Raw genomic sequence first — 57,671 nt, forward strand, 5'->3', positions numbered from 1 at the left:
AGCACCATAGCTGACATAGCAGTGGCCACAAATGCAGGACAGATTAAAACAGGAGCCCCCTCAAGGACAGACAGGGTTGCCAAGTACAACCAGCTCCTTAGAATTGAAGGTGAGCTGGATTATCTGGCACAGTATAAAGGTATGAAGGTTTTTTATAATCTTAAAAAATAACACCCAACTCCAGTAAAATAACACATCAAGACTCGTCCAGGCAGCATTGTAAAAGGAGGGATTAAGAAAATGATTCATACAAAAATTGTCTGCACCTTAGGCCCTGCCAGTGAAAAGGTGGAGATATTAACACAAATGATAGAAGCAGGCATGACAGTAGCCAGACTAAACTTCTCCCATGGATCCCATGAGGAGCATGCTAATAGAATAAGGCTTGTAAGACAAGCTGCCAAAGAGGCTGGAAAAGACGTGGCAATCATGTTAGATACCAAGGGACCTGAGATTAGGACAGGCCTAATGGAGGCAGATAAAATACTCTTAAAAACAAATGAACATATTATGTTAACCACAGAAGACATCCTGGGAACACCTGAAAGAATATCCATTACCTATAAAGAACTCTACAGAGACGTTAAACCCACAAACAAAATACTTTTAGATGACGGGCTAATTGAGCTGGAAGTAGAAAAGGTTGAAGGAACTGAGATATACTGCAAAGTGCTAAATGGCGGTGAGCTTTCAAATCGTAAAGGTGTAAATGTTCCAGGAGTCCAGGTTAACCTGCCGGCTATCACAGAAAAGGATAAAGCAGACATACATTTTGGAATAGAGCAGGAAGTAGACTTTATAGCAGCCTCCTTTATCAGAACAGCCTCTGATGTATTAGAAATAAGGAAGATACTAGAAGACAATGGTGCAGATATACACATCATCTCAAAAATAGAAAACCAAGAAGGCGTAGACAACATAGAAGAGATTCTTGCAGTAACAGATGGAATAATGGTAGCTAGAGGGGATCTTGGAGTGGAAATACCCTCTGAAGAAGTACCCCTTGTCCAGAAAATGCTTATAGAAAAATGCAACCGGCTTGGAAAACCAGTTATAACAGCTACCCAAATGCTAGATTCCATGATTAGAAACCCAAGGCCAACCAGAGCCGAAGCAAACGATGTGGCAAATGCCATATTTGATGGAACAGACGCAATCATGCTGTCAGGAGAAACAGCTGCAGGTAAATATCCACTGCAGTCAGTACAAACAATGGCCAAGATAGCTAAAAGAACAGAAACAGCCCTAAAGTATGAAGAACTTCTTGGTAAAAAACAGCTGCTGCCTCAAAAGACTGTAGCAGACGCAATCAGCTTTTCCTCATGCAATATAGCTCTAGAACTAGATGCTTCAGCTATCATAACACCAACTACCTCTGGTTCAACTGCAAGGATGATATCTAAGTACAGGCCAAAATCCAAAATTATCGCAGCAACACCAGATCAAAGAGTTGCAAGGAAAATGTCCTTAGTTTGGGGTGTACAGCCCGTTATCACAAATGAAACTAAAGGTACAGATGAAATGATAGCACAAGCAGTGCAAAGATCCTTGGAGGAAGAAAAAATATATCTAGGAGATTTGGTTATCATAACCACCGGTGTGCCTGTTGGAGTGCCTGGAACAACTAACCTGTTAAAAGTACACATAGTTGGAGAGGCTGCAGCCAGGGGAATGGGTATTGGCAGTCAAGTAGTTACAGGAAAACTGAAAATAGCAAAAGATGCGGATGAAGCATTGGATAAGGTTACTAAAGGAGCCATACTGGTGGCCTATGGTACTGATAAGGATTATATAAAAGCCATGGAAAAGGCTGCAGCAATCATTACTGAAGAAGGCGGCCTTACCTCACATGCAGCAGTGGTTGGAATAAGCTTAGGCATTCCAGTAATAGTGGGAGTATCTGATGCCATGAAGATACTAGAGGATGATTTAACTGTAACAATAGATACTCCAAGAGGAGTTATTTACAAAGGGGTAACTAAGGCCCTTTAACTTACCATTCAATAATAAAATACAGTAACCAAAATGCCCGGGTTAAATCCCGGGTATTTTAGTGTCTAATTAAATTTTCAAAAAAATTTAATTAGAAAGAAGGAAAATCAAAATTTCTACAGAATATACATAGTTAATTAAATTAATTAATTAAGTTGCGAGAAAACAGACTGGATACTAGGCAATACAAGGAGAGGTGGTGACGAAAAGTGAATAAAAACGCCGATATAATTAAACATGTTAAACAAGTCAAAAATGTTAAGCAGGTTAAAAAATTAAATAGAATGAATGTGCTGGGATTAATAAAAGAATATGGAGTTGTTTCGCGTAAAGACCTGGCTGATATTACAGGTTTAACACCTCCTGCAATAACCAACATTATAAAAGAGTTTTTAGAGTTGGGCCTGGTTACTGAAGAAGGAGTGGAAGAATCAAAGGGCGGCAGAAGACCTATAAGGTTAAAATTCAATCACGAGGCAGGCTATGTAATAGGCATGGAAATAATGATGAGTGAGGTCAAGGTAGCAGTTACTGATCTGAAAAATGACCCAACATATTTTGAAACCTTCTCAGTAGACATGGTTGATCCTAGGGTTGGTGTTCAGGAACTTGTTCTAAAATTGAAAGAATTTTTAAAATCTGAGGGGTTGTCAGAAAAAAAGGTTCTTGCTGTTGGCATAGCCTTTCCTGCCCTCATTGCGGGTAAGGAAGGTATTATAAAAAGGGCGGTTAATCTAGGCCCGCTTTGGAATGACTTTCCCCTAAAGAACATAATGGAACAGGAGTTAAAGCTGCCAGTTTTCATAGAAAACAACTCCAATGCCTCAGCCCTGGCCGAAAGATGGTTTGGAGGAGGAACAGAAAGCCGTAATTTAGTTTATATCAATCTAGGTGAAGGCATTAGTGCGGGAATTATCTTAGATGATCGTATAGTGTATGGATTTCAAGGTCATGCAGGAGAAATTGGCCATATTCTTATAAGACAAAATGGACCATTGTGTAATTGTGGTAACAGGGGTTGTTTGGAAAGCATTTGCGGTATACCGGCACTTATCAGAAAAGCAAATTCAGAGCTGACTCTGCTGCACAATAGCGATCCTTTAAAAGACTTATGGGAAGAAAATAAAAAAGTAACTATAGATGATGTTTTAAAATGTTCTCACATTAAGGGAACCTATGCATGGGAAATAATTAGACAGGCAGGAGAACATATTGGAATAGCTCTTTCAAATCTAATAAACCTTTACAATCCTGAAGTTATATTCATTGGAGGAAAATTATCAGCAGCAAACGATATTCTGCTCGAACCAATTTTAGATAAAATTAAGAGTCATGCCTTCCCTGAAATAGCTTCTTCTACAAAAGTAGAAATTTCATTATTAGGAAAGAACTCTGGTGCTATCGGTGCATGTGCCCTGGCTATAAGAGAACTGTTTACACCAAGTAGTGGTGTTATTCTAGATGAAGCTTATGATTGGGCATTGTAGGAGTGTTCTAACTGTACCTTAGGGGGTGGTTGTAAAAAACTTAACTTGTAATCTTGAGGTTCATAAAAGAGTTTTAAGTTGCAAAAAAATACAGTGGAGGTTATTACATGAAAAAAGTGAGATTAATAATAGTAATTGGATTAGTACTTACTATGGGTTTGGTGGCGGCATGCTCTTCCAACGATCAAGGAGGATCAGGAGTAGATGAAACTACTTATGTATTGAAGGTTGGTTATGTACAAAATGAGCAGGACTTCTTAACTCAAGGTTTATACCAAATGGCTGAAAGGGTAAAGGAACGTACAGATGGCAGATTGATTATTGAAGTATATCATAGTTCTCAATTGGGAGACACAGGTGATGTTATGGAACAAGCAAAGGCCGGAGCAGACGTTGGTGCTTTAACAGATGCAGGACGTTTAGCACAATATGTTCCACAAATGGGTATTCTAGATGCTCCATATTTATTTGATACTTATGAAGAAGGACTAAAAATAGTGACATCTGATTTATGGAAAGGATGGGAAGAGGAATTAGCAGCAAAAAGTGGATTTAGAGTTTTATCATTTAACTGGTATCAAGGTGCTCGTCATTTTCTAACTAATAAACCTGTAAGAACTCCGGATGATCTGAGGGGACTAAGAATAAGAACCACTGGATCACCTGTGTGGCAGGCAACAGTAGAAGCCATGGGGGCAAGTCCTACTGCCCTTGCATGGGGAGAAGTTTATTCAGGTTTGCAGCAAGGAGTCATAGATGGTGCAGAGGCTCAGCATCCTGGCACATATGGTATGAGACTATACGAAAATATCGACTATATAACAAAGACAGGCCACTTTCAGTTAGTAACCGGTCTTGTAGTTGGTGAAAATTGGTTCCAAACCCTTCCAGAGGAGTTTCAGCAAATACTTTATGAAGAAAGCTATGAGGCTGGAAAATGGGCATCTTATAAAGTTATTGAAAACTTAGATAAGCTTGAAGAGTTAATGGAGGCAGAAGGTGTAACTATTGATGAAATAGACTTAACTCCCTTTAAAGAGGCCGCAGATGTAGTTTATGATCAGTTTCCTGGATTTAGAGAACTGCAAGCAGAATTCAATGCGGTTTTAGGAAGATAATTTTTATAAGACTAGAGAAGGTGTATTTCAAATGCAGTTTTTCAAAAAACTTGTCATAACTGAGGAGCTAATTGCAAAGGTTTTACTGGTGGGAATTGTTATCCTTGTATTTTTTGCGGCAGTTATGAGATCTGCTGGTTATCCTATTCCATGGTCTGTAGATATGGCACAATTGCTTTTTGCATGGTTTGCATTTATGGCTGCCAGCCAGGCTTTAAGAAGAGATTCTCACATAGGAGTGGATTTTTTTACTAGAAATCTACCTATTAAATATCAAAAATATATTAGTCTTTTTCATTATATTTTAATAGGTCTGTTTCTTATTGTAATTGTTGTATTTGGAGTTAAATTGAGTCTTGACAATAAGGAACGAGTATTAAATTCCTTACCCCTAAGCTATTCCTTGGTTACTATAAGTGTCTCAATAGGATCTCTATTAATGTTAAAAACAGTGATTAGTAAAATTAAAGGTTTAATTAGCAAAAAATAATATATCCCTGGGGATAACCATTGTTCCCAGGGATTCCAAAAATAGAAAGATTTTAGGGTATTTCTATGTAATTACTGGAGTGTGAAAAAATGTTACTAATAGCAATTACGTTTTTTATATTGCTTCTATTTAATATGCCTCTTGGCTTTGCAATTGCGATATCGAGTATTACTTATTTTGTAGTGGAAACTAGCTTGCCTTATAGCATAGCAGTTCAACGAATGGTTACTGCTACCCAGTCATTTCCTTTGCTGGCTATACCATTTTTTGTTTTAGCAGGAAATCTCATGAATGCTACGGGGATTACTAGGAGACTGGTTGGGTTCGCAAACATCTTAACAGGACACCTTGTGGGTGGTCTAGCGCACGTAAGTATAGTTTTAAGTGCTTTAATGGGAGGGATCTCTGGTTCGGCAGTAGCAGATGCTGCTATGCAGGCAAGATTTCTGGGGCCTTCGATGATTCAAAGGGGTTATACCAAGGGTTACTCAGCAGGTGTAATTGCTCTTAGTGCTCTTATTACTGCTACAATACCACCTAGTCTTGGGCTAATAATTTATGGCTTTGTTGGTGAGGTATCTATTGGCAGGCTGTTTTTAGCTGGAATTATCCCTGGTGTATTAATGACATTATTCCTTATGGTACCAGCTTATATAATAGCTAAAAAAAGGGGCTACCGTGGAGAAAGGATAAAAAGAGCCTCCTTTAGTGAGTTTAAATCTAGTCTTAGAGAAAGCATTTGGGCACTCATATTTCCAATCATTTTGATTGTAGGAATAAGGTTTGGAATCTTCACGCCATCAGAGGCTGGGGCATTTGCTGTAGTATATGCCTTCATTGTAGGAAGGTTTATATATAAGGAATTAACTTGGGAAAACTTTAAAGATGTTGTGGATAAGAGTGTAACTGACAATGGTATGATATTACTTATCATTACTGCTGCATCCATATTTGGATATCTATCAGCCTATGATGGTTTGCCCCAAACTATGGCTCATTTAATTAAGGGTATAACTACAGATCCCATTATTCTATTGTTTATTGTATTAGGATTTTTATTTATCACAGGACTGATTATGGAGAGTACAGTTACTACTTTGCTGTTTACACCCATCTTTTTACCTATTGTGAAATCTGTAGGAGTTGATCCAGTACACTTTGGAATTCTTATGATGACCATTGTTACCATGGGGGCAATGACTCCTCCAGTTGGGGTTGCAATGTATACAGTCTGTTCAATACTGGGATGTCCCACTGAGCATTATGTGAAAGAGGCTTTGCCCTTTATTGCAGCCATTTTAATTTTGGTGACATTTTTAATTTTTTTTCCACAGGTTGTTTTATTCTTACCCAATCTTTTATTCTAGGTAAAAGTGTGATTGTACAGCTTAAATTATAAATATATAAATCATGGAGTGATAATCTTGTATAAGCTAGAGGTGTTTCTAAAGGATCTAGAAGATCGAATAGATGAAGAAATAGAAAATGATCTTATTCAACAGTGGAAGGATTTTGTAGATGGGAATTTTTCTGGAAAAGTATTTGCTCCGACTCGCAAAAAAACTTTTATTTCAGCTATAGAGTGGCCTCATATCATGGTAAACGACACCCTGGATGATATTGATAATATGGTCTTACAACAGTATGCTCTTTGCTCAAAATCACTTTCGGAAGGTAATGGAGAATTATTGAGCGTAAGATGCAACTTTGGCACTGGAATAATTCCATCTTTATTTGGCGCAGAAACCTTTTTAATGCCTTATGAATATGACACCTTGCCGGCTTCTAAGAAACTGCCTAATGGAAAAGCAGATATTAATAAAATCATAAAAAAAGGTGTTCCATCAATTAATAATTATTTAGGTAAAAAAGTATTTGAGGTAGCCGAGAGGTTTATAGAGATAGGACAGCAATATCCTAGAATAGGAGCATATATTAACATATATGCTCCTGATACACAAGGCCCAATGGCTGTTTGTCAAAGTTTATGGGGAAGTGAATTGTATCTTGATTTATGTTATGATGCTGACCTTGCCCATGAAATGCTAAGCCTAGCCACTGAGACTTTTATTGAATTTACTAACCAATGGTTCAAAGCAGTTCCCCCTGCAATAGAGGGTTACTGCGTTAACTGGTCTATGCTGCATAAAGGTAAAGTTGTGATACGTAATGACGATGCCATGAATATATCACCTGAGATGTTTAATGAATTTATACGACCTTATGATCAAAAAATTCTAGATGAGTTTGATGGCGGTGTAATACATTTTTGCGGTAGAGGTGATCATTATATCCATCTGCTCCATCAAATGCGTGGAGTTCATGCAATCAATATGTCTCAACCAGAATGCAATAACATGGATATTATATACCAAAATACCATTGACAAAGGAATTATGATAATTGGCCTAAAACACGATGAGGTGGAAAGAGCACTTTCCATGAATGTGGATTTTAAAGGTAGAGTACATGTGGGATCTTCCATAGCAGCATGGCAAGATGATTTCATCAAGTCTTAGAATAGGTGGAGGTTATAATGACAGGACGTGAAAGACTTTTATGTGTTTTACAAGGTTCTATTCCTGATAGAGTTCCTATAGGGCTTTTTGTACAGGAAGAGTTTTTATCATATTTCTTTCCTACAAAAAGTAAAGTTGATCGTGTTATAGACGGTAGTGAATGTGCAAGAATACTAGGATTTGATATTATCACACGGGGTTTAGAATTTACTGTACCTTACTTCCTTAAAAAAACTTATGCAAACTGGGAAGTGGAAAAGAAAAATCAAATTAGCAATGGAATTATGTATAGTACAGTACTTATAAGAACCCCTAAAGGAACTCTGAAACAGGTTGAGGGAACGCCCTATGATGAAAAAATAGCTGCAGGAACACATCCATCTACATTGGAGTATTTGATTGATGATGAAAGAGACTTAGAGATATTCCACAAATATGTTCCAGATATAGATGATGAAAGCATTAAGGAAATGAAGGAACATGGAATTCATGTAAAAAAAGTGATAGGTGATACCGGGATATCTGCACCATGGGGCTTTGGTGGGGTATATAACATGGCTTCAACTTATAGAAGTTTAGAAAAGCTAATGATTGATCCTTACGTAAATAAAGACTTCTATGAAGCTTATATGGGGAAAATGACTCAATTAATTGTTAAAAACTATGAGTGTTTATCTGAAACAGAATTTGACTGTTTAGGAGTTCAAGGTAATATTGCAAACTCGGCATTGATAGGAGAAGAATATTTTAAAAGTTTTATTCTTCCTTATGAAAAACAAGTTGTAGATGTGATTAAGAATGCTGGTAAATATGCCCTCTACCATAACTGTGGAAAAGCAAAAATTCTTCAGAAATCTTACGCAGAAATGGGCATAGATATTTGGGAAACTGTTGCTGGACCACCTCAGGGTGATAATAGTCTAGCTGAAGCTAAGCGTTTAATTGGAGATAGGGTTATCTTATCAGGAAATCTTGATCAGGTTAACTTTTTAAAAAAAGCCTCACTGGAAGAAATAGATAGAGAAGTAACTAGGATTATTAATATAGGAAAACCTGGAGGAAAGTATATTTTTGCTTGTTCAGATTATCTGGAAAAAGATACTCCTATAGAAAACATTAAAACGGTAATTGAAGTGGCAAAAAGGGAAGGTAAATACTGATAAATAATAGACAAAATATAACAATGATAAAACTAGGGAGAGACTTCAAATTGAATAAGATTACTGACATGAAAGTAGATAAGTTAGAGATAAAAGTATTCAATGATAGAATGAACTTGGGTATAGAAGCAGCTAAAGATTGTGGAAAAATCATAAGAGAATTACTTAAAGAAAATGAGAATATAAATGTTATTTTCGGTGCAGCACCTTCACAAAATGAATTTATTGCTTCACTTGTATCTAATAAGTTAATTCATTGGGATCGCATAAATGCATTTCATATGGATGAGTATGTTGGGTTAACACCTGACTCACCACAGCGTTTAGCTCACTATCTTGAGGAAAGGTTGGTAAGTAAAGTACAGTTTAAATCAGTTAATTATATAAATGGTTCAGCAGATGATATTCAAGCTGAATGTGACAAGTATTCAAAGCTTTTAATGGATTTTCCGGTGGATATAGTTTGTATGGGTATTGGTGAAAATGGCCATATAGCTTTTAATGATCCTCATGTTGCTTTGTTTGATGATGGTAAGCTGGTCAAAGTAATTGAACCCGATGAAAAATGTAGAAAACAGCAAGTAAATGATGGTAGCTTTAAAAATATTAATGAGGTGCCTAATAAGGCTATTACCTTGACTATCCCAGCGCTAATGGCTGCAAAATACATTTTCTGTATGGTTCCTGATAAAAGAAAAGCGGAAGCTGTATTCAATGCAATAAACGGTGATATTACAGAAGAATGCCCGGCTAGTATTTTAAGAACTCATGATAATGCTAAGCTTTATACTGATATCAATAGTGCGAGTTTGCTTATTAATAAATAGGGAGGAACCCTCAATGAACCATTCCCAATGGGAAATACTTAAAAAATGTGCAAATATGGAGGAAATGCAGGAAGTACCAGTAGGTTTAATAGTTGACAGCCCTTGGATACCAGGGCATGTTAATATGCCTACAATAGACTATTTTACCATGACAGATAAATGGCTTAATGCAAATATCAAGGTTATTAACGATTTTCCAGAAGTAATTTTCTTGCCTGGATTCTGGGTTGAGTACGGTATGGCCTTGGAACCCTCCGCCTTTGGCTGTAAAATAGAGTTCTTTGAAAGCACCACACCAAACATTAATCACATTATTGCTTCTACAGAAGAAGTGAGCAAGCTTAAAATTCCAAATCCTAAAACAGATGGGTTAATGCCCTTTGTGCTTTCAATTTATAAAAATATTGAGCCAAAGGTTAAGGATAAAGGCTATTGTATTAAAACTGTAGCTGCCAGGGGACCTTTAACACTTGCATCGCATCTTATGGGATTGACCAACTTTTTAATTGGGTTAAAAACAGATCCTGAAAATACACATAAGTTTATTAAAATAACTACAAAGACAGTAAAGGAATGGTTACAAGCACAAGCTGAGATCTTAAGTGAAGTAGAAGGCATTATGGTTTTAGATGACATTGTTGGTTTTCTCTCAAAGGAAGATTATTTGGAATTTGCTCACCCATATATGAAGGAGATTTTTGAGGCATTTCCAAATTGCATCAAGATGTACCATAACGATACTGATAATATAGTATTCATGCCATATCTAGAAGACTTAAAGGTTAATATTTTTAATTTCACCCATTTAAGGGATGTGTGCAAGGTTAGGGAATTAGTTGGTGATAAAGTTTGTTTACTGGGGAATGTAGCGCCTTTAGACGTCCTAACTAAAGGGGACTATAATACAGTAAAGGATGCGGCACAAGAAATAATTAAGTCTCATGGGGAAAAGGGTCTTATTCTGTCTGCTGGGGGAGGTACTTCACCAGGTACTCCCGGAGGTAATATTTCTGCTTTAATCGATGCTGCTAAAAGTTAATTTTTATCAATAGCACGTGACTTCACTGAGATAATTGAGCAGCTTTATTCTTAGCTTCTGATTACGCTAATCATATTACAGGTGAAGTAATAGAGATAAATGGTGGACTACTAATGGACTAAGGGGGATCCTTAAGTGAGAATTACAGATTTAAGTCAATTAAGAAACATTTTAAATAAAGAAATATCCGAAATAAAAGTTACAGATATCCATACCCACATTTATTCAGCAGACTTTAAAGGGCTTTTTTTATGGGGTATAGATGAATTACTGACATATCATTATGTGCTTGCAGAGTACTTCAGAGTGTCTGACATGGACTATGGAAGGTTTTTTAAGCTTTCTAAAGAGGAACAGGCGAACTTAATATGGCAGGAGCTCTTTGTAAATCGCTCGCCAATTAGCGAAGCCCAAAGGGGTGTTATAACAGTACTTGATAAACTGGGGTTAGATGTATCATCTAAGGATATAGATTATCTAAGAGCATACTTTAAGTCCATGAATATAAATGAATACTTAACCAGGGTGTTTGACCTTGCTGGAGTAAGGTGTGTGGTGATGACAAACGACCCCTTTGATAAAGAAGAAGCCAGCATCTGGAATAAAACAGGCAATAGCGATTCAAGGTTTAAAGCAGCTTTAAGAATTGATCCTTTGCTTAATAACTATCAAGAAACATATAAAGACCTGAAAGGGATGGGTTATAATGTTGAGCTGGATTTAAGCACAGAAAGCCTGGAAGAAATTAAAAGATTTTTATTTGAATGGGCCACAAAAATTCAGGCACTATATATGGCCGTATCTCTGCCTCCAGATTTTATTATGGAGGATAAGTCTACTAGGACCCATATAATTAAAAAATGTGTAATGCCAGTTTGCGCAGAGCTTAATATCCCAATGGCATTGATGATAGGAGTCAAAAGGGGGGTTAACAGCAAACTTGAATTAGCCGCAGATTCTCTAGGCAAAGCATCTATCAAACCCGTAGAGTATTTATGCAAAAACTATCCTAAAAATAAATTTATGGTAACAATGCTCTCAAGAGAAAACCAGCATGAATTAGCTGTAACAGCTAGAAAATTTAGAAACCTAATGGTGTTTGGCTGCTGGTGGTTTACCAATATCCCCAGCATTGTTGAGGAAATTACAAAAATGCGTATAGAACTTCTTGGAGCATCCTTTATCCCCCAGCATTCAGATGTAAGGGTTCTTGAGCAGCTAATTTATAAATGGGAGCATTCCAGACAAATCATAGCCAATGTTCTCCTGGAAAAGTATTCGTATCTGGTAAAAAGTAATTGGGAAGTAACAGAGGAAGATATTAAAAGAGACATTGATGCTCTTTTCAATAAAAATTTTTGGGATTTCATAGACGCAAAATTTACTGCTTAGCAAGTTTAAAGATTAATATATTTAACTATTAATATTGATTGAGCAAACGTTTTTTTGGCTGGGAGGAATTTGGCTTGACATTGAAATTGAGCATAGAGAGTTTAAAAGAAAGGGAACCATGGACTGAAGCAGAAATAGAACTGCCAAAATTTGATTATGAAAAGATGGTAGTTGAAACAATGGAAAACCCAAAATGGGTGCACTTTGGAGCAGGTAATATTTTTAGAGGATTTATTGCCATGCTGCAGCAAAAAGTTCTAAACATGGGCATGGACAATACAGGAATTATTGCAGTAGAGGCATACGATTATGAAATTATTGATAAAATCTATAAACCTCATGACAACCTTGGCCTGCTGGTTATTATGAATGGTAATGGTATATTAGAGAAGACGGTAGTTGGGAGTATAGCCGATACACTGGCAGCAGATGTTAACAGAAAAAGTGACTGGTCTAAGCTAAAAGAGATTTTTAAAAAACCATCACTGCAGATGGCCAGCTTAACTATAACTGAAAAGGGTTATAGCTTAAAAGATGCATCAGATGAATTTTTTGAAGATGTTCAAAGAGATATTGTTAACGGCCCCGAAAATCCAACACATATAATGTCCAAGATTGTTTCTCTTGCATACATTAGATACAAAAATGGAGAGCTCCCCATTGCCTTTGTCAGCATGGATAATTGTTCCCATAACGGTGATATTCTTCATAAATCACTCAAAACCATTGCAGATGAGTGGGTAAAAAATGGCTTAATTGAAAGGGGATTTCTTGCATACATTGATGACCCAAGTAAAGTTGCTTTCCCATGGTCCATGATTGATAAGATTACACCTAGACCATCTGAGAGTGTAAAAGCATATCTGGATTCTATTGGTTTTACGGACACAGAAATTGTTTGTACAGATAAGAATACCTTTATAGCTCCCTTTGTTAATGCTGAAGGTCCGGAATACCTGGTTATAGAAGACAATTTTCCAAATGGGCGAATGCCCCTGGAGCTAGTTGGGGTTTTTTTTACAGATAGAGACACAGTAGACAAAGTAGAAAAGATGAAGGTCTGTACATGCCTTAATCCACTTCATACAACACTAGCAGTATTTGGCTGCTTACTAGGGTATAAGCTTATAGCAGATGAAATGAAAGATAGCTGTTTGAAAAGGTTGGTTGAAGGAGTTGGGTATGATGAAGGCCTGCCGGTTGTAATAGTTCCAGGTATATTTAGTCCCAAGGAATTTATTAAAGAAGTAATAGAAGAGAGATTTCCCAATCCATATATTCCAGATACACCGCAGAGGATAATTACTGACACCTCACAGAAGATGGCTATAAGATTTGGGGAAACAATAAAGGCTTACCGTGATAGAGATGATTTAGAACCTGCAGAACTCAAATATATCCCCCTTGTGATTGCTGGATGGTGTAGATATCTATTAGGCCTTGATGATGAGGGCAAGGAAATGGAGCTTAGTCCTGATCCAATGGCAGAAGAGTTAAGGGCATATACTGCAGAAATCAAATTAGGCCATGTGGAAACTGTTGGAGAGAAGCTGCGACATGTTCTTTCAAATGAAGCTTTATTTGGATTAAATCTATACGAAGTTGGTTTGGGAGAAAAGATTGAGGAATACTTCAAGGAAATGATAGCAGGTAAAAATTCCGTCAGAGAAACACTTCGGAAACATTTGGATAAATGTTAGAAAAAATTAGTTGATTAGAGAGGTGAGAAGGACAATGAAAATGACCTTTAGGTGGTATGGAGATGACGATCAGGTGCCATTGGAGTACATCAGGCAGATTCCTGGAATGTATGGTATTGTATCAGCTGTGTATGATGTGCCTGTTGGAGAGGTATGGCCCCTTGATAAAATAAAAGCACTTAAAGATAAGGTAGAAAAACATGGTCTGGCATTAGAAGTAATTGAAAGCGTTCCGGTGCATGAAGACATTAAAATGGGCTTGCCATCACGGAATCGACTTATTGAAAATTACGGCCAGACATTAAGAAATCTCTCAAGGGCAGGAATTAAAGTTGTGTGCTATAACTTCATGCCGGTTTTTGACTGGACTAGATCCCAGCTTGATTATGAGCTTGCAGATGGTTCATCAGTTCTAATATATGATGAAGAAGATGTAAAGAGGATGAATCCTGCCACAGGAGACTTAAATCTACCTGGTTGGGATACCAGCTATACAAGGGAGAGCATTCAAGCCGTTCTTGAGAAGTACCAATCCATATCAGAAGAAGACCTTTGGGCTAATTTAAAGTATTTTTTAGAACGTATTATTAAAACAGCTGAAGAGGTCAACATTAAAATGGCTATTCATCCAGACGATCCCCCATGGTCAATTTTTGGTCTACCAAGGATAATAACCAGCAAGGAAAACCTGGAAAGATTCATCAATCTAGTAGACAGCCCTTGCAATGGACTTACATTGTGCTCGGGATCCCTAGGTGTATCTTTTGATAATGATATTCCTGCTATAATACGTCATTTTGGAGCAAAGGGTAAAATTCATTTTGCCCATGTGAGAAATGTGAAAATAACTGGTGATAAGTGTTTTGAAGAAGCCTCCCACAAAAGCTCAGATGGTTCCCTTGACATGGTTGAAATAATGAAAGCATATCATGACGTTGGCTTTGATGGTTATGTTCGTCCGGATCATGGTAGAATGATCTGGGGTGAAAAAGGACGCCCAGGCTATGGGCTCTATGACAGAGCACTAGGTGCAGTCTACCTCAATGGTATATGGGAAACTCTTGAAAAGACATGTAGATAGGATAAATTATTAGAAAAAACCTCCTCCCTCAAAATATAATAGTATAACGGCTAAACACCCAGGGCTTTTCTGGGTGTTTTCCATTATAGTGATTAGGTAGCAAGTTATGGTTTTAGAGTCTCTTTCAATACTAGAAGGATTTTATACTGCATATACAGAATTATTTTGTAAATATATGTGTAAATAATGAGGGCTAGTGGATGAAAATCAGCTTTTTTGTAAATAAATCAATTAAATTTAGACTGGTAATAATCTTATTAATCATTGTCTTAACAATAATATTTGGCTTGGGTGTGTCTATGTATAACCAACAAGTCATAGCCAAGGAATTTAATCGCTTCATAAGTAATAACACAAGCATGAACCTTTTATCAATGGAGATTAAAAGAGCGGAGGAGAGCTTAGAAAAATATCTAAGAAGCAGGAATATGAACGACTGGTTTGATTACAACACCAGCAATATTAGAATTACACATACCTTAGGGGGAATCCGCAGCGAAATAGGAGACGATAACAAAAATCTATTCTACTTCCGTACTTTAAGTAACATGCATGAGCTGCAGCAGGAATTAGCTGAGGAATTGATAGGCTATGAAGAACTTAAGCCAGAAGTGTACTCAAAAATATCTTATCTAAGGACATTATATTCATTCATGGACAAGCAGGCACAGGAATTAGCTATATCTTACCTGGAATTGAGCAGTTCTCAGTATAGTGAGATATTAGAGAGGTCTCAGGAAAACACCAATAGAATTTTTGCTGTAATCCTTACTTTTAGTACCATGGCCATAATGCTGTCTGTGATTCTCACTTTGGATATCACATCAACATTAAGCAGGTTATCTTCTAGTGCAAGGCAGCTGTCCCATGGGAACTTTGATGTGCCCGACATTAAATCAAGCAATTATGAAGAATTAAACACCTTAGCAACTGCCTTTAACAACATGAAAAAGGATATTAAATCATATATCCATGAACTACATGAAAAAGTAGAGATAGAATTACAATTAAATGAAGAAAAGCTCAATAATATTGAAAAAAGCAAGTTGCTGAAGGAAGCGCAGCTATTGACACTGCAGATGCAGATGAACCCCCATTTTCTTTTCAATACGCTAAACATGATAAGCAGAATGGCCATGTTTGAGGACAATGCTACCACTATCAAGTTAATTGAAGCTATTTCAGAGATAGTTCGCTATAATCTAGAGAATAAAGGAAAGGTGGTACCCCTAGAAAAAGAGCTGGATGTGGTTAGGGCCTATACTTATATTCAGGAAATGAGATACCAGGACAGGATGTCCTTATCTTTGAATATAAACGGTGACGTAAGCCATGTTACCATCCCTCCCATGATATTGCAGCCAATTGTTGAAAATGCCGTCAAACATGGTTTAAGGGATACCAATAAGGATGGAATGATTAGTATTGATGTAAATAATATACAAGGATATGTTACAATTTCCGTAACTGACAATGGAGTAGGAATAGCCCCTGGTGACCTAGAGAATATTTTAGCCGGCAATCCATCTGAAGACAAGTCCGATAGCAGGACGAGCATTGGTATTGTAAACGTAAAAAATAGACTAGAACTGCATTTTGAACAACAAAACCTTTTTGATATCAAGAGCAGCCCAGGACAAGGCACAACAGTTACGATTAAGGTACCATTAGAAGGGGAGGTGTTGACTGATGCTTAGACTGCTCATTGCAGAAGACGAGCTTATTGAGAGAAAATCTCTAAGGTTTCTTATATCCAAGTATTATCAAGGGGAGATAGAGATTGTTGGTGAGGCAGCAGATGGAAAACATGCCCATGAGCTTGCTGTAGAATTAAAACCGGACATTATTCTAATGGACATCCAGATGCCATTAATGGACGGACTGCAGGCTTCAGAAATGATTAAGGCCAACCATCCAGATGTTGAGATACTTATTCTAACGGCATACAGCTATTTTGACTATGCTAAAAAAGCCATAGGAATCGGAATAAGCGATTATTTGGTCAAACCATACTCGGATGAAAAGCTCTGTGAAGCAATGGATAAAATTATTCAAGAGATTAGAACGAAAAAGAGTCAACGGCTTAAAAATAAGGAACTCCAAAAACAGGTAAAAAGTCTCAGGTTCTTCATAGAAAAGGAAATAATCTTAGACATCATTCATGGAGCTAACTTGACACAAGGTAAAATCGAAATGTATAAAAGCATGTTAAACATTCAGGATGAAACGGCAGCTTGCATGATCATTAGAACTGAAACTGACCACAGCCTACAGAATGATAAACTACTAAGGGCAGCTAAAGACCATCTGAAGTCTTATGCAAAGGGACTAATAGGCTTTAGCTTTTACAAGGACATGGTTTTAGTGCTATATGGTGACCAAATAAATACTGCCATCAACAGTGGCCCATTTAAAGATGCAGTTAGTAGCCTTGAATTATATCTAAAGCAAAACTATGAACTTACGATTAGTATTGGCCTAGGTTCTGTTTCCTCCAGCTTTTCTGAGATGCATTTATCCTATGCCCAAGCGAGAGAATATCTTGATATCAAGCTCACTAAAGGTAGTGCTGATAAAAACAGGTCCTTTATCTACGAAAAGGAATTACATTTATGCGAGAGCATAATTAACCAGGATCTAGATGGAGCCATTAAGGTCTTTAAAGAGTTATTTTATTATTGTAAGGGCCTACCAAATTTAAATATAAATAACTATGTTAAGCAGTTGACAGTATTAATTGATAGAAACATTAACCAGTTTTTCGGACATGGTTTCAAATTAAAAGATGTTGAAATTATTCATGGTGAAATTGATAATCTAACAGATTCTAAAGAGATGATAATTTATTTCGAAAAACTCCTTAGCGATATGGTTTTAACGATTACTGAACATAAAAAGGATCGGACACAGCAGGTAATTCATGTGGTCAAGGAATATATTGATGACAATTATGCAGACAGCAGCCTGTCGCTAAATCAAGTAGCAGATTATATTGGCATAAGCTCTTTTTATCTAAGTAAATGTTTTAAAAAGGTAGAAGGTATAAACTTTAAGGAGTATTTAATCAAGGTTAGAATTAATAGAGCTAAACACCTGATGAGGGTGGAGAAGAAAACAGTTCAAGAGGCTGCTTTTGCAGTGGGATATACAGATCCTAACTATTTTAGCAGAGCCTTTAAAAACTATGTTGGGGTTTCTCCGAAGGAGTATACAAACAAATAATGGATATGTAAAAAGTTGGTGTCCTTACTAAAAGGCATCAACTTTTCACCTTTTTTAATCAGGGACAACTAAGTCTAGGAAATAACAACTAATTCCATGGTTTACATCTGAGGTGCTCTGGTATACTTGCCATGTAATTAACAAAATATTCTGAGGAGGTCATAAAATGTTGTTTAAAAGAAATGGAATAGTCTTGTTAACGTTTATTCTCTTAATTGGGTTAGCCTTTTTAGTTGGTGGATGTGGAGGAAACACAGCAAACAATCCAGAGCCAAGCCCAGCTCAACCAGTTAAGGAGGAGAAGATTGTATTAAAACTAGGTGAGTTAAATCCAGATACACATGTTATGACTATAGCTTTTAGAGAGTTCGCAAGAATCGTAGAGGATAAAACAGATGGAAGAATTGTTGTTGAGGTGTTTCCTGCAGGTCAGTTAGGCGATCAGCAGACCATGATCCAAGCATTGCAAATGGGAGCGCTAGATATTTACAGGACAAATCCATCCTTTTTAGCAGACCTTGGAATGGAAAAAATGAACGTTTTTCACCTGCCATTTCTATTTAGAGATGTAGATCACTGCTGGGATGTATTAAATGGACCCATTGGTGAGGAGTTTTTAAGGGTAGTTGATGACTCAGACAGAAAAATGATTGGCTTTGGTTACTTTGCTGAAAGTCCACGTAACTTTTTCTTTAGGAACAAGGTGGTAACCAGTATAGCTGACATGAAGGGTTTAAAGATTAGGGTCCCACAAAGTCAGATGTATTTGGATATTGTTGAAGCATTTGGAGCAAGTCCAACTCCCTTAGCCTATGCTGAGCTTTATAGTGCATTACAAACAGGTGTTGTAGATGGAGCAGAAAACCCACTTACAGGTTATTTCGTAAACAAATTCTATGAAGTAGCACCCTACTATACTTTAAATGGACATGAACTAGCTCCAAGTGTGATTATGTTCTCTGAATTGAGCTGGAGAAAACTTAGTGAAAGTGACCAAACATTACTTAGAGAATCCATGAGAGAAGCTGAAAGGTATATGCGCTCATTATCTGCTCAAAAGGATAAGGAAGCCATTGATGCCATGCTGGCAGCAGGTGTAACAATATCTGAAATTGATAATCATCAGGAGTGGGTTGATGCAGTAACTCCCTTATATGAAAAATATGGTGCAAAATACCTGGATGTTATTGAAAGAATTCAGAATGTAAAATAGTTGTTTGAAATTTAAACTGTTAGGGCTAATCAAATATCACCAGATTAGCCCTAAATTATTATTAAATTCGTTCAACTGCTGAAAAATTAGGGGGATTAATAAAATGTCAAAAATTTACGACAAAATATACTCATTTGTCTTTAGCCTATGTAAGCTTATGCTCCTACTAAAAATTATTGTGGTAAGCTACATAGTTTATGGCAGATTCATATTAAACAAAACTCCAGCATGGGGAGAAACACTGGCTTTAATGCTAATGGTGTGGTTTTCGCTATTGAGTACTGGTCTAGCACTAAAGGATGAAGCACATATTAGGATGAGCCTTGTAGATTTGTTTGCTCCTGAAAAAGTTATGAGGTATTTGCAGAAATTTTATTATGTTGTTATTTTGGGATTTACCATATTCATGATAACTGCTGGCTATCAATTAATACAGCTTTCATCTCTAAGTGTAATACCAGGCTTGAAAATTAAATCAAGCTATCTCTTTGGAGCAGTATTTGTATCAGGGATTTTTATATTTGTCACCATATTGGAGAAAGTGAGGACAGAACTATGATAACTGACCCAACTGCAGTGGCTCTCTTAATAGGCACCTTTTTCATATTAATTGTGTTGGGTGTTCATATTGCCTTTGCCATAGGTGTGGCAACTGTTATAACAACTATATATATTGGCATACCGCTAATGACTGTGGCACAAAACATGGTAAAAGGAATAAATGTTTATGCAATAATGGCAGTCCCCTTTTTCATTGTTGCCGGTGAGATTATGGGTTCGGGGGGTATTTCCAGAAGACTGATTGAACTGTCAAATGCTTTAATAGGTTGGGTTAGAGGCGGTTTGGCAATGGTTAATATCATGGCAAGCATGTTCTTTGGAGGAATTTCTGGCTCATCTGCTGCTGATACCTCTTCTATAGGTTCAGTGCTGATTCCCATGATGAAAAAGGCTGGCTATGATGGGGAATTCTCTACTGCAGTGACCATGACCAGCTCAGTACAGGGAATATTGATCCCTCCCAGTCACAACATGGTTTTGTTCGCCTTAGTAGTTGGTGGAGTATCCATAGGGGAATTATTCCTGGCTGGACTAGTTCCAGGGCTGTTTTTGGGATTAGTTTTAATGATATTTGTTTACTTCATTTCTAAAAAACGAAACTATCCCATGGGAGACAAGTTCGAGCCCAAAAAGGCATTAAAAACTACTTGGGAGGCTGGCTTAGGTTTAGGAACAGTTCTTATTGTTGTAGGGGGAGTTGTATCAGGAATTTTTACTGCAACTGAATCTGCAGCTATAGCTGTAGTCTATGCCTTTATAATTACATTCTTTGTGTATAGGGAAATACCCATTTCGGAGTTTTGGTATATTCTAGGAAGAAGTGTTAAGACCCTATCAATTGTAATGATACTTGTGGCAACGGCAAGCGCTTTTGGATGGATTATAGCTTATCTAAAGATTCCTGCTTATCTTACAGAAAGCATACTGGGTTTCTCTGAAAACAAATATGTTGTTCTGATGATTATTAATGTATTATTACTTTTTTTAGGCATGGTAATGGATATGGCCTCTCTAATCCTAATTTTGGCGCCTATCTTATTACCCATAGTAACTGCAGTTGGTGTTGATCCGGTGCACTTTGGTGTAATCATGATATTAAATCTTGGTGTTGGCTTAATAACTCCTCCAGTTGGCAGCACTTTATTTATAGGTAGTGCCATAGCTGGAATTAAGATAGAAAGGCTTTCAAAGGCCATGATACCCTTTTATATAGTCATTCTTGCCACACTCATGGCTGTTACCTATATTCCTGAAATATCATTGTTCATTCCAACACTATTTATGAGATAAGAGGGAAGTGTTATTTGTGAATTTGAATAAAAAGTTTGATTATACTCTTGCTGATTCCCAGGGAACTAAAACAGAGCCAATCGCTGCTAAAAACTTTGATTTTGATAAGTATCTAGAATATGAAGCTGCTCTTATGGAAAAATGCAGCAAGTTTTGGTCTGAAGATTCAGGGGTGGCTGTTCATAGAAGGTTTAGAGTTCCTGAGGTGTTTTCATATGCCTGCAAAGACATGAGGCTTTCCTTGGAATTACAGCTTGGAGCCCTTAGTCACAGCATGGACTACAAAATGGATATTCCTAACTTTTTAGAACCTTGGTACGGAATAGGAGTAATTGCAAGTGCCTTTGGTGCGGATTATAAATGGATAAAAGATCAAGCTCCAGTGAATGAGCCAGTTTTTCGGTCCATTGAGCAGGCACTAGCCTACAATTGGGTTCCAGTTGAGAAGACAGATATAGGAAAACACATTTTAGAAATGATAGAGTTTTTTCTTGGTGAAACCAAGGGGAAAATGCCCATTTCTTTTACGGATACCCAATCTCCCTTGAATATTGCTGCATCACTTGTGGACATAAACCAGTTTTTCATGGAGTTCTATTTAAATCCAGAGAAGCTCAAGGAATTTCTTAACCTAATCACAGGCCTGCTAATTGACTTTACAAAAAAGCAGCAGGAATTAATAGGAGATAACTTGGCCAGCCCAGGCCATGGATTTGCGAGCACCAGGGAGTTTTCTGGTCTAGGGATGAGTGATGACATGATCATCATGGTTTCAAGCCAGACCTATGAGGATTTTTTAGTACCTAACATTGATGCCATAGGAAAAGAATTTAGGGGAAGTGCTTTTCATTCCTGTGGTAACTGGTCAAAGAAGATTCCAGTAGTTAAAAAAATTAATAACCTTGCAATTGTAGATGGTGCCTTTTCGCTAGAGACTGACCCCGATCCTAATGATGCCCAACCATTTAGAAAGGAATTCTCAGGGACGGGTGTTGTAGTAAATGCTCGTTTAGTAGGTGATGCCCAGCTGGCAGCAGAGCAGGTAAGGAAACTATGGGAGCCCGGCATGAAGCTTATTTTAGTAACCTACTGCGAAAGCCCTGGGGAGCAGGAAAAGGCTTACAACTATATTCATGAAATATGTCAAAAATGATTAATCTAGGAGGTTTGACCCATGGGAATTCCCTTTGATATTACATTCCATCCCAGCTGGTGGCATGCTAATACAGGAGTATCCTTTAACAGAATATTTTTTGAAGACCCTGAATACCGGATAGCCGCAGATCTAAAGATGCGTAGACTCCTATATGATAAATTTGGAGATTTTGGTTTGGGGGAAAGAGAACCACAGCCTAGGCCCATCCTAGGCTCAGATTTAATAGCCTCAGGGTATTTACACTCTGAAATAATGGGCTGTGAAGTGAGATATAGTGATGAAAACCCACCAGAGGTCCTTTGTGCAGATATATCTGATGAAAAACTAAAAAGCATCCAGGCACCAGACCTGGATAAGTCCGAAAGTTGGCAAAGAATCGCAAACCAAATTGAGTTTTTACAGAAGGAATTCGGACATGTTAATTCTTGTATTAATCTCATGGGCATACAGAATATTGCCATGGATTTAAGGGGTCAAAAGCTTTTCATGGATTATTATCTTAATTCAGAGGCAGTTCATAACCTATTAGAAGCCTGTACAAAGGTATCAATAGAGATAGGTACTAGATTGAAAAGTGTATCAAAAGAGATGTCAGCTGGGGTAACTGCCATAGTCAAACAAATAGCATCAGATGTCTATGTTACATCCAATTGCACAGTTGAAATGATTTCATTAGAAACGTATAAAAGCTTTCTATTAAAGTACGACAATATTTTGGCAGATATATTTAAGCCTTTTGGAATACATCATTGTGGTCAGACCATGGAGCATGTTGTGGGTGGTTATGCACAGATTAAAAACATGACCTTTGCAGAGGTTGGAGCCTATTCAGATTTAGAATACGTTAGGGAAAAGCTGCCCAACATCCATTTAAATGCCCGCTACAGCCCTGTCAAGCTGGCAAAGGTTGAGGTGAGCGAATTAAGGGAGGATATTTCCAAGCTGGTTGGGAAGGGAAAGCCCTCAGAGCTTCTATCAGTTTCTTGTGTGGGTATAGATAAGTTAGTATCTGATGACCAAGTTAGAAACTTTTTAAAGTGCTGTAAAGATATAAAGCTTTAATAATGCAAATATCAGGAGGAATGTTATGTTAACCGATAAGAAAATATTAAGTGAAAAGGTTTATGAAGCTGTTAACAGAGCTGAAATAACTGATATTCATACACATATTTATCCTACGGATTTTGGAGGTTTATTGTTGTGGGGAATAGATGAGCTGCTCACCTATCATTATTTGATCGTAGAGTATTTTCGCTACTCAAATATGAAGTATGAAAACTTTTTCAAGCTCAGTAAAAATGAGCAGGCTAACCTAATCTGGCAGAAGCTGTTTGTAGAGAATTCTCCAGTAAGTGAGGCCCAAAGGGGCGTTTTGACAGTTCTAGATAAACTTGGCTTAGACGTCTCCTCAAGGGATTTAGGGGAATTTAGAAGACATTTTGCTTCCCTAGATTTAGATGAGTATGTTACAAAGGTGTTTGAAACGGCCGGGGTAAAGGAGGTTGTCATGACAAATGACCCCTTTGACCCTGAGGAAAGGGTTGTTTGGGAAAAGGAAAGCAATAAAGATAAGAGGTTTAAATCTGCATTACGCCTGGATGTGCTGCTAAATACTTATGAGCAGGCCTATTTAAAGCTTAATGAATTGGGTTATACGGTGGGTTATGACTTAGACATGGAAACTCAGGATGAAATAAAAAGATTTTTAAGAGAACAAATCAATAAGATGAAGCCCCTGTATCTTGCAGTATCACTGCCTCCAGATTTCATGGTTCCTGAGGCTTCCCATAGGTCTAAAATAATCGAGCAGTGTATTCTGCCCATTTGCAGAGAGTTCAGCATCCCTTTGGCCATGATGATTGGTGTTGATAAGTTAGTTAACTTCAAATTAGGTGTTGGTGGGGATGCTGTAAAAAAGGCTGACATTGGTGCAGTGGAGTATTTATGTAAAAGCTACCCTGACAACAAGCTCATGGTTACGATGCTTTCAAAGGAAAACCAGCATGAGCTTTGTGTCATGGCAAGAAAATTTAGAAATCTGCTGATTTTTGGCTGCTGGTGGTTTTTGAATAACCCAAGTATTGTAGAGGAAATGACCAGAATGCGTATGGAGCTCTTGGGATTGTCCTTTGTTCCCCAACACTCTGATGCCAGGGTCCTAGATCAGCTAATCTATAAATGGACCCATTCAAGAAAGATTATAGCAAAGGTGCTTATTCAAAAGTATTGTGACATCTTAGACAGTGGTTGGGCCGTAACTGAAACAGAAATAGAACGAGATGTGGAAAACCTTTTCAGCAATAATTTCTGGAAATTTATTAATCAAGACTAACAGGAGGTTATTATGACAGGTAGGGAAAGACTATTATGTACATTACAAAGGCAAATACCGGATAGGGTGCCAATTGGGCTGTTTGTTCAAGAGGAATTTTTGGCGTACTTTTTTCCTGATAGAAAGAAAGTAGACCGGGTGATTGAAGGAACAGAATGTGCAAGGATACTCGGTTTTGATATTATTACACGAAGCCACCAATTCTCTGTTCCATATTTTTTAAAAAAGAGCTATTTAAATTGGGAAGTGGAGCATAAAAGCGAGATAAAAAATGGCAATTTATATAACATGGTTACCATTCATACTCCCAAGGGAACCTTAAAGCAGGTAGAAGGAATGCCGTATAATGAAAAAACCTCTGCAGGTACCCATGCTGCTACAATGGAGTATCTAATAAAAGACGAAAGGGACTTTGAAATATTTCAGAAATATATTCCCAAAATTGACGGGAAAAGCATTAAGGAAATGAAAGAAAATGCCGTTCAAACACAGAAAACAATTGGGGACACTGGTATATCAGCACCATGGGGATGGTGCGGTGTCTATAATGTGGCTGCCACCTACAGAAATCTTCAGGACCTGCTAATAGATCCCTATACAAATAAGGACTTTTATGAGGCTTACATGGCAATGCTAACCAAACTAATTGTAGAAAACACTGAATATCTAGCAGACACTGACTTCGACTGCATAGGAATTCAAGGAAATATAGCCAATTCTGCAATGATAGGTCCAGAATACTTTGATCGCTTTATACTGCCTTATGAAAAACAAGTGGTGGATGTAATAAGAAATGCAGGTAAGTATGCACTATATCACAACTGTGGGAAGGCGAAGGTACTCCAGAACTCTTATGTGAAACTTGGAGTAGATATCTGGGAAACAATAGCAGAACATCCTCAAGGTGATAATAATTTAGAAGAGGCTAAAAGACTAATAGGAGACAAGCTCATTCTCTCCGGCAATCTTGACCAGGTTGAGTTTCTTAAGAAAGCTTCATTGACCCACATAGAAGAAAGGGTAGCCAAAATTATGCATATAGGAAAGCCAGGAGGAAACTACATTTTCGCCTGTTCTGATTATTTGGAAAGGGATACTCCTTTAGAAAGCATTGCTAAGGTTATAGAGGTTGCCAAAAGGGAAGGTAAATACTAATTCGGATAAATGTTATCGGAATGGAGGCAGATGAATGTTTGAAAACATACAAAAAATTACCCCAAAAAGCTTTGAAAGATATGGGCATGTTATATTTCATGATCATACAAAAAAAGAAAGCTTTCAGATAGTACTAAATGAATTTGAAGAGGTAGGCTGGAGAATTGCTGTATCAAAAATTACAGATAAGGCCATAAAGATACTTGCCAGGCATCCTAACTCAATGGAAACCTTTGAGCCAATGGAGGGCGTAACAGTAATCTGTGTTGCTCCAGCCAACAATCCCATGGATTATAAGCTGTTTTTACTGGATAAGCCCGTCTGTCTGTATAAAAACATTTGGCATGCTACCATGAGTATTTCAGAGTATTCTATAGTAAAGATTTGTGAAAATGCTCATGTGGAATCTGAAGAATATGATTTAGTTTAAGGAATTAACTCCTCCTCATATATTTGGGGAACAAAACCGCCTGGGAAAGTATTTCTGGGTGGTTTCCCCAAAAATTTTCCTGCTCGATAAGAGGGAGCAAAAAAAGCATCTTAAGCAGGAGTAAATGCTTAATATTTTAGAACTTATAGAATGGGGGGTAAGTAATGCAACCATTAAATATGGAACTATTAAAAAACCAACAAGACCTACTTAATATGAATAAAGAGACAAAAATTAATTTTAAGGAAATGCCTGAGAGAATAATACAATTTGGAGAGGGTAATTTTTTAAGGGCTTTTACAGATTGGATGATTCATAGATTAAATTGCCTCAAACTTTTCAATGGCAAAATTGTTGTAGTACAGCCAATAGAAAAGGGTATGGTAGAAACCCTGAATAGGCAGGATGGCCTGTACACCATTATTCAAAGGGGTATTCAACAGGGCAGGGAAATAGAAAAAACGGAGATTGTAGGCTCAATAAGCAGGGGTATTAACCCTTATGAAGATTGGGAAGGTGTACTAAAATGTGCTGAAGATCCAAACATAGAGTATGTTTTTTCCAATACAACAGAGGCTGGAATTGATTATGATCCTGAGGATAGTTGCCAATTTGAACCTCCTTATTCTTTTCCAGGCAAATTGACCGTATATTTGTATCATCGCTTCAGGCATTTCAATGGTGAACCATCAAGAGGAATGATTATTATACCGTGTGAACTTATAGATAAAAACGGTGATACCCTTAAAAGGATTGTTTTACAGCTGGCAAAAAACTGGAATTATCCACAGAATTTTATAGAGTGGATTAATAACTCTAACAAATTCATAAATTCTCTAGTGGATAGAGTGGTCCCTGGGTATCCCAAGGAGGAAGCTGCCTTGATAGCAGAAAAATTGGGCTATTACGACGAGCTTATATGTACCAGCGAATTATATCATCTCTGGGTTATAGAGGGCCCAGAAGAATTGAAAAATGCCCTGCCCTTTCATAAGGCTAATTTAAATGTTATCTGGACTGATGACATGAGCATGTATAGAACTAGAAAAGTGAGGATCCTAAATGGAGCACACACTTCATCTGTTCCTGCAGCATATCTCTGTGGAATTAATACTGTTAAGGAAATGATTGAGCATGACGTCCTGGGTAAATTTATCAAGCAAATTATTAAGGAAGAGGTTATTCCTTCACTAGATTATGACAGTAAAATGTTAGAAGAATATGCAGACAGTGTTTTTGAAAGATTTGCAAACCCATATATCAGTCATTATCTCACAAGTATTTTGCTTAACTCAACTTCAAAGTTTAAAACAAGGGTCCTGCCATCTTTACTTGACTATATAAAAAAGCATGGACAGATTCCTGTAAAGCTTACTTTTTCTTTGGCAGCCCTGTTTATCCTGTATCGTGACACTAATGAACTGCAAGACGACCCAAGGGTTTTGGAATTCTTTTATAATGTATGGGGCGAATATGGAAAAGAAAAAAATGCTGCCTCTCTAGTAGAAAAGGTGCTTGCCAACGAACATATTTGGGGGCAAAATCTAAATAATGTTGATGGACTAAACCTGGCAGTAAAAGTGCAATTAGAAAGGATATTGGATAACGGGATTGAGGAGACATTAGAGGGGCTAGTTAAAACCTAGTTTAAAATTGGGAGGAGACGTTTGTGAGGCTTATAAGAATACATGAAAAGGATAACGTTGCCATAGCCTTAGACGCAGTCCAAAAGGGTTCCCAGGCAACAGTTGGTAATCAAACTATATATATAAGTGAAGATATAGGCAAAGGGCACAAAATAGCCATTAAAGATGTCCCAAAGGATAGTGAAATTATTAAATACGGTTTCCCAATAGGTAAGGCATCAGTGGATATTCATTTAGGCAGTTGGGTTCATGACCATAATTTAAAAACTGGTCTGGGTGACATATTAAGCTATGAATATAAGCCTAGCTTAAAACCGCAGAAAGTAGTTAAATGTATGAATTTTAAGGGCTTTAAAAGGCCCGATGGAAAGGTTGGTGTGAGAAATGAGATTTGGATTATACCAACCGTTAGCTGTGTCAATAGAAATGCTGAATTAATTGAAAGGGCAGCCGTTGAGAAGTTTAAGGACAGCTGCCAGGGCATTGATGGCATTTATACCCTGAAGCATCCCTATGGCTGCTCACAGCTTGGTGATGATCATCTCAATACTCAAAAAATACTTGCCAACCTAGTAAAACATCCAAATGCTGCAGCTGTATTAGTTCTAGGATTAGGCTGTGAAAACAACAATGTGGACGAGTTTAAAAGGGTGTTAAAGGATTATGATGTGAACAGGGTAAAATTTTTAGAGGCTCAGGAGGTTGAAGATGAAATTACGGAAGGAACCGCTCTTATAGAGAAACTCATAAATTATGCCAAAGAATTTTCAAGGCAGGACTGCAGCATTGATTACCTGTCAATTGGATTAAAGTGTGGAGGATCAGATGCCTTTTCAGGCCTTACTGGTAATCCTTTGTTAGGGGCTTTTTCTGATAGGCTGATAGAGTGTGGGGGTACTTCAGTACTAACTGAAGTGCCTGAAATGTTTGGAGCAGAAACAATACTACTGAACCGTTGTGCTAATGAAGAGGTTTTCAATAAAGCAGTTGAACTTATAAATGGTTTCAAGGAATACTTTAATTCTTACAACCAACCAATTTATGAGAATCCAAGCCCAGGAAATAAAGCTGGTGGCATATCAACTTTAGAAGAAAAATCCTTAGGTTGTGTCCAAAAGGGTGGCATTGGTAATATAGTAGATGTTCTTCAGTACGGTGAATTACTTCAAAAAAACGGTTTGAATCTGTTAAACTCTCCTGGTAATGACATGGTAGCATCAACAGCGTTAGCAGCGGCAGGCTGCCAAATAATTCTTTTTACCTCTGGAAGGGGAACACCCCTTGGAACATGTGTCCCTACAATTAAAATAGCCACAAACAGCGAAATTTTTAAGCAAAAAAACAACTGGATGGATTTTGATGCAGGGCCTATAATATCAGGAAAAAACATAGATAATGTATTGGAAGATTTTTGGGATTATGTTATAGAAGTGGCTGAAGGAAAGAGCACTAAATCAGAAATTTTAGGCTTCAGAGAAATAGCTATTTTCAAATCAGGTGTTACTTTATAAAAAATATATTAAGTGAGCTCCATTTTAAATAATATTCAGATTAAGCACCCAGGACTTCCCTGGGTGTTTTGTTATTAATTAGAAGTCCACTTAAAATTTTTTTGTTAGGAAGATAAAAAAGAAGAAGGAATCTCGCTTTCAATGGCGAATACCTATTTTACAGTTACGCAAACGATTGCGGCAAACGATTGCTCAAAGAGGAGATTGGTCTATGGCTACTATAAAAGACGTGGCTCTAAAAGCAGGTGTGGCTACCAGCACCGTATCTAGAATTCTTAGCGGCAAGGGCGAGGCCAGTAAGGAAACCAAAGAAAGGGTTCTGCAAATAGTTCAAGAGCTAAACTACAAGCCAAATGCCCTGGCAAAGGGATTAAAGGAAGGAAAGTCCAATACTATTGGACTTATAGTTCCTAATATAAGGGATCTTGTTTTCCCAGCTGCCATCAGGGGGATATCGGATTATTTAGAAAAACACGGGTATACATTAGTACTGGTCAACACAGATGACAAGATTGAATTGGAAAAGCTTCATATTAACAATTTACAAAATAGAGCCGTTGATGGATTTATTATCTCAACTGCCAAAAAAGATAGTGTTCACCTGTTGGAACTCAAAAAGAAGGGAGTTCCTGTGGTTTTGCTTTTACGACACCTTGAAGACGCCATGGATGCTATTATTGTGGATAATTATCAGGGCGGGTATAATGCAACACAATATTTAATAGAAAAGGGACATAAAAAAATTGCCATTGTAAATGGAACCATGGATTTACAGCTTTACAGGGAAAGATACAGGGGGTATGTTGCTGCATTATCCGAGGCAGGTATAGAGATGGATAATAATCTGGTAGTTCATAATGTGGAAAGTTGGGAAGACAGTTTGCAGGCAGTTAAAAATCTAATTAAACAGGGGGGATGCCCAGAGGCTATATTTGCTACAAGTGATCCTAAAGCATTAGGGGTTATAAGAGGTTTAAAGGACATGAACATCAAGGTTCCGGATGATGTATCTGTAATTGGTTTTGACAACATGGATATGGCTGAAATGATGGATCCACCTTTAACTACTGTTGCCCAGCCTTTTTATAAGTGCGGCTACATGGCAGCAGAAAGGCTGCTGCGCTTAATAAAAAGCAAACGAACCCTAAAGCCGGTAGTTGAAGAGTTAAAAACAGAGCTGCTTATCCGCAGTTCTGTAAAGGAAAGGCCCTAGAAGAGTATAAATTTAAAAATGGGGGTGTTAGATGAGCTGTACACTTTAATATCTTTATTTTCAAAAAGAAAAGGCCCCGGATAGAGGCCGAATGAAGAAAAACAAAACATATTATCATGGTTAAGTTTATTAGAACTACAGGTTAATTTCAACTATCAATTTTGCACTATAAAAAAATAAGCTTCCCAAGGCAGATAATGTTAGTGCAGATCAGGTTCGTTTTATGGATTTTAGTATAAAGAATAAACTAGATGGAGGTTGGAAAATGTTAAATTCTTTAAAGAAGATAAGTTTAGTTTTACTGGTAGCTTTATTATCCATTGGGCTGGCAGCTTGTGGCGGAGGTAGCGGCAGCGGCAAAGATGAGCAAGGTGAAAAGGCAGAAAAAATCATTCTAAAATACGGGGATGCTGTTTCAACTGCTGACCCACAGTACGAGGCCTCTGTGTTTTTTGCCCAAAAGGTTGCTGAAATGACTGATGGAAGAGTAGAGGTTCAAATATATCCAAACTCCCAGCTGGGCAACCAGAGAGAGATGACAGAAGGCCTCAAGCTTGGTACTATTGAAATCGTGAAAAATACAAATGCCGTTTTTACAGGCTTTGTTCCAGCAACTAAGGTACTGGATTTGCCATATCTATTTACTGATACAGAGCATGCCAGAAGGGTTCTAGATGGAGAAGTTGGGGACCAGCTTAAAGCTGCAGCGGAAGAAGCAGGATACAAAATTTTATGGTTCTTTACTCCAAGGGCCAGAAGTGTATATAACTCTCAAAAGCCCATTTATACACCAGCAGACATTAGTGGAATGAAAATAAGGGTTATGGAAAGTCCAATCATGATAGATACCATTAATACAATGGGCGCAAGTGCTGTTCCCCTGGCCTTCGGTGAGGTATACTCTGCCCTTGAGCAAGGTATAGTGGATGGAGCGGAAAACTCCATTATCTCCTATTATGCTATGAAGCATAGTGAAGTGGCCAAATACTTTTCTGAGACAAATACATTCTACTCACCGGAGCTTGTAATTATGAGCCTGGATAAATTCAACAGCCTTCCTGAAGATGTACAAAAGGTTTTTGAAGAACTGGCAGGCCAGGTTGTTGCCTATGAACATGAAGTGTATCAGGAATTAGAAGCAAAGACAAAAGATATACTCATAGCTGAAGGCAGTCAGTTTAATGAGGTTGATATAGCTCCCTTCAGAGAAAAGATGCAGCCTCTATATCAAAAGCATGCCAATGATGTTGGAGGTATGGATCTGATTAACAAGATATTAAATTACTAAAAAATTTAAGCATTGGGCAATTGTAAATTATACCTGGGAAATTGGGAGATACCTCCCAATTTCCTTTACAACCAAGTTTTAGGGGGTTCCTGCAGTGAAAAAGACCTTAATCAGGTTAAATGAACTTGTGTATAAAACTGAATTATTTATAGGAGTTACCATACTTCTGGCCATAGTGTTTCTGGTGTTCATGCAGGTATTTAATCGTTTCATATTAAAACAGCCCCTTTCGTGGTCAGAGGAGCTGGCTAGATATTTGTTTATAATTCTAGTTTTTATAGGAATAAGTGTGGCTACAAAGGCAAGGGCCCATTTTGGCATAGATTTCTTCCTTGCCAAACTAAATCCATCTATACAAAAGCTTGTTGGAATAGGAACCTCAGCGGCCATATTGGTGTTCCTATGGGTTATATTTTCAAAAAGTTTTATCCTGATAAATAGTGCCATGGCACAAAAGTCCCCGGCCATGGGAATTACAGTGGGTAATTTATATTATACATTTACGATTTTTGCAGTATTTTGCTCCATTCACGTTTTGACCAACTTAATTGAGGACCTATTCAAGGAGAATGCACAATGATTTATATTATCTTTGGTTCTTTAATTGTTTTATTTGCTCTGGGAATTCCAATTGTATACTCACTAGGGGTAGCCTCGCTTATTTCCCTGCTCTATCTTGGTAATGTTCCCCTGGTTGTTATTCTGCAAAAAATGTGGTCCGCACTAGATAACTTTGCTCTCCTGGCTATCCCCTTGTTCGTGCTGACAGGGGGCTTGATGGAAAGAGGCGGAGTTTCCAGAAGGATTATAGCCTTTGCCTATGCTGTTATTGGAAAAATTGCCGGTGGTCTGGGATTTGTAAGCATCTCATCATCAATGCTTTTTGCAGCCCTTTCTGGATCCAGTCCGGCTACTGTGGCTGCAATTGGTGGTATGATAATTCCCTCAATGAAGGAAAAAAATTATGACCCAAATTTTGCTGCGGCACTTCATGCAAGTGCAGGTTCCATTGGAGTAATAATTCCTCCAAGTATTACAATGATAATCTATGCGGTCATTGCAGAACAATCTGTGGGAAGATTGTTTCTAGGAGGATTTATCCCAGGCATTTTAATTGGTTTAGCCTTAATGGTTGTATGCTATATCATTTCAAAAAGAGAGAACTACCCAAGAGAAGAACAGACCAGTTTAATCAATATCTTAAAGACCTTTAAAGATGCAATTCTATCTCTAATGGTGGCAGTAATTGTAATGGGTGGTATTCTAAGCGGCATTGCAACTGCTACTGAGGCTGCAGTACTGGCTGTTTTCTATGCATTTTGCTTATCCTTCTTTGTATATAAAGAATTATCGCTAAAGGACGTTAAAGACGTTTTGATAGAAACAATTTTTATTAGTGCAGCTGTAATGGGTGTAATGGCCACAGCAGGTATTTTTGGCTGGATACTAGTTACCCAGCAGGTGCCCCAGATGATAGCAGGATTTTTAATGTCCATTACAGATAGCCCGATTATGGTCTTTATGATGATAAATGTAGTTTTATTAATTATTGGGACTTTTTTAGATACAGGTGCAGCTCTAATTATTTTTGTCCCAATGCTATTGCCAATAGCTGCGGCCTACGGCTTTGATCCCATACACTTTGGAGTTGTTACAGTAATAAACCTGGCAATAGGAATGGCAACCCCGCCCCTGGGAATCTGTCTCTTTGTTGCCTGCAGAATTGCAAAAATTCCCCTGGTGAATATTGTTAGACCTATACTACCATTCCTGGGAGCCATGATTTTAGTGCTGTTTCTAGTGACCTACTTCCCGCAAATAATATTATTCTTACCAAATCTAATGTCTAGATGACAGGAGGTGTCATGAATTTGCACCCTATAGAGCGAGTTAGAAAGATGAATTCAGGGGAGGCAATTGACAGGGTTCCCTTTATGCCAACCCTGTATGAGCATTGTGCTTCATTGATTGATAAAACTCCCTCCCAGGTAGCCCAGAGCAAAGAACTGTTAATAAAATCCCAGATTACTGCTTATGAAGCATACCGACATGATCTAGTGACAGTAGGATTGGATATATATAATGTTGAAGTTGAGGCCCTGGGGGGAAATATAATCTTTCCAGAAAATAATGAAATACCAGGATTAAAGGGGCACCCCCTGGCAGATAATGACAATCTTAACAACCTTAACATTCCAGATCCTGAGAAGGACAGTAGAATGCCCCTGTTTTTAGAAGCAGCCGAGGCCATTAAAAGGGAAATTGGCAAAGAGGTTCTAGTAAATGGCACCATTGTGGGGCCATTTACCCTGGCAGCCCTGCTGCGGGGTTTTGAAAATTTTATCATGGATTTAATGACCAGGCCAGAATATGCCCAGAAGCTCATGAAGTTTTCAGCAGAAGTGGGTATTAGCTATGGTGAAGCAATGATTAAAAGGGGATTGGGCCTATCCATTAATGAATCATGGATTTCACCTCCCTTAATATCTCCTAAAATATATAAAGAACATATCCTTAAATGGGAAGGGCATCAAATTGCAGAGCTTAAAACCAGGGGATTGTCAAATATTGGCTTGATATCAGGTGGCAATACCACTCCCATTGTTGACCAGATGCTGACCACCGGCACATCCCTGATCATGGCAGATTACAATTGTGACCTGAAGTATTTTAAAGAAAAGGCAGAAGAAGCAGGGGTTATTCTCCGTGGATGTATAGATTCCAAGCTTCTTGAAAAGGGCAGTAGGGAAGATATTTATAATGCCACTAATAAAGTCCTTGATATTGGCAGCACATCAAAAAAATTTGTAATTGGTTGTGGTGTAGTATCCTATAATACCCCCAAAAATCAATTATTACTGTTTAAAAAGGCTGTAGAAGACTACTACAAACATCAATAAACATCAATTGCAAGAATAGGAAGGAAGATTTCATGAACTATACCAGAGCAATGATCTTAAAAGAATTTAACGAGCCTTTAGTATTAGAGAAAATGCCCCTGCCCGAATTGAAGCATGGGGAGGTTCTTGTAAAAATAACAGCAGCAGGTGTATGCGGATCTGATGCTCATATGTGGAGAGGTAAAGACCCCAGAACACCTCTACCGATAATTTTAGGTCACGAGGGTGTAGGTGAGGTTGCAGCCGTTGAGGGTACAAAAAAAAATATTTTTGGTGACGAGATTAAACCAGGAGACAAGATCCTCTGGCATAGGGGTGTAAGCTGCCAGGAATGCTATTACTGTAAAATACTTAAACAGCCTGCATTATGTGAAAATAGATGGGTTTATGGAATTAATAGAAGCTGTACTGAAAAGCCCTACCTGCTTGGATGCTATTCTGAACACATAGTGCTTAATTCTATGACAGATGTTTTCCCAATACCAGAACATGTGCCTCATGAAATCATGGTGTCTGCATCCTGTTCGGGATCTACCACAGCACATGGCTTTGATTTAGCTCCCCCTACCTTTGGTGGAACTGTTGTTATTCAAGGTCCTGGACCCCTGGGTATTTTTGCAGTGGCCTTTGCAAAAGCCTATGGGGCAGGTGAAATTGTAGTTATAGGTGGAACAAAAGACAGACTGGAGATGTGTATGGAGTTTGGAGCAACGTGTATTCTTAACAGAAATGAAGTAGGTGAAGATGAAAGAAAAAGCAAGGTCCTGGAATTAACTAATGGCAGGGGAGCAGATATGGTATTTGAAGCAGTTGGCAGTACTTCTGCAGTAAAAGAAGGAATTGCCATGACAAGGATAGGTGGAAGCTTTGTATCTGCCGGCTTTGGTGAACCCAACGGTACAGTTGAGCTGGACTGTTTTCATGATATAGTCAGGAAAAATCTAAGGTATCAGGGTGTATGGGTCAGTGATACCAGCCATACCTACCACGCATACAAACTGGTTCTTAATAATATTGAACTTTTTAGTAAAATGGTCACTCATAGATTTAGTTTGGAGGAGGCTACCACAGCTCTGGAAAAAATGGAGGCAAAAGAACCTGTCAAGGCTGTTTTAGTTCCCTAGGGCTAAAAAGGATGGTGAAGTTAAATTATGAAAAGTATCTTTTGTGATGTCCTTGTAGTTGGTGGTGGTGGTGGAGGTTTAAGAGCTGCCATTGCTGCCAAGGAGGAGAATCCCCAACTAAAGGTCATTCTGGCAACTAAAGGCCAGTTGGGTAAAAGTGGAGTAACAGCACTAGCGTGTTCAGACAGGATGGCATTTCATGCAACCCTTAAGCATACCCAACCCCAAAAAGAGGATTCGTGGAAGTATCATGCAGCAGATATCTATGAGATAGGGGGCAGGGTCTCTGATGGTAATTTAGCTGAGGTTCTAGCCAAAAATGCTGAGGATGCCTTTGACTACCTGGACAAATTAGGTGTTCCCTTTGTTAAAAAAAATGGAATTCCTGACCAGTTCATAACTGATGGATCGGATTATCCCAGGGCCTGTTATACAGGACCAAAAACTGCAGTCCATATAGAGGAAGCATTAGTAAATGAAATCAGAAAGCATGACATAGAAATAATTGAAAACTGTATGGCGGGCAAAATTATTGTAAATGATTCCCAGGTAACTGGAGCCATATTAATAGATACAAAAAGTGAAACTCCCCTGGACCAGGCAGTAACTATTTGCAAAACTGGAAAAATTATCCTTGCGGCTGGCGGAGCAGGGAAAGCCTATTTATATAATGTGTTTCCAAGGGGTGCCACTGGGGATGCCTATGCCCTGGCATATGATGCTGGAGCTGAGCTGGTAAATATGGAGTTTATTCAAATAGGCATTGCCTCTGTCAAGACCAAGCTTAATTGTTCTGGAAGTGCAATGCGGGCAGTTCCCAGAATAATTAACTCAAATAACGAGGAATTCCTTGATGAGTATTTTCCAGCAGGAACTTCATTAGAAGAAATATACAACTGTGTCTTCCAGAAGGGGGCCAGCTGGCCGGTAACTTATGAGCACAAAACCCACATCATAGACATTGCAGTTTACAAAGAAATGCTCAGGGGAAATAAGGTTTACCTGGACTATTCTGAAAACCCTAAAGGCTTTATTTTTGATAACCTTTCTGGGGCTTGGAAGCAGCGCTACCAGCAGGAAATGACCATTAATCTAGGGGAAAAATCAAGGCAGGAAACCCCACTAAACAGGTTAAGAGAAATAAATAGCGCTACAATTAGCTGGCTGAAGGAGAGGGGAATAGATCTAGAAGCAGGTGAGAAAATAGAAATTGCTGCTTGTATTCAGCACTTTCAAGGCGGGGTAAAGATAGACGAAAAAGCCCAAACCAAAATCACCGGCCTATATGCTGTTGGCGAATGTGCCGGGGGGCAGCATGGAGCTAACCGTCCCGGTGGCAATGCCCTTTTAGACAGTCAGGTCTTTGGGAAGATTGCCGGCATGGATGCAGCAAGTAGCTGTTCCTTGATAAGTAAACAGCACGTTAATGAAAAGGAAGTAAAAGATTTTTTTGAGCAACTAAAAATAATGGAACAAAATAATAATACAAACCAGAATAAGCTTGGAGATATTGGAGCCGACTCTATCCGCAAAAAACTTCAAAAAATAATGCATGGTGCGGCAAGTATAGTACGTACTGATGAAGGTCTTAAAAAGGCCCTAGCAGAAATATATTTATTAAAAAATACGCCAATTGCAGTTGATGACAATGGTTATGCCTTTGCCCTGGAAACCAAGCACCTTATATGTGCAGCTGAAATGATCTTGAAAGCGGCCATCCTAAGAGATGAAAGCAGGGGACCTCATCTGCGTTTTAATAGCTATGAAGACCCAGAACCTATAGCACGCAAAGACCCGGACTGGCAGAAGTATATTGTCATTTCCAGGGGGGATGGAGAAATGATTCTGGAAACCAGGGTCCCCCAGAAATTAAGCCTTCGAGATAGTAGGTGATTAAACTGGCACAATTTGCAAGATTCAACTATAAAACATTAGCAGAGCTAAAGGCCAAAATTTCAGAGTTAAAGGCAGATATTGAGCTCACAGAAGACATAAGCCCCTTGTTAAAGAAAACTAGAATAGGTCAGTATGAGCTGCCAAATGCAATGGTTATACACCCCATGGAAGGCTGTGATGGTACTGATGATGGACGTCCTTCTGGGCTTACCCATAGACGCTATGAAAGATTTGGAGCAGGGGGGGCCGGCCTTATCTGGTTTGAAGCTGCAGCTGTTGTCCCTGAAGGCAGATCTAATCCCAGACAGCTTTGTATTAGTAAAGATAATCTGCATTCATTAAAGGATTTGCTGGATGCAGCATTAAAAGCTGCTGAACAGGGCATGGGCAAGGGCCATAGACCTGTAACAATATTACAGATGACTCATTCTGGAAGATATAGCAAGCCCCATGGCAAGGCTGAACCAACCTTTATATTTAATGACCCACTGTTGGATGAAAAGGTTGGAATTAATGACGACTGCAGGCCAATTACTGATCAGGAGCTGGATGAGCTTCAAGAAAGGTATGTTGAAGCAGCACAACTTGCAGTGGAAGCAGGATTTGATGGAATTGACATTAAAGCCTGCCATAGATATCTCCTTTCTGAAATCCTTGCAGGTCATACTAGGGCAGGCAAATATGGAGGCAGCTTTGAGAACCGCACCAGGTTTCTCCTTGAGGTTGTTCAAGGGATACGCAGCAAGGTTGGCAGTGGTCCCATAATCAGTGTAAGGTTAAATGCCCATGATGGGCTTCCCTTTCCCCATGGCTGGGGTGTTGAACAGGTAGAGGGCAGCGAAGATATTGATTTGTCTGAACCAAAGAAGCTGGCAAGGCAGCTGTATGAAAAGGGAGTATCATTAATCAGCGTTACCGCTGGAAACCCCTATTACAAGAAGCCATATATTGGGCGGCCCTTTGATGTGCCTGTTATTGGTGCAGACCAGCCATTGGAGCATCCCCTTGAAAGCGCGGCAAGGCTAATGTACTGTGCCAATGAAATACAAAAGGGTGTGCCTCAAGCTGCTGTTGTTGGTGCAGGCTACAGCTGGTTTAGACAGTATTTTGCAAATGCAGCTGCCAGTCAGCTGTCCAAGGGGAATGTATCATTAGCAGGTGTGGGCAGGATGGCCTTTGCCTATCCAGACTTTGCAAAGGACTTAATGGAAAAGGGCAGACTAGAGAAATCAAAGGTTTGTACAGCCTGCAGCAAATGCACCCAGATCATGCGAGACGGCGGCAGGACAGGATGTGTCATCAGAGATAGTGAAGTATACCTGCCAATATATAAAGAAGGTCGTGGCTTACAGGGCAAGTAGACAATGTTATAGAAGCTGTAATACATTAGACAGGCAGCCATTAGCTGCTTGTTTTTTGATCGTCTTTACATATACCTTTACAGATAAATAGGAATGCCTTATAAACGGGTCCTCTTTATCTCGACGGCCACGGCGGTCAGTCTGACGAAACTCATTGAGTATCGGAGATAAGTCTTTACAATCTCTGTATACAGTAGTATAATTAGCATACAATAATACTACAATAATACTACAATATTACTGCTTTTATAGGAGAGTGAGTAATGATGAATATACGGCCTTCCGCAGCAATACGCAAGAACTACAATGAAATCTCCGAACTCTGCAAACGTACAGGCGAGCCGGTTTATCTGACTAAAAACGGCAGCGGCGACCTTGTGGTGATGGATATAGAGGCATTTGCCCGGCGCGAAAGTATGCTGAAGCTCAAAGAAAAGCTGATGCAATCAGAAATCGACATCCAAAAAGGGCGTACCTATTCCGTAGAGGAAACAGCCTCAGCCATGCGCAAGGCTGTCGCGGAGGTTTCCAATGCCGGAAAAGAATAAGCCTTATACGGTAAAAATCACGGAAACCGCATGGGAAATGCTCGTTTCTCATGCGCGTTTTCTTGCGAATGTGAGCGTGTCGGCCGCTAACAGGCTGATCGATACCTTTGTTGAAATAACCGATAGCCTTGCCACGATGCCGGAGCGCAACCCATGGCTGGAACATGACGCCATTCCTTTTCAAAAATACCGCAAGCTGCTGTTTGGCAAGCACTATATGGCCCTTTATCAGATACAGGAAAACACGGTCTATGTAACAGCCGTTGTGGATTGCCGACAGGATTACAGTTGGCTGCTGTAACTTTTGGAATAGGCGGCCTGTTCATATTATCATTAGCAGGTGTGGGCAGGATGGCCTTTGCCTATCCAGACTTTGCAAAGGACTTAATGGAAAAGGGCAGACTAGAGAAATCAAAGGTTTGTACAGCCTGCAGCAAATGCACCCAGATCATGCGAGACGGCGGCAGGACAGGATGTGTCATCAGAGATAGTGAAGTATACCTGCCAATATATAAAGAAGGTCGTGGCTTACAGGGCAAGTAGACAATGTTATAAAAGCTGTAACACATTAGACAGGCAGCCGTTAGCTGCTTGTTTTTTTATAAATTCTGAAAATACCCCTTTACATATAACTGGAAGTACCTTATAATAAGAACACATGTTCTATAAAAAGATAGGCCAATACATCTTATAACGTAAATATAAGGAATTAAAGGTTCTTAAAGGATGATATCTATATAATATTTTTTAGTAAAGATTTTCTTAGAAAGGGGTGACTACCAGTTACAAAACTATAGTATAATGGTTATACAATATCTACTTAGAATATTTTAGAGCAGCGGTATGATGTCAAGTAGGTAATTGGAAATTTTTCAAAGAATTCGCTGCACAAAAGGGGGTGCTTGCCTAAAAAAGGCAACACTAAACAAGCCCACCCTATGACAAGTATATTTATTACAAATATAACAATAAATAGGTGGAAGGAATCCTGAGCTTTGGTCTATTCTAATTTAATTGTCGGTTTCCCCCTTTCGGTTGGTAGAGTTGGTTAGACTTCAGCAGAAAAAAGACTAACCGTACCAGTTTACGGGCAGTAAGAGCAAGGGCGCGTTTATGAGCATACTGCTTAGGCTCCGCTTTTTTCATGGCATAATACTCGGCAAAAACAGGGTCGTGCACCCGAACACTGCTTGCCGCCTCAATAAGGTAATACCTTAAAATGCGGTTGCCAGAGCGAATAAGCCTTGTACTACTAGCAGTAAAATCACCAGACTGATTTTGGGTCCAGGCAAGACCAGCTAACTTAGCTACCTGTTTATGGCTGTCAAACTGATGGATATCACCAATTTCAGCAATAATACCAGAAGCAAAAATAGGACCGATACCCGGAACAGAATCTAGAGTTTGAGGAATAGTCTTTAAATGGTCCTCAATAGCCTTTTTCAAAGACTGCAGCTGTTCCTGGATTGTTCTAATAACCCTAATACTAGAGGCCATGGCCAAGTTAACAGAATCAGACATGGCCTTGGGCAACCTGTAAGAAGAACGAGCAGCCTTTTGCAACTGTTTAGCAACAGCCTGAGGATCATCAAAGCGGTTTTTACCATGCTGAATTAAAAACTCCATCAGATCATCCAAAGAAGCATCTGCTAGAGCCTCAGCGGACTCAAACTCTTCCAAAACAGCCAGAGAAGTAGCAGATAACTTGTTAGAAAAGACTAAAGAGTAATCACTACACTTCAGGTACAGGTTAGACATAAGAAAATTAGCTTCACGTACTAGAGCCTGCATGAGGTGGTACCTGGCCCGAGTAAGCCTTTGAAGAGCCATCAAAGGTTCACTCCAAGTAAAAGGATGAGGCAGATAGCCACTTTTAAGCCTAGCAGCAATATACCAGGCATCGAACCTATCATTTTTAGGAGCATCCAAGAAATGAGCCTTTTTAAACTCCTTAATCAGACTAGGGTTAAACATGTAGACCTTAACATCAGGGCAGGCAAAGTCCAAATGGCGATGCAAGTAGATGGCAGCATGGGTAGAGTAGCAACCGGTGTGCTCTAAACCAAAAAGTATTCTATCAAAATCATGTTTACTAACCAACTGGTTGATACGATCCTTAAGCTCAAAAATACCAGGTCTATTATTAAAAACACTAAACCGGCTTATAGGACGCTTTTCATCATCATTAGACAAACAACAAACAACATTGTCCTTGCTGCTTATATCGATACCGACAAACAAAGGGTTAGACATCTTAATCACCTCCTTCACTTTAAAATATATAGATGTCTACAGTCTTGGGATGTCCCTGGGAAACCCATGAACGACAGCCTTGCGAGCTATAGGAATACACCGGATCCCCTCGGTGCACTGGCCTCCGTCTGCTAACAGAGGGAGAGGCAAACCGGGAAACAGTCAGCGTGTAGGTCTATAACATGGGGCCAGGGGAACACTCTAAAAATGGAAGACACCCTATAACGGGGCAACTGGAGGAAATGGAACATTCCCTTGGTAGACACCTTTGGCTATATTTTCCCAAAGACATCCCAGGACTGTAAACCCTTTTTAAAAAAGATAGCATATTAGTTATTGGCTTGTGGATATGCCGCTCATGTGGACTTGTGGACAGCTGCTGCGCACCTGCCCACAGGGTCCACAATCGCTTGGACAATGCTAAAGCATTGCCCACATACCCACAAGCCCTGCTACGATGAATAACTTGTTGTTGTAGTTGTTAAAGATCTACATTAAAAAATGAGCAATGTCCCAACTGGAAATTAACGTCCAAATCGGGGGCTGCTCATAGTATACAAGGAGGTAATTGTGATGGAAGTAATCCTTCAAGAAATTTTGTCTGAGGTAAGATCCATTAAGATTGGCCAGGCTAGATTAGAAGAAGGTTTTAGTAGGTTAGAAGGCAAGATGGAAAACCTGGAAAAAAGGATGGATTCTTTAGATATTAGGATGGACAGGTTAGAAAGCCGTATGGATAGCTTAGAAAGTCGTATGAATAGTCTAGAAAGCCGCATGGACAGTCTAGAAAGCCGTATGGATAATCTAGAGAGTAGGATGGATGCACTAGAAAATAGGATGGATAGCTTAGAAAGCCGCATGGACGTCTTGGAGTTAAGAATGAATAGTCTTGAAGAAAATCAGGAGAAGATGCAGGCTGACTTACAGGAGATTGGCAGAAAAGTAGAAGTGTTATATGAGCAAACTGCCGGACTTGCTGAATTCAGGACTGAGACAAAGGAAACCCTTGCAAGGTTTGATATAGATATAAGGCTTATGAAAAAACTTTTAGCTAGTTAGTTAAAGCAGCTTATATCTTGCTTATACATTGGAGGAGCTGCCAGTTTCTCTATAATTGCTAAATCAGGTTTAATGCCGGGCTAACCTGGGTACTTAATTGGTATAAACAAGGTTAGCCCAGTCAGTATTCTTATCTAACCCAAGAAATCGGCGATTTCTGAAATTTCCCCTTCGTCGATGATTTTTATACCTTCCCTTAGCTCCTTTTTAATATTTACAGTAAGGTAAACCAAGGGTTCTATTTTAGAAGCAACAGCAGTTATCACTTCCAGGTCAAAAGAACTATTTTTAAAGCTGCAGGTCTTGTCTACGAAAATAACATCAGAATTTGTGTCTATGAGTTCCATGGAAATTTTTCCTAGAGAGGCTGCATTTGCCACTGTTAAATTGTGGCTCCATTGAGGGGTATATGAGCTGCCTAGTTTTGCTGATTCTAGCCGCAGTCTGTGCATCATTTCTTCAGGGGAATTCTTGCAAGAGATTATATGGACAGATTTCCCGTCACTTAAGTACTCAAGAGCAATCTCCATCATTTTTTTGGTTTTTCCACTGCCTGGTCCTCCAACTATAAGTTTCATTATTTAGCCCCCAAAATTTTAATAGTATATTAAGTATATTATCACACATTTGTACTTTATGGTGCGAAACATTTTTAAGCAAATTGATATTTATACATTGTTTAGTATACCCTTATAAAGTTTAATTTACAAAAAAAGTAAACCAGAAAGGATACATGGTATTTTTGTGGAATATTGTATATGACATTATATGATATTAAAAATCAACCAACTGGTGGTCAGGAAGGAATGAGTATAACTTGGCCTTAAGATTTATTCTTGGTGCTGCAGGCTCAGGTAAAACAGAATACTGTCTTAAAAGTATAAGAGAGGAATTAAAGAATAAGCCAGAAGGGCATTCCTTGATCTATTTGGTTCCGGAGCAGGCTACTTTTCAGCTTGAAAAGGAACTTGCTTGTACTCCAGGACTAGGGGGCATCATGCGGGTGCAGGTTTTAAGCTTTCGCAGGCTGGCCTGGAGGGTTTTTCGAGAAGCAGGCGGAGAAAGCCGCAAGCCCATAGGGGAACTTGGCAAAAAAATGATTTTAAAGAAGCTGCTGGAAGATAAAAAAGGGGATTTGCAGGTATTTGCTCAAGCTGCCAAGCAGCCTGGTTTTTTAGATATCCTGTCAAAAACCCTGTCTGAAATGAAAGCCTATATGGTTACTCCTGAACAGCTAATGGGTACTGCAGGCTTTTTTGATATGGATGAAGAAAGGGTTCTTGGTGCAAAGTTAAATGATATAAGCATTTTATATAAGGAATTTGAAGCCTACTTAAGGGACAAGTATCTAGACCCAGACGATTATCTTACGTCCCTGGCAGAAAGAATTAGCCAATGCAGCTTTATTAATGATGCCGAAATCTGGATTGACGATTTTACAGGCTTTACGCCCCAGGAATACAAGGTGTTAGAAGAGTTAATAAAAAATGCTGGGCAGGTAAACATTTCCCTGTGTTTGGATCCTCATGCTTTAAATAGGCCTTTAGAGGATGAGGACTGTTTTTACATAACAAAAGAAACCTACTTAAAAATAGCAGATATATGTAGAAGCCTTAAGGAACCTGTCATGGAAATTCTAAGCCTACCTGAGGGTGGCGTGGCTCCAACAACATCCCAGAACATTCCCTACAGGTTTTTAACTTCTCCAGATCTGGCATATTTGGAAAAGCATTACTATGATACCCAGATACCTGCTTATGAACAGGAGATACAGCATATTGCAATTGCCTCAGCAGTAAATCCCAGGGCAGAGGTTGAAGGTATAGCCAGGGAAATTTTGCATCTGTCCAGAACAAAGGGCTATAGATGGAGGGAAATTGCTGTTATTTTTAGAGATTTTGAAGGGTATCAGGAGCTGGTAGAAACAGCATTTAACCATTATGGTGTGCCTTTTTTCATGGACAAGAAGAGACCCATGGTTCACCATCCTCTTATAGAATTAATTATTTCAAGCATGGAAACAGTTCTTGAAAACTGGGCTGCTGAACCTTTATTCAGGTTATTAAAAACTGACTTTTTTACATTAGATAGGGATACAGTAGACAGACTGGAGAACTACTGCTTAGCCCATGGCATTAGGGGTAAGGCCTGGCTGCAGCAAACTCCCTGGAGCTATAGAAGGAAGAATACACTGGGAGAGGATAATGAATTAAGCTACTGGGAGCAAAATGAAATTGCATACATAAATAAAGCCAGGGAAACGGTTCAGGATGTTCTATTGGATTTTCATGACTCATTAAAAAAAGCAGCAGGTGTTGCTGAAAAAACTGCAGTCATCTATAAGCTTTTAGAAAGGCTGGAGGTTGACATAAAACTTCAAGGCTGGATTATAGAAGCCAGGGAGCAGGGCGACCTTGAAGAAGAAAGGGAGCATTCACAGATTTACCAGGCAGTTATCCAGCTGCTTGAGGAGTTAGTAGAAGCTCTAGGTGATGAAAGTCTCAACCTGGAAGAATATTTGAGGGTTCTAAAAACAGGGCTGGAGAGCATTGAACTGGGCCTGATTCCGCCTGGCCTGGATCAGGTGGTGGTGGCAAGTCTTGGACGATCTAGAATACCTAACATAAAAGCTGCATTTCTGGCAGGTGTCACAGATGGCATCCTGCCAAAGAGACCATCTGAGGAGGGGATGCTTACAGACAGGGAAAGGGAGACTCTCCAAAGGGTGGTAGGCATGGAACTAGCACCTGGAGATGAAAGGCTGTTAATAGATGAAGATTATTTAATATATACAGGCCTTACCAGGGCAAGTGAGTATCTATGCTTGAGCTATCCCCTAGCTGATGCAGAAGGCAGGGCACTTATGCCTTCCAGGATCATAGATAATATTAAACGGCTTTTTCCTGGCATAACAGAAAGGTTGTGGAACCTTGAACCCAAATCACCAGCAGAAGTCCCAGCCTTCATTTGCAGTGCAGAAGGAACCCTGCCTATCATGGCAAGCCAGTTTCGCTATTTGAAGGAGGACATCAAGCTTGAACCCATCTGGTTTCAAGTCTACAACTGGTTTATCAGTCAGGAGGAATATTCTCATAGGCTTGGCAGGCTATTTAATGGGCTCTTTTGGGAGAATCAAGAAAAGCCTCTTTTCAAGCACACTAGAGAGAAATTATTTACAGCCTCAAACCTCATGAAAACCAGTGTTTCCCGCCTGGAAAAGTTTAAACAATGTCCCTTTGCCCATTTCCTTAACTATGGATTAAAGCTTAAAAGGAGATTATCCAACAGGCTGGAAGCACCTGATTACGGACAATTTTATCATGCAGCCTTGAAGGATTTCTTTGAAAAGGCTGCTTCAGAGGAGTTAGATCTGGCTCATATCACTGAAACCAGGCTTACAGGCATTGTAAATGAAGTGATAGATAACCTAACACCCCAGATGCAAAATGAATTGCTTTTAAGCTCAAACAGGTATAAATTCCTTGCAAAAAGGCTGCAGGATACCATAGAAAGCAGCCTAAAGGCAATGATAGATCATGCCAGGAAAGGACAGTCCCGACCCATTGGTCATGAGATAGATTTTGGCTATGAAAACAGCATACTTCCACCCCTGGAGATACCAATTGGAGATACAATCCTGCAGATAAGCGGCAGGATAGACAGGGTAGATTCGGTTTCCAACGAGAATGTAAGCTATCTATTAGTTATCGATTACAAGTCTGGGAATACCAGTTTAAAGCTGGATGAGGTCTATTACGGCTTGAGCCTCCAACTCCTTGCTTATTTGCTGGTTTGCCTCGAAAACTCTGGCCAATTAGAGTTAGATAATGCGTTGCCGGGGGGCATATGCTATTTTCGCATCCATAATCCAATTGTACGGCTGGACAAAACCCAGGATCTGGACAGGGTTGCCAGGGAGTTAAGTAAGGAATACAAGCTCAGGGGGATGGTCCTGGCCGATGAAAAATTTGTGCGTCTTATGGATAACGAGCTTATATCAGGCTGGTCACAAATGCTTCCAGTTGGAATTAAAAGTGATGGTTTTTATGAGAACTCCAGTGTATTTACCGGAGAAGAGTTTCAGCTTTTAAAAAAGCACTTTTATAAAACAATTCAGGAAACTGGACAAGAGATTTTAGAAGGCATTGTATCCATTGAACCCTTTAAAAAGGGCAGGTCAAAACCATGCAATTATTGTGACTTTAAATCAGTTTGCCAGTTTGATGTGCTTTTTAAAGAGAATAGCTACAGGGTGTTGAGGACTATTACTAATGAAACAGTCTGGGAAGAGCTTAACAGGAAAAGGGACAAGGCTTGTGGTACACAAGAAAGCCCAGTAATGAAAGAGGAAGTGTCTGCAGATTTGGATGGGGGTGACAAGCAATGAGTGAATTAACAATACAGCAGCAGGCAGTTGTAGAAGCCAGGGACTGCAACCTTCTGGTATCTGCCGGGGCAGGTGCAGGCAAGACCCATACCCTTGTGGAACGTATTATTCAGCTTGTATCAAATGAACAGCAGCCTGTGGACATTGATAGCCTCCTGGTTGTTACCTTTACCAATGCAGCAGCGGCAGAAATGAGACAGCGTATCGGGGAAGCCATAGCTGTCCAGCTTCGCAAGGGAAGCAGTTCAAAGCATTTACGCAGACAGATGAGGCTGTTGAATAAGTCCTCTATTTCCACCATCCACTCCTTCTGCCTGGATGTTATAAGGCAGAATTTTCACCAGCTGGAGCTTGATCCTGGTTTTAGAATTGCAGATGAATTGGAAAGTGATATTTTAAAGGCTCAAGTGGTTGAAAAACTTCTTGAATCATATTATGACAATGATGATGCTGATTTTTTATATCTACTGGAATGTTATGGAGGCCAAAGGGAAGACACTCCCCTCCAGAATATGCTGCTCCAGGTGTACAGCTTTGCTGTAAGCACACCCTGGCCCGGGAAATGGCTTGATGGTGTTGTTGAAGGATTTAGTAATGATGGTATTAAAGGGGTGGATGACTACCCATGGATAGACATTATCAAGGATGAGATAACTATAGAACTGCAAAGGGTTAGGGAGGTATTAGAAAGGGCTTTAAGAATAGCAAAAGCTCCTAATGGTCCTGTACCCCTTGCTGCAAACCTGGAAGATGACCTGGGTCTTGTGGATGATCTGCTTATTGCCTGCAAGGGGGCATGGGGCGAGCTGGAAAATGGCTTCCAGAACCTGACATTCAGCCGTTTGAAGAGCTGCAAAGGTGTAAGCTTTGATGAAGACCTGAAAAAGTCCATCCAGGACCTAAGGGAAGAGGTAAAAAAGAGTCTCAAGAAAATTGCAGGTCAGTATTTCTACAGAACAGAAGAGGAATTTTTAAGGGATATGTCAGCTGCTGCTCCCCTGATTAAAAAGCTTGTGGAGCTTGTCAAGGCCTTTGGCGAAGAATATAAGAGGGCAAAGCTCAGCAAGGGGCTCCTTGATTTTGGTGATTTGGAGCATTACTGTCTGGAAATATTGGCTGAACACAAGGATGCCGGAATAATGCCATCTCAAGCTGCCAGGGACCTTAGAAAAAAATTCTTGTATGTCCTGGTGGATGAATACCAGGATATAAATGAGGTTCAAGAAACAATCCTGCAGCTAGTATGCAGGGAAGCCCATGAAGGACCTAATCTGCTCATGGTTGGTGATGCAAAGCAAAGTATTTACCGATTCAGGCTTGCAGAACCTACACTTTTTCAAGGCAAACAGCAAAGCTTTTCAACCCCGGAAGGCAGTTTAAATAGAAAGATAGACCTCACAAAGAACTTCCGAAGCAGGGCTGAGGTTATTCATGGTGTAAACTTTATATTTCGCCAGATAATGACCCCTTATATAGGAGAGATGGAATATACCTCAGCTGCAGAGCTTGTTTATGGTGCTGCCTATCCTGAGGATGAAGCAGAGTGGGATAGAAGTGTAGAGCTTCTTCTGATAGATAGGGATGAGGAAATAGCATGCTCTGATAATACAGCAGAAGCTTTAGACTCGTATGAGGATGATCATGAATCTGACAAGGAGCAGGAGGATGTTTCAGATGAAGAAGAACTTGAAGTAAGCCAGGGGGAAGCCAGGGCAATTGCCCGGAAGATACAAGGCTTGATCAGCCAGGCTTACCCAGTGTTTGATAAAAGGCTTAAGGGATACAGACCCTTGGAATACAGGGACATTGTTATTCTCTTAAGGGCAGCAAGGGGCTGGTCCAATGCCTTCCTTGAAGAATTTCGTCAAAGGGATATTCCAGCCTATGCAGAGCTTAGTTCAGGCTATTTCGAGGCTGTGGAAGTGAATACCATCATGTCCCTTTTAAGGATAATAGACAACCCAAGACAGGACATACCCCTGGCAGCTGTGCTGAGGTCTCCCATTGCAGGTCTTACAGCTGAAGAGCTTGCTGCCATACGGTTAAATAAAAAAGATGGGGAATTTTATGAAGCAGTAATTGAAGCAGCAAGGGAAGACAATGCCCTTGGAAACAGGCTTAAGGCAGTTCTTCAAAAGCTGGAAAGATGGCGAACAATGGCTCGTAGGGGCAGCCTTTCACGACTTTTATGGAAGGTCTATGGAGAGACAGGATATTTAGACTTTGTGGGAGGCCTGCCAGGGGGGCAGCAAAGGCAGGCCAACCTTAGGGCACTGCATGACAGGGCAAGACAATATGAAAGCCTAAACTTCAGGGGGTTATCCCGTTTCCTTCAGTTTATAGAAACATTTCTGGAAAAGGGAAAGGATCTGGGTGAGGCCCGCAGCATGGGGGAAAGGGAAAACCTGGTAAGGATAATGAGCATTCATAAAAGCAAGGGCCTGGAGTTTCCAGTTGTCTTTGTTGCAGGCCTTGGCAAGCAGTTTAATATACAGGATTTAAACAAGGATATTTTGCTTCATAAAAAGTTTGGGTTGGGTCCAGAGTTAGTTGACAGCAAATTGCGTTTTAAACTGCCCACCCTGGCCAAGGTAGCCATAAAAAAGAAAATTCACAGGGAAAGCCTTGCAGAGGAAATGCGAATTCTTTACGTGGCTTTGACAAGGGCAAAAGAAAAGCTCATTCTTGTTGGATCAGCAAAAACTCCGGGTAAAACTATTTCAAAATGGGAACAAATCCTCTCCCGGGAAGGGTGGCAGCTTTCAGATGGGAGCCTGGCTGGAGCGAGGAACTTTCTGGACTGGCTTATACCTGCCCTGTTAAGGCACAAAAATATGGAAAAACTGCGCAGCTTTCTATCAGCTGATGATATAAAGAATATAGCAGATACCGACGTATACAATGATCCTTCTTGTTGGAAATGTTTTTTGATTACCAGGAGTGACCTTGGTGTAAGGGACCAGGCAGTAGAAGCAAGCAATACTAAAATTCTAGAAAAAATTAAAAACATGGAAGTTGTGGATATTGACAGCATCGGCTTTGATGATGTGGAGGCACTTTTGTCCTGGAAGTATCCCTTTGAGGCTGCTGTTGCCAGGTCTGCAGTTGTCTCAGTGACAGAAGCAAAGGGGTTGTTTCAGGAAGATGATTTTTTAATTTATAGTGGAGCTAATCAGGGTTCTCGCAGGAAAGATAGGCCAGGATTTTTGCAAGGGTCGGAAAAACCCAGGGAGCTTACTCCTGTAGAGTACGGCAGCCTGACACACAAGGTAATGCAGCACCTAGATCTAGAGGTTATTAAGGAGAACTTAGGCCACGAAGCAATAGGAGACCAGGTAGAATTAATGGTGAAAAAGGAAATTTTGACCGCTAGAGAGGCAGAGCTAGTAAAGGTTCATCAGGTGCTGGAGTTTTTCCAATCTCCCCTGGGAGTTAGAATCCTGAAAGCAGATGAGGTTAAAAGAGAGGTCATATTTACCCTGGCAGTTCCTGCCTCTGCTGTTTATGAAGATGAAGCTAAAAGCGTAAGGGATGTATTAAAGGACGAATGTGTATTAATAAGGGGGATCATAGACTGTTTGTTTTATGAAGAAGATGGAGCAGTAGTAGTAGACTACAAGACAGATTATGCAGACCATTCCAACCTTGCTGAGAAGGTTAATACATACAGGTCCCAGTTAAATCTTTATGCAGAGGCTGTGGAAAGGATTTTAAAAATACCAGTGAAGGAAAAGTATTTGTACTTTCTAAGTATAGACAGGGCTATTGCAATTAGTTAATTAACTCGCTTTGCTCAAACAGTGCAAATCATCACGTTTTTTTGCCCTGCCAAACAAACAATTGCAAAAAAATTTAATTATGGTTCGCTTATATAACATTTTCTTTTCAGTATAAATATGTTTTTATTTTGCATTTTCAAAAGGAAGGAAGTTGAAAATTATAATGAGAGTACTTCATACCTCTGACTGGCATTTGGGCAAGACCATAGAAGGTCGGGATAGGCATAGGGAACAGGAGGATTTCCTTGAGGAGCTTGGACAGATAGCTAAAGATGAAAAGATTGACCTGGTATTAGTTGCTGGGGATATTTTTGATACATATAATCCCCCTGCCCTTGCGGAACAGCTTTTTTGTAACTCCATTGACCTGCTGGCAGAAGGAGGCAAACGAGGTGTAATTGTTGTTGCTGGAAACCATGATAACCCTGACAGGCTTTGTGCTGCGGGTGCCCTGGCACAGCGTCAAGGCATATTTCTTTCAGGTCTGCCTGGAAGTGTGATTCAACCCCAGATTTTCCATGGCAAGGCTAGCTGTGTAAGTTCTGGCCCTGGTTGGCTTGAGGTCCATGTACCTGGCTGTGAGCATGGTGCTGTAGTACTTACCCTACCTTACCCTTCAGAGGCAAGGCTCAAGGAAATTATCAGCCTTGAATTGGATGAAGAGAAAATGCAGCAGGCTTATTCAGAGTGTGTCAGGAATCTCTTGACAGCTAATTCTCAAAATTTTCGCCCGGATACTGTTAATGTCCTGGCAGGTCACATATACACTGCTGGAGGAAAAACCTCTGATTCAGAAAGAAGCCTGCACCTGGGAGGAGCCTGCACAGTTTATCCAGATGCCATACCCCCTGCAGTTCAATATGCAGCATTGGGGCACCTTCACCGGCCCCAGAGAGTGGGTGGGTCTCACGTTCCAGCCTATTACTCTGGATCTCCCCTGGCCTACAGCTTTTCTGAAACAAATCAGACCAAATCAGTTTACATAGTAGATGTACAGCCTGGTACTCCGGCTCATGTCCAGGGCATACACCTAAATAGGGGGAAACCCCTTGTGAGATGGGCAGCAAAGGGAGGGGTTAAGGAGGTCCTTGGGTGGTGTGAGGAGAGGAAAAATGTCAATGCCTGGATAGAGATAGAGGTCCATCTAAAAGAAATGATGACTCACCAGGAGTTGTCATCAATTAAAAGGGCCCATCCAGGTATTGTAGCCATAAGGCCAGTTTTTGTTTCTGAGGACAACACTTCTGCCATGACTGGAATAGAACGTTCAAGTATGGCCATTGATGAGCTGTTCAAGCAGTTTTATATAAACAGATCGGGGGGAATTGAACCTGGCGAGGAGCTTATGAATTTATTTTTGGAGCTTTTAAATGAAGAGCAAGAAGAAAGGGTTAAGGAGGTGGAAAGTGTATCATGAAGCCTATAAAATTAAAGCTTCAGGGACTCCACAGCTATCAAAATCTCCAGGAGGTTGACTTTAAAAAACTGTGTGAAAGGGGTACCTTTGGTATATTTGGTCCAACAGGAAGCGGCAAATCCACAGTCTTAGATGCCATAACCCTGGCTCTTTTTGGAAAAGTGGAAAGGGCACCCAGGAATACCCAGGGAATTCTTAACCATAACTCTAATAAGATTTATGTCTCCTTTACCTTTGAGCTAAACTCCGGGAATAGCTCAAAAAGGTATACTGTTGAAAGGCAGTTTAAAAAAGCAGGTGAAAATACAGTTCAAAGCGGCAGCTGTCGTTTAATTGAAGAAGATAAGCTTGGCCAAAAGGTCCTCGCCGATAAGACCAGGGATGTTGATCAAGGCGTTATTGAGATTTTAGGGCTTACTGCAGATGACTTTACCAGGGCAGTTGTCCTTCCCCAGGGTAAATTTGCAGAGTTCTTATCCCTTCAAGGGCGTGACCGCAGGATGATGCTCCAGAGGCTTTTTAACCTTGAAGCCTATGGGGACAAGCTTCAGGAAAAGGTCAAAAAAAGAATTGAGGCAGCAGCCAGTGCCCTGGATGGGATAGAACGTGAAAAGCAGGGCTTGGGTGATGCTTCAGAAACAGCCCTGGAAAAGGCAAAGCTGGCATTGGCAAAAGCAGAAGAATTAGAGTCCATGAGCAAGAATGGTCTTGAAAAGGCACAAAAAAACCATGATGAGTCCAGGGAAATCTGGCAAAAGCAGATAGAGCTCAATGGTATAATTAAGGATAAAGAGCTTTTACTGGAACAAGAAAATGAAATGACAGAATCTGAAAAAGAACTAACCAGGGCTGAAAGGGCCGAGGCTATTAGACACCTGTTAGAGGAACAGGAACATCTGGATAAATTGAAAAGCACCCAGGCAGGAGAATTGGCAGCAGCCCAGGAGAACTTTGATAGAACAGAAGGGCAGGTAAAAAGCCTTCAAGAAGCTTTTTTAAATACCCAGGGGGAATGGGAAGAAAAACAGCCCCTGCTTATTGAGAAAAAAGCAAAGCTGGAGGAGGCTAAAGCCCTTGAAAGGGATATTGAAGCCTTGGCAGCTGAGGGACGGGAAATAAACAAAAGCAAAGCAGCCTGCACAGCTGGGATAACAGAGTTGGAAAAACGAAGCCAGGAGCTAAGGTCCAATAGGGAAGCAAAAACTAGTGAGCAAAACAAAATAAAGAATTTAATAAAAGAAAATACCATTGCTCCTGAGAAGAGGCAGCAGATTAATATTTCCTACAATGTATATACACAGTATCAGGATATTTTAGTCCTTATAAAAGAAGGCGAAAAAGAATTAAATCTCAAAAATAATCAGTATGAGAAAGCCCAAAAAGAACTGCAGCAGGCAGAGGAGCTCCTGACAGGAGCAGTTTTAGAGGAAAAAAGTGTTTTGGAAGGCCTTGAAGAAGAGAAAAAAAGAAGCCCCGGAGATGAAAAGGAGCTTCAGGATAAGAAAAAGTCCCTGGGCATGAGTTTTCACCATGTAAATGAGGTTATGCGTCTAGAAAAAGAGATAGAGGGCATTAAAGAAAAAATAAAAGCTCTAACAGTGGATTTATCTGCAGTTGAGGAAAACCTCAAGCTGATGGATGCAAACCATAGTGAACTAAAAACAGACCTCAAGGCTTTAAGGGAACTAAAGGCTGACCTGGAAAAGCAATTGAAAGATAAAGAAAGAGGTAGCCTGGCAGCCTTGCTTGTTGAGTCTCTGACAGTTGGCATGCCTTGTCCAGTTTGCGGCTCCAGGGAGCATCCTGCACCAGCCCAGACAGATGAAAGTATGGAGGAAATAAATATATTAAGGGAGAAATTGGCAGGGTGCAGCCAGTCCCTTGATAAAGCATCAGAAGAATTGACAGTAAGTGAAAAAAGCATCTATCAGCTTCAGCTATCCAGGGATAGCCTACAGGAAAGGCTTAAGCAAGAGGAACTGCTCCTGGAAGAGAAAAAGGCTCACGTGCTCGAGGAAAGAAGCAAGCTTCCTGCTAAATGGCAGGGACTTGACCCCCATGAGCTTAAGGTAACATATGACAGGGAAACCCTGGAGCTTGAGAATCAGGAAAAAGAGATTGCCTTGTGGGTAAAAAGAAAGGAGGTCCTGGAGCAGCTTGCTGCAGAGACCAAGGAAAAGGTCAATGGGGTACGTTCTAAAAAAGAAATTCTTTTAAGCCGTACCCAGGGCCTCCATGACAATATGAAGGAGGCAGAGGGAAAGCTTGCTGTACTCCGACAGAGGTTAGCTGAAAAGGGTGTTGAGCTGGATAAAGCAAGGGGAAGTATGGAAGTATCAGATATAATTAATCAGTGGATAAAGCTTGACCAAGTGGATAAAAAAGCGGCTCAGCTCAAAATTCACCTTGAAAAGATTGAACAGGAACTGGAAAATACAATTGGTTTCCTGGAAAAAACAGAAAATGAACTTAAGGTGAAACAGCTTCAAGAGGCTGAGCTGAACACCAGTTTAAGCCAGTTAAAGACTATTTATGAGCAGAAAAAGGCTCTTTTGTATACTATAACCGCTGGAGATACTGCCGAAAAACTCTTAACACAAACGAATATAGAATTGGATGCTTTAAAGGATAAAAGGGAAAAGACAAGGCTTAATCTGGACATGGCTGTAGAAAAAAAGGCTCAGGCTGAAAAGAGCCTAACTACCTTAAAGGCCGATTTTGCCAGTACCCAATACAGGTTAGATGCTGTAATACAGAAGCTTCTCAGCAGCTTACAGAACCAGGACTTTGCAAATGAGTTGGATGCCAGAAATTCGCTGCGTCCTGTGGATGTTCGTGACGAGCTAAGGGATAAGCTGCAAAGGTATAACAAAAAGCTGGAAGCCTTGTTGGAAAGGGAAAGAGATTTGCAGAAGCTCCTTGAACAAAAAACACTATCTGAACATGAGTGGCATGCTGTTCAAGACCAGTTAAAAGCCTCCCTGGAGAATTATCAGAAGTGCCTAGAAGAAAAAGGGGCAGCAGCAAGGGTCCTGCAGGATATTAAAGATAAGCATATCAGGTGGCGGCAGCTTGAAGAGGAATCCAGCAAACTTCAAAGATATGAAAATCTTTTAAAAGACTTAAAGAGAGTCTTGACTGGCAATGCCCTGGTGGAGTTCATGGCAGAGGAACACCTGCTAAATGTTGCCAGGATAGCATCTATTAGACTTGGAGACCTTACAAATAATCGTTACACCCTTGAGGTAGATGGAGATGGCGGCTTCATTATCAGAGACGATGCCAATGGGGGCTTTAAAAGACCTGTAACTTCATTATCTGGGGGTGAGACCTTTCTAGTATCATTTTCCCTGGCACTGGCCCTTTCATCCCAGATCCAGTTAAGGGGTACATATCCCCTGGAATTTTTCTTCTTAGATGAAGGCTTTGGCTCTTTAGATCAAGACCTGCTGGAGGTGGTTATTTCAGCTTTGGAGAGACTGCAGATGGAGAAACTTTCCATAGGTGTTATCAGCCATGTTCAGGAAATGAGAAACCAGATGACAAGGAAACTCATTGTCACGCCTGCCCAGTTAGGTGGCGAAGGAAGTAAACTGTCTTTGGAAATTGGCTGATAAAAATGGTAAATTGTTGGAACAATATATACGTTCCTTCAGTCTAACTATATATGAGACCTGCCCAGTAACAGCAATAAATTCAGCAGAAGAAATGGAGGAAAGATAATGATCAGGCTTATTACAGCTTTATTAATTGCCATATTTATGGTACTGCCCGTACATGCATCAGAGATACCAGGAGTGGCACAGGCCCCAGGGCCAGAATTGAAGGAAACCACACCAATTACCTCTGGAGCGGTACTCAAGGAGTATCAATGGCAGTCTTCAAGTGGTCATGTAAATATCAATGTTATTGAGGTAGATCTAAATAACCCCCATGTCCATGTGGAAGTAATTCCAGGGGGTGGAAGGCTAACCCAGAGACTAAACGTTTCTGCCATGGCAAGGAATACTGGAGCAGCAGCCGCAATTAATGGGGATTTCTTTAATACAAGGGGAGAGGGAGTGCCAATTGGACCAATGGTAATGGGCTCCCGGCTTGTTTCCTCTCCAGCAGTGCTTCAAGGTATTTTTGCTTTGGGTATAACCAGGGATAGAACAGCTTACATAGAGCCTTTTTCCTTTCAAGGAAAGGTTACAGCACCTACAGGAGCACAGTTTCAGCTTTCAGGGCTGAATAAAACAGTATATTGGGAAGAACCGGCAGGTATTCACAGCCATGCCAACAAGCTGCATCTTTACAATGATCTCTGGGGAGGTAAGACTAGGGGCCATGATAGTTGGACAACTCCCACAGAGATGCTTGTAAAAGATGGCAGGGTGGTAGAAATAGTAACAGGGCAGTACTTTGATTATCCAGTTCCCCAGGGAACTTATATATTAAGAGGCCATGGCGAGGCAGCAAGGTTTATTGTAGAGAACTTCCAGCCCGGGGATATGGTAGACATCCAGTATTCCATTAATCCCAACAGGGATTGGACCATGGTAGTGGGGGGACATGCTTTACTTGTTAATGACGGCAAAGCAGTGCCTTATACCAGGGATCTTGCAGCTTTAGGCGGTGTTCGGGCAAGGACTGCTGCCGGAATTTCCAGGGACGGTAAAACCTTATATATAGTAGGAGTTGAAAGGAGCACCCCCATTAGTGTTGGGTTAAGCCTGACCAACCTGTCCAAGTTTTTTGAAGAAATTGGTGCCTGGAAGGCCGTAAACCTTGACGGTGGCGGATCTACTACAATGGTGTCAAGGCCCCTTGGGGAATGGGATACTAGAAGGGTTTTTGCTCCAGAGCAGTCCCAGGAACGCCTAGTGGTTAATGCCATAGGCATTTATTCAAAAGCACCACAGGGACAGCTAAAGGGCTTGCTTATTGGCGGCGCAGATTTACTGTTAATTAACGAAGAGGCTAACTACACATTGAAGGGCTATGATGAGTATTACAACCCTGTAGATGTAAAAGCCCTGTCTGTAAAGTGGCGGGAAGCAGGAAACATAGGTAATCTGGAAGGAAATAGATTTATAGCAGGGAAACCAGGACTTACAGAAATAATAGCAAGTGTAAACTTTAC

General features: G+C 39.8%; 43 protein-coding genes and 1 pseudogene (1 of these 44 running past the window's edge). 42 read left to right on the forward strand and 2 right to left on the reverse strand.

The features are described 5' to 3' along the window. The 36 genes and pseudogenes from eno to K364_RS0104460 all read left to right on the forward strand — a co-directional run. Positions 1–171, forward strand: a pseudogene (eno, locus tag K364_RS26085) (phosphopyruvate hydratase); the annotation flags it as partial. A gap of 69 nt (positions 172–240) precedes the next feature. Next, positions 241–1,992 carry a pyruvate kinase gene (gene pyk, locus K364_RS0104290; protein WP_028306986.1) on the forward strand — a complete coding sequence of 584 codons (1,752 nt, stop codon included), beginning with the start codon at positions 241–243 and terminating at the stop codon, positions 1,990–1,992. Between the two features lie 209 nt (positions 1,993–2,201). Then, positions 2,202–3,479 carry an ROK family transcriptional regulator gene (locus K364_RS0104295; RefSeq protein WP_207640828.1) on the forward strand — a complete coding sequence of 426 codons (1,278 nt, stop codon included), beginning with the start codon at positions 2,202–2,204 and terminating at the stop codon, positions 3,477–3,479. Between the two features lie 107 nt (positions 3,480–3,586). Next, positions 3,587–4,597 (forward strand): C4-dicarboxylate TRAP transporter substrate-binding protein, encoded by a 1,011-nt coding sequence (locus K364_RS0104300; protein ID WP_028306988.1) that lies wholly within the window; start codon positions 3,587–3,589, stop codon positions 4,595–4,597. Between the two features lie 31 nt (positions 4,598–4,628). Then, the gene (locus tag K364_RS0104305) at positions 4,629–5,087 is read left to right on the forward strand and encodes a TRAP transporter small permease (protein WP_028306989.1); all 459 of its coding nucleotides are present in this window, start codon (positions 4,629–4,631) and stop codon (positions 5,085–5,087) included. A gap of 89 nt (positions 5,088–5,176) precedes the next feature. Further along, on the forward strand, positions 5,177–6,454 hold the full coding sequence (locus tag K364_RS0104310; RefSeq protein ID WP_028306990.1) for a TRAP transporter large permease: 1,278 nt from the start codon (positions 5,177–5,179) through the stop codon (positions 6,452–6,454). Positions 6,455–6,511: 57 nt separating this feature from the next. Then, complete coding sequence (locus K364_RS0104315) at positions 6,512–7,606, forward strand: uroporphyrinogen decarboxylase/cobalamine-independent methonine synthase family protein (RefSeq protein WP_028306991.1); 1,095 nt, start codon at positions 6,512–6,514, stop codon at positions 7,604–7,606. A gap of 17 nt (positions 7,607–7,623) precedes the next feature. Continuing rightward, positions 7,624–8,766, forward strand: coding sequence for a uroporphyrinogen decarboxylase family protein (locus tag K364_RS0104320; RefSeq protein WP_028306992.1), 1,143 nt, complete (start codon positions 7,624–7,626; stop codon positions 8,764–8,766). Positions 8,767–8,834: 68 nt separating this feature from the next. Then, the gene (locus K364_RS0104325) at positions 8,835–9,593 is read left to right on the forward strand and encodes a glucosamine-6-phosphate deaminase (RefSeq protein WP_207640829.1); all 759 of its coding nucleotides are present in this window, start codon (positions 8,835–8,837) and stop codon (positions 9,591–9,593) included. A gap of 13 nt (positions 9,594–9,606) precedes the next feature. Further along, on the forward strand, positions 9,607–10,632 hold the full coding sequence (locus K364_RS0104330) for a uroporphyrinogen decarboxylase family protein (protein ID WP_028306994.1): 1,026 nt from the start codon (positions 9,607–9,609) through the stop codon (positions 10,630–10,632). A 135-nt stretch (positions 10,633–10,767) separates the two neighbouring features. Then, positions 10,768–12,024, forward strand: a complete 1,257-nt coding sequence (locus K364_RS0104335; protein ID WP_028306995.1) for a glucuronate isomerase — start codon at positions 10,768–10,770, stop codon at positions 12,022–12,024. Positions 12,025–12,098: 74 nt separating this feature from the next. Next, positions 12,099–13,724, forward strand: a complete 1,626-nt coding sequence (locus K364_RS0104340; protein ID WP_028306996.1) for a mannitol dehydrogenase family protein — start codon at positions 12,099–12,101, stop codon at positions 13,722–13,724. Positions 13,725–13,758: 34 nt separating this feature from the next. Beyond that, on the forward strand, positions 13,759–14,805 hold the full coding sequence (uxuA, locus tag K364_RS0104345; RefSeq protein ID WP_028306997.1) for a mannonate dehydratase: 1,047 nt from the start codon (positions 13,759–13,761) through the stop codon (positions 14,803–14,805). A 200-nt stretch (positions 14,806–15,005) separates the two neighbouring features. Then, on the forward strand, positions 15,006–16,502 hold the full coding sequence (locus tag K364_RS0104350) for a sensor histidine kinase (RefSeq protein WP_028306998.1): 1,497 nt from the start codon (positions 15,006–15,008) through the stop codon (positions 16,500–16,502). Beyond that, entirely contained in the window at positions 16,495–18,027 is a 1,533-nt protein-coding gene (locus K364_RS0104355) for a response regulator (protein WP_028306999.1), read from the forward strand. Before K364_RS0104350 ends, K364_RS0104355 begins: the two co-directional genes overlap by 8 nt. A gap of 166 nt (positions 18,028–18,193) precedes the next feature. After that, positions 18,194–19,240 carry a TRAP transporter substrate-binding protein gene (locus K364_RS0104360; RefSeq protein ID WP_028307000.1) on the forward strand — a complete coding sequence of 349 codons (1,047 nt, stop codon included), beginning with the start codon at positions 18,194–18,196 and terminating at the stop codon, positions 19,238–19,240. A gap of 103 nt (positions 19,241–19,343) precedes the next feature. Beyond that, on the forward strand, positions 19,344–19,799 hold the full coding sequence (locus tag K364_RS0104365; protein WP_028307001.1) for a TRAP transporter small permease: 456 nt from the start codon (positions 19,344–19,346) through the stop codon (positions 19,797–19,799). Next, positions 19,796–21,091 (forward strand): TRAP transporter large permease, encoded by a 1,296-nt coding sequence (locus K364_RS0104370; protein WP_028307002.1) that lies wholly within the window; start codon positions 19,796–19,798, stop codon positions 21,089–21,091. The genes K364_RS0104365 and K364_RS0104370 overlap by 4 nt, the downstream gene beginning before the upstream one ends. A gap of 16 nt (positions 21,092–21,107) precedes the next feature. Beyond that, entirely contained in the window at positions 21,108–22,244 is a 1,137-nt protein-coding gene (locus tag K364_RS0104375) for a uroporphyrinogen decarboxylase family protein (protein WP_028307003.1), read from the forward strand. 21 nt (positions 22,245–22,265) lie between these two features. Beyond that, the gene (locus K364_RS0104380; RefSeq protein WP_028307004.1) at positions 22,266–23,309 is read left to right on the forward strand and encodes a uroporphyrinogen decarboxylase family protein; all 1,044 of its coding nucleotides are present in this window, start codon (positions 22,266–22,268) and stop codon (positions 23,307–23,309) included. A 25-nt stretch (positions 23,310–23,334) separates the two neighbouring features. Then, a complete protein-coding gene (locus K364_RS0104385) occupies positions 23,335–24,579 on the forward strand; it encodes a glucuronate isomerase (protein WP_028307005.1) in 1,245 nt (414 codons plus the stop codon). A gap of 12 nt (positions 24,580–24,591) precedes the next feature. Beyond that, entirely contained in the window at positions 24,592–25,734 is a 1,143-nt protein-coding gene (locus K364_RS0104390; RefSeq protein WP_028307006.1) for a uroporphyrinogen decarboxylase family protein, read from the forward strand. 34 nt (positions 25,735–25,768) lie between these two features. Beyond that, complete coding sequence (locus K364_RS0104395; RefSeq protein WP_028307007.1) at positions 25,769–26,164, forward strand: ureidoglycolate lyase; 396 nt, start codon at positions 25,769–25,771, stop codon at positions 26,162–26,164. 164 nt (positions 26,165–26,328) lie between these two features. Beyond that, positions 26,329–27,810 carry a tagaturonate reductase gene (locus K364_RS0104400; RefSeq protein ID WP_028307008.1) on the forward strand — a complete coding sequence of 494 codons (1,482 nt, stop codon included), beginning with the start codon at positions 26,329–26,331 and terminating at the stop codon, positions 27,808–27,810. Between the two features lie 23 nt (positions 27,811–27,833). Further along, on the forward strand, positions 27,834–29,321 hold the full coding sequence (locus K364_RS0104405) for a UxaA family hydrolase (RefSeq protein ID WP_028307009.1): 1,488 nt from the start codon (positions 27,834–27,836) through the stop codon (positions 29,319–29,321). Between the two features lie 211 nt (positions 29,322–29,532). Continuing rightward, positions 29,533–30,534, forward strand: a complete 1,002-nt coding sequence (locus K364_RS0104410) for a LacI family DNA-binding transcriptional regulator (RefSeq protein ID WP_028307010.1) — start codon at positions 29,533–29,535, stop codon at positions 30,532–30,534. A gap of 265 nt (positions 30,535–30,799) precedes the next feature. Then, entirely contained in the window at positions 30,800–31,822 is a 1,023-nt protein-coding gene (locus K364_RS22815; RefSeq protein ID WP_051533802.1) for a TRAP transporter substrate-binding protein, read from the forward strand. A gap of 94 nt (positions 31,823–31,916) precedes the next feature. Further along, on the forward strand, positions 31,917–32,402 hold the full coding sequence (locus K364_RS22820; protein WP_035267959.1) for a TRAP transporter small permease: 486 nt from the start codon (positions 31,917–31,919) through the stop codon (positions 32,400–32,402). Further along, complete coding sequence (locus K364_RS0104425; RefSeq protein WP_028307011.1) at positions 32,399–33,676, forward strand: TRAP transporter large permease; 1,278 nt, start codon at positions 32,399–32,401, stop codon at positions 33,674–33,676. The genes K364_RS22820 and K364_RS0104425 overlap by 4 nt, the downstream gene beginning before the upstream one ends. Before the next feature lie 11 nt (positions 33,677–33,687). Next, positions 33,688–34,722 (forward strand): uroporphyrinogen decarboxylase family protein, encoded by a 1,035-nt coding sequence (locus K364_RS0104430; protein ID WP_028307012.1) that lies wholly within the window; start codon positions 33,688–33,690, stop codon positions 34,720–34,722. A gap of 32 nt (positions 34,723–34,754) precedes the next feature. Continuing rightward, on the forward strand, positions 34,755–35,846 hold the full coding sequence (locus K364_RS0104435) for a zinc-binding dehydrogenase (RefSeq protein WP_028307013.1): 1,092 nt from the start codon (positions 34,755–34,757) through the stop codon (positions 35,844–35,846). Between the two features lie 27 nt (positions 35,847–35,873). Then, on the forward strand, positions 35,874–37,739 hold the full coding sequence (locus K364_RS0104440; protein WP_028307014.1) for an FAD-binding protein: 1,866 nt from the start codon (positions 35,874–35,876) through the stop codon (positions 37,737–37,739). Beyond that, a complete protein-coding gene (locus tag K364_RS0104445) occupies positions 37,736–39,103 on the forward strand; it encodes an oxidoreductase (RefSeq protein ID WP_242841652.1) in 1,368 nt (455 codons plus the stop codon). Before K364_RS0104440 ends, K364_RS0104445 begins: the two co-directional genes overlap by 4 nt. A gap of 263 nt (positions 39,104–39,366) precedes the next feature. After that, positions 39,367–39,651: a type II toxin-antitoxin system Phd/YefM family antitoxin gene (locus tag K364_RS0104450; protein WP_035267981.1), complete on the forward strand. Its 285-nt coding sequence runs from the start codon at positions 39,367–39,369 to the stop codon at positions 39,649–39,651. Then, positions 39,635–39,952, forward strand: a complete 318-nt coding sequence (locus K364_RS0104455) for a type II toxin-antitoxin system RelE/ParE family toxin (RefSeq protein ID WP_028307017.1) — start codon at positions 39,635–39,637, stop codon at positions 39,950–39,952. The genes K364_RS0104450 and K364_RS0104455 overlap by 17 nt, the downstream gene beginning before the upstream one ends. Beyond that, a complete protein-coding gene (locus K364_RS0104460; RefSeq protein ID WP_028307018.1) occupies positions 39,940–40,194 on the forward strand; it encodes a hypothetical protein in 255 nt (84 codons plus the stop codon). The genes K364_RS0104455 and K364_RS0104460 overlap by 13 nt, the downstream gene beginning before the upstream one ends. Positions 40,195–40,656: 462 nt before the next feature. On the opposite strand, the gene K364_RS0104465 is transcribed toward K364_RS0104460, so the two are convergent. After that, positions 40,657–41,904, reverse strand: a complete 1,248-nt coding sequence (locus tag K364_RS0104465; protein ID WP_028306738.1) for an IS110 family RNA-guided transposase — start codon at positions 41,902–41,904, stop codon at positions 40,657–40,659. A gap of 573 nt (positions 41,905–42,477) precedes the next feature. Here K364_RS0104465 and K364_RS0104470 point away from each other — a divergent pair. Beyond that, entirely contained in the window at positions 42,478–42,963 is a 486-nt protein-coding gene (locus tag K364_RS0104470) for a hypothetical protein (protein ID WP_028307019.1), read from the forward strand. Positions 42,964–43,097: 134 nt separating this feature from the next. Here the strand turns inward: K364_RS0104470 and K364_RS0104475 are convergent, their stop codons facing one another. Continuing rightward, positions 43,098–43,541 (reverse strand): ATP-binding protein, encoded by a 444-nt coding sequence (locus K364_RS0104475; RefSeq protein WP_028307020.1) that lies wholly within the window; start codon positions 43,539–43,541, stop codon positions 43,098–43,100. 239 nt (positions 43,542–43,780) lie between these two features. Between K364_RS0104475 and addB the strand changes: the two genes are divergently transcribed. The 5 genes from addB to K364_RS0104505 form a co-directional block, all read left to right on the forward strand. Next, entirely contained in the window at positions 43,781–47,350 is a 3,570-nt protein-coding gene (gene addB / locus K364_RS22825) for a helicase-exonuclease AddAB subunit AddB (RefSeq protein ID WP_051533803.1), read from the forward strand. Beyond that, on the forward strand, positions 47,347–51,129 hold the full coding sequence (gene addA / locus K364_RS22830) for a helicase-exonuclease AddAB subunit AddA (protein WP_035267985.1): 3,783 nt from the start codon (positions 47,347–47,349) through the stop codon (positions 51,127–51,129). Before addB ends, addA begins: the two co-directional genes overlap by 4 nt. Positions 51,130–51,292: 163 nt before the next feature. Beyond that, a complete protein-coding gene (locus K364_RS22835; RefSeq protein ID WP_035267995.1) occupies positions 51,293–52,546 on the forward strand; it encodes an exonuclease SbcCD subunit D in 1,254 nt (417 codons plus the stop codon). After that, entirely contained in the window at positions 52,543–56,160 is a 3,618-nt protein-coding gene (locus K364_RS0104495) for an AAA family ATPase (protein ID WP_028307021.1), read from the forward strand. Before K364_RS22835 ends, K364_RS0104495 begins: the two co-directional genes overlap by 4 nt. Positions 56,161–56,268: 108 nt before the next feature. Then, on the forward strand, positions 56,269–57,671 hold the 5' portion of the coding sequence (locus K364_RS0104505) for a stalk domain-containing protein (protein WP_028307022.1). Its footprint extends 1,168 nt past the window's final position; the window shows 1,403 of its 2,571 coding nt (coding positions 1–1,403); it begins with the start codon at positions 56,269–56,271; its stop codon lies off the right edge, out of view.

It is taken from the genome of Desulfitibacter alkalitolerans DSM 16504, from assembly GCF_000620305.1.
GTDB classification, from domain to species: Bacteria; Bacillota; DSM-16504; order Desulfitibacterales; family Desulfitibacteraceae; genus Desulfitibacter; species Desulfitibacter alkalitolerans.

Bases quoted from the DNA above. Each gene is read 5' to 3' on its own strand.
- pyk (WP_028306986.1), top strand. From the start codon at position 241: ATGATTCATACAAAAATTGTCTGCACCTTAGGCCCTGCCAGTGAAAAG.
- K364_RS0104300 (WP_028306988.1), top strand. From the start codon at position 3,587: ATGAAAAAAGTGAGATTAATAATAGTAATTGGATTAGTACTTACTATG.
- K364_RS0104305 (WP_028306989.1), top strand. From the start codon at position 4,629: ATGCAGTTTTTCAAAAAACTTGTCATAACTGAGGAGCTAATTGCAAAG.
- K364_RS0104310 (WP_028306990.1), top strand. From the start codon at position 5,177: ATGTTACTAATAGCAATTACGTTTTTTATATTGCTTCTATTTAATATG.
- K364_RS0104320 (WP_028306992.1), top strand. From the start codon at position 7,624: ATGACAGGACGTGAAAGACTTTTATGTGTTTTACAAGGTTCTATTCCT.
- K364_RS0104325 (WP_207640829.1), top strand. From the start codon at position 8,835: ATGAAAGTAGATAAGTTAGAGATAAAAGTATTCAATGATAGAATGAAC.
- K364_RS0104330 (WP_028306994.1), top strand. From the start codon at position 9,607: ATGAACCATTCCCAATGGGAAATACTTAAAAAATGTGCAAATATGGAG.
- uxuA (WP_028306997.1), top strand. From the start codon at position 13,759: ATGAAAATGACCTTTAGGTGGTATGGAGATGACGATCAGGTGCCATTG.
- K364_RS0104350 (WP_028306998.1), top strand. From the start codon at position 15,006: ATGAAAATCAGCTTTTTTGTAAATAAATCAATTAAATTTAGACTGGTA.
- K364_RS0104355 (WP_028306999.1), top strand. From the start codon at position 16,495: ATGCTTAGACTGCTCATTGCAGAAGACGAGCTTATTGAGAGAAAATCT.
- K364_RS0104360 (WP_028307000.1), top strand. From the start codon at position 18,194: ATGTTGTTTAAAAGAAATGGAATAGTCTTGTTAACGTTTATTCTCTTA.
- K364_RS0104365 (WP_028307001.1), top strand. From the start codon at position 19,344: ATGTCAAAAATTTACGACAAAATATACTCATTTGTCTTTAGCCTATGT.
- K364_RS0104370 (WP_028307002.1), top strand. From the start codon at position 19,796: ATGATAACTGACCCAACTGCAGTGGCTCTCTTAATAGGCACCTTTTTC.
- K364_RS0104380 (WP_028307004.1), top strand. From the start codon at position 22,266: ATGGGAATTCCCTTTGATATTACATTCCATCCCAGCTGGTGGCATGCT.
- K364_RS0104385 (WP_028307005.1), top strand. From the start codon at position 23,335: ATGTTAACCGATAAGAAAATATTAAGTGAAAAGGTTTATGAAGCTGTT.
- K364_RS0104390 (WP_028307006.1), top strand. From the start codon at position 24,592: ATGACAGGTAGGGAAAGACTATTATGTACATTACAAAGGCAAATACCG.
- K364_RS0104395 (WP_028307007.1), top strand. From the start codon at position 25,769: ATGTTTGAAAACATACAAAAAATTACCCCAAAAAGCTTTGAAAGATAT.
- K364_RS0104400 (WP_028307008.1), top strand. From the start codon at position 26,329: ATGCAACCATTAAATATGGAACTATTAAAAAACCAACAAGACCTACTT.
- K364_RS0104410 (WP_028307010.1), top strand. From the start codon at position 29,533: ATGGCTACTATAAAAGACGTGGCTCTAAAAGCAGGTGTGGCTACCAGC.
- K364_RS22815 (WP_051533802.1), top strand. From the start codon at position 30,800: ATGTTAAATTCTTTAAAGAAGATAAGTTTAGTTTTACTGGTAGCTTTA.
- K364_RS0104425 (WP_028307011.1), top strand. From the start codon at position 32,399: ATGATTTATATTATCTTTGGTTCTTTAATTGTTTTATTTGCTCTGGGA.
- K364_RS0104430 (WP_028307012.1), top strand. From the start codon at position 33,688: ATGAATTTGCACCCTATAGAGCGAGTTAGAAAGATGAATTCAGGGGAG.
- K364_RS0104435 (WP_028307013.1), top strand. From the start codon at position 34,755: ATGAACTATACCAGAGCAATGATCTTAAAAGAATTTAACGAGCCTTTA.
- K364_RS0104440 (WP_028307014.1), top strand. From the start codon at position 35,874: ATGAAAAGTATCTTTTGTGATGTCCTTGTAGTTGGTGGTGGTGGTGGA.
- K364_RS0104450 (WP_035267981.1), top strand. From the start codon at position 39,367: ATGATGAATATACGGCCTTCCGCAGCAATACGCAAGAACTACAATGAA.
- K364_RS0104455 (WP_028307017.1), top strand. From the start codon at position 39,635: ATGCCGGAAAAGAATAAGCCTTATACGGTAAAAATCACGGAAACCGCA.
- K364_RS0104465 (WP_028306738.1), bottom strand. From the start codon at position 41,904: ATGTCTAACCCTTTGTTTGTCGGTATCGATATAAGCAGCAAGGACAAT.
- K364_RS0104470 (WP_028307019.1), top strand. From the start codon at position 42,478: ATGGAAGTAATCCTTCAAGAAATTTTGTCTGAGGTAAGATCCATTAAG.
- K364_RS0104475 (WP_028307020.1), bottom strand. From the start codon at position 43,541: ATGAAACTTATAGTTGGAGGACCAGGCAGTGGAAAAACCAAAAAAATG.
- addA (WP_035267985.1), top strand. From the start codon at position 47,347: ATGAGTGAATTAACAATACAGCAGCAGGCAGTTGTAGAAGCCAGGGAC.
- K364_RS22835 (WP_035267995.1), top strand. From the start codon at position 51,293: ATGAGAGTACTTCATACCTCTGACTGGCATTTGGGCAAGACCATAGAA.
- K364_RS0104495 (WP_028307021.1), top strand. From the start codon at position 52,543: ATGAAGCCTATAAAATTAAAGCTTCAGGGACTCCACAGCTATCAAAAT.